Annotated in this window: 52 protein-coding genes, 1 pseudogene and 1 riboswitch (2 of these 54 only partly in view); of the genes and pseudogenes, 27 read left to right on the top strand and 26 right to left on the bottom strand. The window is 69.1% G+C overall.

All coding sequences use genetic code 11. The features are described from left to right. Window positions 1-502, top strand: the 3' portion of a protein-coding gene (locus tag MSPGM_RS07735) for a L,D-transpeptidase (protein ID WP_003601477.1). 92 nt of this gene lie to the left of the window's left edge; only the last 502 of its 594 coding nucleotides appear in the window; its start codon lies beyond the left edge, outside the window; its stop codon occupies window positions 500-502. A gap of 39 nt (window positions 503-541) precedes the next feature. Here MSPGM_RS07735 and MSPGM_RS07740 read toward each other — a convergent pair whose 3' ends face one another. Next, the gene (locus tag MSPGM_RS07740; RefSeq protein ID WP_003601476.1) at window positions 542-1,285 is read right to left on the bottom strand and encodes a YggS family pyridoxal phosphate-dependent enzyme; all 744 of its coding nucleotides are present in this window, start codon (window positions 1,283-1,285) and stop codon (window positions 542-544) included. Window positions 1,286-1,592: 307 nt separating this feature from the next. Here MSPGM_RS07740 and leuS point away from each other — a divergent pair, with 307 nt between their 5' ends. Next, on the top strand, window positions 1,593-4,220 hold the full coding sequence (leuS, locus tag MSPGM_RS07745; RefSeq protein WP_012752502.1) for a leucine--tRNA ligase: 2,628 nt from the start codon (window positions 1,593-1,595) through the stop codon (window positions 4,218-4,220). A 92-nt stretch (window positions 4,221-4,312) separates the two neighbouring features. Continuing rightward, on the top strand, window positions 4,313-5,647 hold the full coding sequence (mnmE, locus tag MSPGM_RS07750; protein ID WP_261926245.1) for a tRNA uridine-5-carboxymethylaminomethyl(34) synthesis GTPase MnmE: 1,335 nt from the start codon (window positions 4,313-4,315) through the stop codon (window positions 5,645-5,647). 13 nt (window positions 5,648-5,660) lie between these two features. Here mnmE and MSPGM_RS07755 read toward each other — a convergent pair whose 3' ends face one another. Next, window positions 5,661-6,683 carry a PAS domain-containing protein gene (locus tag MSPGM_RS07755; protein WP_261926246.1) on the bottom strand — a complete coding sequence of 341 codons (1,023 nt, stop codon included), beginning with the start codon at window positions 6,681-6,683 and terminating at the stop codon, window positions 5,661-5,663. Between the two features lie 367 nt (window positions 6,684-7,050). On the opposite strand from MSPGM_RS07755, the gene MSPGM_RS07760 reads away from it, so the two are divergent. The 5 genes from MSPGM_RS07760 to MSPGM_RS07780 all read left to right on the top strand — a co-directional run bounded on the left by MSPGM_RS07760 (window position 7,051) and on the right by MSPGM_RS07780 (window position 11,821). Further along, window positions 7,051-7,221: a DUF6894 family protein gene (locus MSPGM_RS07760; RefSeq protein ID WP_261926247.1), complete on the top strand. Its 171-nt coding sequence runs from the start codon at window positions 7,051-7,053 to the stop codon at window positions 7,219-7,221. Window positions 7,222-7,489: 268 nt separating this feature from the next. Next, a complete protein-coding gene (gene mnmG, locus MSPGM_RS07765; protein ID WP_003601464.1) occupies window positions 7,490-9,364 on the top strand; it encodes a tRNA uridine-5-carboxymethylaminomethyl(34) synthesis enzyme MnmG in 1,875 nt (624 codons plus the stop codon). 34 nt (window positions 9,365-9,398) lie between these two features. Continuing rightward, a complete protein-coding gene (gene rsmG, locus MSPGM_RS07770; RefSeq protein WP_261926394.1) occupies window positions 9,399-10,034 on the top strand; it encodes a 16S rRNA (guanine(527)-N(7))-methyltransferase RsmG in 636 nt (211 codons plus the stop codon). Then, window positions 10,031-10,891: a ParA family protein gene (locus MSPGM_RS07775; protein ID WP_003601462.1), complete on the top strand. Its 861-nt coding sequence runs from the start codon at window positions 10,031-10,033 to the stop codon at window positions 10,889-10,891. Before rsmG ends, MSPGM_RS07775 begins: the two co-directional genes overlap by 4 nt. A gap of 33 nt (window positions 10,892-10,924) precedes the next feature. After that, on the top strand, window positions 10,925-11,821 hold the full coding sequence (locus MSPGM_RS07780) for a ParB/RepB/Spo0J family partition protein (protein WP_043707379.1): 897 nt from the start codon (window positions 10,925-10,927) through the stop codon (window positions 11,819-11,821). A gap of 64 nt (window positions 11,822-11,885) precedes the next feature. Here the strand turns inward: MSPGM_RS07780 and holA are convergent, their stop codons facing one another. Next, window positions 11,886-12,917, bottom strand: coding sequence for a DNA polymerase III subunit delta (holA, locus tag MSPGM_RS07785; protein WP_012752506.1), 1,032 nt, complete (start codon window positions 12,915-12,917; stop codon window positions 11,886-11,888). A gap of 10 nt (window positions 12,918-12,927) precedes the next feature. Continuing rightward, entirely contained in the window at window positions 12,928-13,482 is a 555-nt protein-coding gene (gene lptE / locus MSPGM_RS07790) for an LPS assembly lipoprotein LptE (RefSeq protein WP_003601459.1), read from the bottom strand. A 298-nt stretch (window positions 13,483-13,780) separates the two neighbouring features. Between lptE and MSPGM_RS07795 the strand changes: the two genes are divergently transcribed. The 4 genes from MSPGM_RS07795 to MSPGM_RS07810 all read left to right on the top strand — a co-directional run bounded on the left by MSPGM_RS07795 (window position 13,781) and on the right by MSPGM_RS07810 (window position 16,157). Beyond that, window positions 13,781-14,224, top strand: coding sequence for a hypothetical protein (locus MSPGM_RS07795; protein WP_244414034.1), 444 nt, complete (start codon window positions 13,781-13,783; stop codon window positions 14,222-14,224). 134 nt (window positions 14,225-14,358) lie between these two features. Next, a complete protein-coding gene (locus MSPGM_RS07800; RefSeq protein WP_003601457.1) occupies window positions 14,359-15,462 on the top strand; it encodes a DUF2125 domain-containing protein in 1,104 nt (367 codons plus the stop codon). Window positions 15,463-15,514: 52 nt separating this feature from the next. Next, window positions 15,515-15,811 (top strand): DUF6516 family protein, encoded by a 297-nt coding sequence (locus tag MSPGM_RS07805; protein WP_003601456.1) that lies wholly within the window; start codon window positions 15,515-15,517, stop codon window positions 15,809-15,811. Then, complete coding sequence (locus MSPGM_RS07810) at window positions 15,798-16,157, top strand: hypothetical protein (RefSeq protein WP_003601455.1); 360 nt, start codon at window positions 15,798-15,800, stop codon at window positions 16,155-16,157. Before MSPGM_RS07805 ends, MSPGM_RS07810 begins: the two co-directional genes overlap by 14 nt. Window positions 16,158-16,192: 35 nt before the next feature. On the opposite strand, the gene MSPGM_RS07815 is transcribed toward MSPGM_RS07810, so the two are convergent. The 7 genes from MSPGM_RS07815 to ispG all read right to left on the bottom strand — a co-directional run bounded on the left by MSPGM_RS07815 (window position 16,193) and on the right by ispG (window position 26,215). Continuing rightward, window positions 16,193-17,137 (bottom strand): glycosyltransferase family 2 protein, encoded by a 945-nt coding sequence (locus MSPGM_RS07815; protein ID WP_012752508.1) that lies wholly within the window; start codon window positions 17,135-17,137, stop codon window positions 16,193-16,195. 17 nt (window positions 17,138-17,154) lie between these two features. Next, complete coding sequence (locus MSPGM_RS07820; RefSeq protein WP_003606274.1) at window positions 17,155-18,093, bottom strand: prephenate/arogenate dehydrogenase family protein; 939 nt, start codon at window positions 18,091-18,093, stop codon at window positions 17,155-17,157. Further along, window positions 18,090-19,208, bottom strand: a complete 1,119-nt coding sequence (gene hisC / locus MSPGM_RS07825; protein ID WP_003606273.1) for a histidinol-phosphate transaminase — start codon at window positions 19,206-19,208, stop codon at window positions 18,090-18,092. The genes MSPGM_RS07820 and hisC overlap by 4 nt, the downstream gene beginning before the upstream one ends. Window positions 19,209-19,423: 215 nt before the next feature. Continuing rightward, entirely contained in the window at window positions 19,424-19,909 is a 486-nt protein-coding gene (locus MSPGM_RS07830; RefSeq protein WP_003606272.1) for a hypothetical protein, read from the bottom strand. Between the two features lie 146 nt (window positions 19,910-20,055). Further along, window positions 20,056-22,290 carry a TonB-dependent siderophore receptor gene (locus tag MSPGM_RS07835; protein WP_012752509.1) on the bottom strand — a complete coding sequence of 745 codons (2,235 nt, stop codon included), beginning with the start codon at window positions 22,288-22,290 and terminating at the stop codon, window positions 20,056-20,058. A gap of 271 nt (window positions 22,291-22,561) precedes the next feature. After that, window positions 22,562-24,568: a potassium transporter Kup gene (locus MSPGM_RS07840; RefSeq protein WP_012752510.1), complete on the bottom strand. Its 2,007-nt coding sequence runs from the start codon at window positions 24,566-24,568 to the stop codon at window positions 22,562-22,564. Between the two features lie 318 nt (window positions 24,569-24,886). Next, entirely contained in the window at window positions 24,887-26,215 is a 1,329-nt protein-coding gene (gene ispG / locus MSPGM_RS07845; RefSeq protein ID WP_003601088.1) for a flavodoxin-dependent (E)-4-hydroxy-3-methylbut-2-enyl-diphosphate synthase, read from the bottom strand. A 331-nt stretch (window positions 26,216-26,546) separates the two neighbouring features. Between ispG and MSPGM_RS07850 the strand changes: the two genes are divergently transcribed. The 5 genes from MSPGM_RS07850 (at window position 26,547) to MSPGM_RS07870 (ending at window position 34,275) form a co-directional block, all read left to right on the top strand. Then, window positions 26,547-27,791: a patatin-like phospholipase family protein gene (locus tag MSPGM_RS07850; protein ID WP_003601086.1), complete on the top strand. Its 1,245-nt coding sequence runs from the start codon at window positions 26,547-26,549 to the stop codon at window positions 27,789-27,791. Window positions 27,792-27,882: 91 nt separating this feature from the next. Beyond that, complete coding sequence (locus MSPGM_RS07855) at window positions 27,883-28,932, top strand: ArsR/SmtB family transcription factor (RefSeq protein WP_003601084.1); 1,050 nt, start codon at window positions 27,883-27,885, stop codon at window positions 28,930-28,932. Window positions 28,933-29,031: 99 nt separating this feature from the next. Beyond that, window positions 29,032-29,964 (top strand): methylenetetrahydrofolate reductase [NAD(P)H], encoded by a 933-nt coding sequence (gene metF, locus MSPGM_RS07860; RefSeq protein ID WP_003601082.1) that lies wholly within the window; start codon window positions 29,032-29,034, stop codon window positions 29,962-29,964. Between the two features lie 199 nt (window positions 29,965-30,163). Then, window positions 30,164-33,916 carry a methionine synthase gene (metH, locus tag MSPGM_RS07865; RefSeq protein ID WP_261926248.1) on the top strand — a complete coding sequence of 1,251 codons (3,753 nt, stop codon included), beginning with the start codon at window positions 30,164-30,166 and terminating at the stop codon, window positions 33,914-33,916. Between the two features lie 143 nt (window positions 33,917-34,059). Next, on the top strand, window positions 34,060-34,275 hold the full coding sequence (locus MSPGM_RS07870) for a hypothetical protein (protein ID WP_003601077.1): 216 nt from the start codon (window positions 34,060-34,062) through the stop codon (window positions 34,273-34,275). An 11-nt stretch (window positions 34,276-34,286) separates the two neighbouring features. On the opposite strand, the gene MSPGM_RS25480 is transcribed toward MSPGM_RS07870, so the two are convergent. Both MSPGM_RS25480 and MSPGM_RS25485 read right to left on the bottom strand, forming a co-directional pair. Next, window positions 34,287-34,430 carry a hypothetical protein gene (locus MSPGM_RS25480; RefSeq protein ID WP_410007704.1) on the bottom strand — a complete coding sequence of 48 codons (144 nt, stop codon included), beginning with the start codon at window positions 34,428-34,430 and terminating at the stop codon, window positions 34,287-34,289. A 90-nt stretch (window positions 34,431-34,520) separates the two neighbouring features. Then, window positions 34,521-35,033 (bottom strand): annotated as a pseudogene (locus tag MSPGM_RS25485) (hypothetical protein); the annotation flags it as partial. A gap of 661 nt (window positions 35,034-35,694) precedes the next feature. On the opposite strand from MSPGM_RS25485, the gene MSPGM_RS07880 reads away from it, so the two are divergent. Further along, a complete protein-coding gene (locus MSPGM_RS07880; protein WP_209688632.1) occupies window positions 35,695-36,747 on the top strand; it encodes a polysaccharide deacetylase family protein in 1,053 nt (350 codons plus the stop codon). A gap of 12 nt (window positions 36,748-36,759) precedes the next feature. On the opposite strand, the gene MSPGM_RS07885 is transcribed toward MSPGM_RS07880, so the two are convergent. Together MSPGM_RS07885 and MSPGM_RS07890 are read right to left on the bottom strand one after the other, a co-directional pair. Further along, entirely contained in the window at window positions 36,760-37,197 is a 438-nt protein-coding gene (locus tag MSPGM_RS07885; protein WP_003601070.1) for a hypothetical protein, read from the bottom strand. A 135-nt stretch (window positions 37,198-37,332) separates the two neighbouring features. After that, a complete protein-coding gene (locus tag MSPGM_RS07890; protein ID WP_003601068.1) occupies window positions 37,333-37,539 on the bottom strand; it encodes a DUF2842 domain-containing protein in 207 nt (68 codons plus the stop codon). Window positions 37,540-37,868: 329 nt separating this feature from the next. On the opposite strand from MSPGM_RS07890, the gene MSPGM_RS07895 reads away from it, so the two are divergent. Together MSPGM_RS07895 and trhA are read left to right on the top strand one after the other, a co-directional pair. Beyond that, the gene (locus tag MSPGM_RS07895) at window positions 37,869-39,017 is read left to right on the top strand and encodes a COX15/CtaA family protein (RefSeq protein WP_003601066.1); all 1,149 of its coding nucleotides are present in this window, start codon (window positions 37,869-37,871) and stop codon (window positions 39,015-39,017) included. A gap of 282 nt (window positions 39,018-39,299) precedes the next feature. Next, window positions 39,300-39,980 carry a PAQR family membrane homeostasis protein TrhA gene (gene trhA, locus MSPGM_RS07900; RefSeq protein WP_003601064.1) on the top strand — a complete coding sequence of 227 codons (681 nt, stop codon included), beginning with the start codon at window positions 39,300-39,302 and terminating at the stop codon, window positions 39,978-39,980. Window positions 39,981-40,101: 121 nt separating this feature from the next. On the opposite strand, the gene MSPGM_RS07905 is transcribed toward trhA, so the two are convergent. Next, on the bottom strand, window positions 40,102-40,365 hold the full coding sequence (locus tag MSPGM_RS07905; RefSeq protein WP_003601063.1) for a hypothetical protein: 264 nt from the start codon (window positions 40,363-40,365) through the stop codon (window positions 40,102-40,104). A gap of 258 nt (window positions 40,366-40,623) precedes the next feature. Further along, window positions 40,624-40,728, top strand: a riboswitch (TPP riboswitch). A gap of 74 nt (window positions 40,729-40,802) precedes the next feature. Here MSPGM_RS07905 and thiC point away from each other — a divergent pair. Together thiC and MSPGM_RS07915 are read left to right on the top strand one after the other, a co-directional pair. Then, a complete protein-coding gene (gene thiC, locus MSPGM_RS07910; RefSeq protein ID WP_003601061.1) occupies window positions 40,803-42,695 on the top strand; it encodes a phosphomethylpyrimidine synthase ThiC in 1,893 nt (630 codons plus the stop codon). A gap of 216 nt (window positions 42,696-42,911) precedes the next feature. Beyond that, window positions 42,912-43,259: a flagellar protein FlaG gene (locus tag MSPGM_RS07915; RefSeq protein WP_003601059.1), complete on the top strand. Its 348-nt coding sequence runs from the start codon at window positions 42,912-42,914 to the stop codon at window positions 43,257-43,259. 176 nt (window positions 43,260-43,435) lie between these two features. Here MSPGM_RS07915 and flaF read toward each other — a convergent pair whose 3' ends face one another. Continuing rightward, on the bottom strand, window positions 43,436-43,810 hold the full coding sequence (gene flaF / locus MSPGM_RS07920; RefSeq protein WP_003601057.1) for a flagellar biosynthesis regulator FlaF: 375 nt from the start codon (window positions 43,808-43,810) through the stop codon (window positions 43,436-43,438). Window positions 43,811-43,987: 177 nt separating this feature from the next. Between flaF and MSPGM_RS07925 the strand changes: the two genes are divergently transcribed. Next, window positions 43,988-44,227 carry a hypothetical protein gene (locus MSPGM_RS07925; RefSeq protein ID WP_012752517.1) on the top strand — a complete coding sequence of 80 codons (240 nt, stop codon included), beginning with the start codon at window positions 43,988-43,990 and terminating at the stop codon, window positions 44,225-44,227. Window positions 44,228-44,351: 124 nt separating this feature from the next. Here MSPGM_RS07925 and MSPGM_RS07930 read toward each other — a convergent pair whose 3' ends face one another. From MSPGM_RS07930 to MSPGM_RS07960, 7 genes are all read right to left on the bottom strand, one after another. Beyond that, on the bottom strand, window positions 44,352-44,597 hold the full coding sequence (locus tag MSPGM_RS07930; protein WP_131473076.1) for a hypothetical protein: 246 nt from the start codon (window positions 44,595-44,597) through the stop codon (window positions 44,352-44,354). 79 nt (window positions 44,598-44,676) lie between these two features. Then, window positions 44,677-45,003, bottom strand: a complete 327-nt coding sequence (locus MSPGM_RS07935) for a hypothetical protein (protein ID WP_003601051.1) — start codon at window positions 45,001-45,003, stop codon at window positions 44,677-44,679. 235 nt (window positions 45,004-45,238) lie between these two features. Next, complete coding sequence (locus MSPGM_RS07940; protein WP_003601050.1) at window positions 45,239-45,808, bottom strand: metallophosphoesterase family protein; 570 nt, start codon at window positions 45,806-45,808, stop codon at window positions 45,239-45,241. Between the two features lie 57 nt (window positions 45,809-45,865). Beyond that, window positions 45,866-46,966 (bottom strand): energy transducer TonB, encoded by a 1,101-nt coding sequence (locus MSPGM_RS07945; RefSeq protein WP_012752519.1) that lies wholly within the window; start codon window positions 46,964-46,966, stop codon window positions 45,866-45,868. A gap of 40 nt (window positions 46,967-47,006) precedes the next feature. Further along, window positions 47,007-47,468: a protein TolR gene (gene tolR / locus MSPGM_RS07950; RefSeq protein ID WP_003602685.1), complete on the bottom strand. Its 462-nt coding sequence runs from the start codon at window positions 47,466-47,468 to the stop codon at window positions 47,007-47,009. An 84-nt stretch (window positions 47,469-47,552) separates the two neighbouring features. Continuing rightward, window positions 47,553-48,254: a MotA/TolQ/ExbB proton channel family protein gene (locus MSPGM_RS07955; RefSeq protein ID WP_003602684.1), complete on the bottom strand. Its 702-nt coding sequence runs from the start codon at window positions 48,252-48,254 to the stop codon at window positions 47,553-47,555. Between the two features lie 71 nt (window positions 48,255-48,325). Beyond that, window positions 48,326-48,808 carry a hypothetical protein gene (locus MSPGM_RS07960; RefSeq protein ID WP_003602682.1) on the bottom strand — a complete coding sequence of 161 codons (483 nt, stop codon included), beginning with the start codon at window positions 48,806-48,808 and terminating at the stop codon, window positions 48,326-48,328. A 568-nt stretch (window positions 48,809-49,376) separates the two neighbouring features. Here MSPGM_RS07960 and MSPGM_RS07965 point away from each other — a divergent pair. Both MSPGM_RS07965 and MSPGM_RS07970 read left to right on the top strand, forming a co-directional pair. Next, window positions 49,377-49,808: an Hsp20 family protein gene (locus MSPGM_RS07965; protein ID WP_003602681.1), complete on the top strand. Its 432-nt coding sequence runs from the start codon at window positions 49,377-49,379 to the stop codon at window positions 49,806-49,808. A 173-nt stretch (window positions 49,809-49,981) separates the two neighbouring features. After that, a complete protein-coding gene (locus MSPGM_RS07970) occupies window positions 49,982-50,263 on the top strand; it encodes a DUF1150 family protein (RefSeq protein ID WP_003602679.1) in 282 nt (93 codons plus the stop codon). A 30-nt stretch (window positions 50,264-50,293) separates the two neighbouring features. Here MSPGM_RS07970 and MSPGM_RS07975 read toward each other — a convergent pair whose 3' ends face one another. Continuing rightward, the gene (locus MSPGM_RS07975) at window positions 50,294-51,079 is read right to left on the bottom strand and encodes an alpha/beta hydrolase (RefSeq protein ID WP_003602677.1); all 786 of its coding nucleotides are present in this window, start codon (window positions 51,077-51,079) and stop codon (window positions 50,294-50,296) included. Window positions 51,080-51,204: 125 nt separating this feature from the next. Between MSPGM_RS07975 and MSPGM_RS07980 the strand changes: the two genes are divergently transcribed. Further along, window positions 51,205-52,434, top strand: coding sequence for a glycosyltransferase family 4 protein (locus MSPGM_RS07980; RefSeq protein ID WP_003602675.1), 1,230 nt, complete (start codon window positions 51,205-51,207; stop codon window positions 52,432-52,434). Between the two features lie 176 nt (window positions 52,435-52,610). Then, complete coding sequence (infC, locus tag MSPGM_RS07985; protein WP_003602674.1) at window positions 52,611-53,132, top strand: translation initiation factor IF-3; 522 nt, start codon at window positions 52,611-52,613, stop codon at window positions 53,130-53,132. A gap of 192 nt (window positions 53,133-53,324) precedes the next feature. Here infC and MSPGM_RS07990 read toward each other — a convergent pair whose 3' ends face one another. Continuing rightward, window positions 53,325-55,508, bottom strand: partial view of a glycogen debranching N-terminal domain-containing protein gene (locus tag MSPGM_RS07990; RefSeq protein WP_003602672.1) — the 3' portion only. 153 nt of this gene lie beyond the right edge of the window; the window shows 2,184 of its 2,337 coding nt (coding positions 154-2,337); its start codon lies beyond the right edge, outside the window — the gene reads right to left on this strand; it ends in the stop codon at window positions 53,325-53,327.

Here is a 55,508-nt window from a genome sequence, read left to right on the forward strand (position 1 = left end):
GCTGCCGGGCGACCCGACTCGCGGCACGCTGATCGCGGGCGGGGTCGTGATCCCCTGTGCCCTCGGACGTTCCGGCATCACGACGCAGAAGCGGGAAGGGGACGGGGCCTCGCCACGGGGCATCTTTCGCCTGCGGGGCGGGTTCTATCGGCCCGACCGCTTCCCCGTCCGCCCCGTCAGTGCGCTTCCTCTCCGGGCGACGCGACGGGACGACGGCTGGTGCGACGCGCCCCAGGATCGCCGCTACAACCGGCCGATCCGGCTGCCGAGCACGGCGGCGAGCGCCGAGCAGCTCTGGCGCGACGATGGGCTCTACGACCTCGTGATCGACCTCGATTACAACCGCGGTCCGATCCGTCCGGGACGGGGCTCAGCGATCTTCCTGCATATCGCCCGCAGCGGCTACCGGCCGACGGAAGGCTGCGTCGCCCTGAAACCCGCCGACCTGCTGCGCCTGCTCCGCCGCCTCGGGCCGGGAACGCGGATGAAGATTGGACGATGATCGGTCGTTAACCGGCTAATCTATAGTGCGAGCAGCCGTTCAAGTCCGCTTCGTCCGCCGTCCGAAGATGGCCGTGCCGACGCGGACATGGGTGGCGCCCATCTGGATCGCCGCCGGAAAATCCGCGCTCATGCCCATCGACAGGATCGGCAGGCCGTGGCGCTCGGCGATGCGGGCCAACAGGGCGAAATGAGGGGAGGGCGGGTCGTCGGCCGGCGGGATGCACATCAGGCCGTGGATCGCGAGATTGTGGGTCTCACGGCACTCTGAGAGCAGGACATCGACCTGATCGGGGGAGACGCCCGCCTTCTGCGTCTCGTCACCGGTATTGACCTGGATCAGGAGCTTGGGCGCCCGGCCGCTCCGCTCGATTTCCTTGGCGAGCGCCGCGGCGAGCGACAGCCGGTCGAGGGAATGGATCACGTCGAACAGCTCGACCGCTTCGCGCGCCTTGTTCGACTGGAGCGGGCCGACGAGGTGCAACTCGACATCCGGAAAGCGCTCTCGCAGGGCCGGCCACTTGGCCTTGGATTCCTGCACGTAGTTCTCGCCGAAGATCCGCTGGCCGGCCTCCAAAGCCGGCAGGATGCCCTCGGCCGGCACCGTCTTCGAGACCGCGACGAGGTGGACGCTGGCGGGATCGCGCTCGTTGTCCTCGGCGGCCCGGCGGATGCTCGCGCGCACCTCCGCGAGCCCGGCGGCGACATCGGCCTCGCCGACCGGCGGCTTGGCGTCCAGGGTCTGATCCGAGATCTGATCCGGGGTCTGGCTCTCATCCATCATGGGCCCTCCTTGCGGCGGCGCAGACGCGACTTCAAGGGTCGTGGCGTGTTTCCCAGCCTCGCGCCGGCGATATCTGGCCTCTCCCGATTCGAGCGGAGAAGCCCCGCCGATGTTCGATACGCCCACCGACGCATAGGCCCAACGCGCGCAGGCGCCGCTCCGATCGCGTGGTGGCAGTCTATCAGCAGATCTGAACCGCGCCGAGCGTTGACCCTTGACCGCACGGATATGCTAGGTGCCGGGCTTCGGGCCCCGCGACACCGTTGCGTGCGGCCCACTCCCTTTTCCGCTGATCCCGGCGCTCCCGATGACCGATTCCGCACAGCCCTCCCCGACCGCGCAGGAGCGCCACCAAGAGCGCTACAACGCCAAGGACGCCGAGCCGCGCTGGCAGCAGGCCTGGGACGCGGCCAAGCTGTTCGAGACGAAGAACGACGATCCCCGCCCGAAATACTACGTGCTGGAGATGTTCCCCTACCCGTCGGGGCGCATTCATATCGGCCATGTGCGCAACTACGCGATGGGCGACGTGGTGGCCCGCTACAAGCGCGCCAAGGGCCACAACGTGCTGCACCCGATGGGCTGGGACGCCTTCGGCCTGCCGGCCGAGAACGCTGCCATGGAGCGCAAGGTCAACCCGCGGGAGTGGACCTACGCCAACATCGCCACCATGCGCGGACAGCTCCAGAGCATGGGCCTGTCGCTGGACTGGAGCCGGGAGATCGCGACCTGCGATCCCGACTATTACAAGCACCAGCAGCGCATGTTCCTCGACTTCCTGGGCAAGGGGCTCGTCACCCGCCGAACGGCGAAGGTGAACTGGGACCCGGTCGATCACACCGTGCTCGCCAACGAGCAGGTGATCGACGGGCGCGGCTGGCGCTCGGGCGCGCTCGTCGAGCAGCGCGAGCTGACCCAGTGGTTCTTCAAGATCACCGATTTCGCGCAGGATCTGCACGACGCCCTCGATGGCCTGGAGCGCTGGCCGGAGAAGGTCCGGCTGATGCAGCGCAACTGGATCGGCCGCTCGGAGGGGCTGGAGGTGCGCTTCGCCCTCGCCGCGCCGTTCGCCGGCACGGACGAAGTGACGGTCTACACCACCCGCCCCGACACGCTGTTCGGCGCCAAGTTCCTGGCGATCTCCGTCGATCACCCGCTCGCCCGGGCCCTGGCCGAATCCGGCCCGAAGGCCGCGGAGCTGCAAGCCTTCGCCGAGGAGTGCCGCCGCATCGGCACCGCGCAGGAGGCGATCGATACGGCGGAAAAGCTCGGGTTCGACACCGGGCTCACGGTGCGCCACCCGCTCGATCCGTCCTGGGAGCTGCCGGTCTTCGTCGCGAACTTCGTGCTGATGGAGTACGGCACCGGCGCCGTGTTCGGCTGCCCGGCCCACGACCAGCGCGACCTCGACTTCGCCAACAAGTACGGGCTCGGCAACACGCCGGTGGTCTGCCCCGAGGGCCAGGACCCGGACGCCTTCATCATCACCGACACCGCCTATGACGGCGACGGGCGGATGATCCATTCGCGTTTCCTCGACGGCATGACCACCGACGAGGCGTTCAAGGCCGTCGCCGACCGGCTGGAGGGCGAGACGCTGGGTGATGCGCCGGTCGCGCGCCGAAAGGTGCAGTTCCGCCTTCGCGATTGGGGCGTGTCGCGCCAGCGCTACTGGGGTTGCCCGATCCCGATCATCCATTGCGAGGCCTGTGGCCCCGTGCCCGTGCCGGTGGCAGACCTGCCGGTGAAGCTGCCGGACGAGGTTTCGTTCGACCAGCCCGGCAATCCGCTGGAGCGGGAGCAAGCGTGGCGTCAGGTGCCGTGCCCGCGCTGCGGCGCGGCGGCGCGGCGCGAGACCGACACCATGGACACCTTCGTCGATTCGTCCTGGTATTACGCCCGCTTCACCGCGCCCTGGCTCGCCGACGCCCCGACCGACCGTAAGACGGTCGATCACTGGCTCGCCGTGGACCAGTATATCGGCGGCGTCGAGCACGCGATCCTGCACCTGCTCTACTCGCGCTTCTTCATGCGGGCGATGCAGGCGACGGGCTGGTCCGGCGTGTCCGAGCCGTTCGCGGGCCTGTTCACGCAAGGCATGGTCGTCCACGAGACCTACAAGGATGCGGCCGGCGCCTGGACGCCGCCCGCCGAGATTCGCTTCGAGACGCAAGACGGAGCGCGCAAGGCATTTCACGTGAAAACCGGTGAGCCGATCGAGATCGGCCCGACCGAGAAGATGTCAAAGTCGAAGAAGAACGTCGTCGATCCCGACGACATCATCGCCAGCTACGGCGCCGATACCGCCCGCTGGTTCATGCTCTCCGACTCGCCGCCCGAGCGTGACGTGATCTGGACCGAAGAGGGCGTGCAGGGTGCCGCCCGCTTCGTGCAGCGCGTCTGGCGCCTCGTCCACGGAGCGACGGCCGCGAACGGGCCCGGCGGCACCGCCGATGCTCCCTTGCGCAAAGCCGCCCACAAGGCGCTCGCCGCCGTCGGCGAGGATATCGAGCGCCTGCGCTTCAACCGCTGCGTGGCCCACATCTACACCTTGGCCAACGCCCTCGACGAGGGCCTGCGCGGAGGTGCCTCGAAGGCCGCGGCGGGCGAGGCAGCCCGCATCCTCGTGCAGCTCATCGCACCGATGATGCCGCATCTCGCCGAGGAATCCTGGCGCGTGCTGGGCGGGGAGGGGCTCGTCGCGGAAACGGCTTGGCCGGTGGCCGATCAGGCGCTGCTGGTCGAGGACGAGATCACCCTTCCGGTCCAGATCAACGGCAAGAAGCGGGCGGACGTGACCGTTCCGCGCGACGCGGACGCCAAGGCCGTCGAGGCGGCGACACTGGCCCTGGAACCGGTGCAGCGCGCCCTCGAAGGCCGGGCCCCGCGCAAGGTCATCGTCGTGCCGGGGCGGATCGTGAATTTGGTGGTCTGACCGGCCTTTCGCATAAAACAGGTCTCGCGGCTGCCGCGCCCTTCCTCCCCATAGGAGGAATCGGGCGCGGCGGCGGGATAGCCTCTACCGTCATGTCCCCACCCCTTCCCGACCGCGACGACACCATCTTCGCTCCGGCGAGCGGCTTCGGCCGTGCGGCGGTGACGGTGGTGCGCATCAGCGGACCGGCGGCGGGGCTAGCGCTTGACCGGCTGGCCGGCAGGCGCCCGGAGCCGCGCCGTCTCTCCCTGCGCCGCCTGCGCGACCCTGACTCCCGCGACCTCCTCGATCAGGCCCTCGTGGCATGGTTGCCGGGCCCTGCCACCGCCACCGGCGAGGACATGGCCGAGCTGCATCTGCATGGGGGCCTGGCCGTGCGGTCCGCCGTGCTTCGGGCGCTCGGACGCGTGCCGGGTTGCCGGCCAGCGGAAGCCGGGGCGTTCAGCCGCCGCGCCTTCCTCAACGGCCGGATCGACCTGACCGAGGCGGAGGGCATCGCCGACCTCATCGACGCCGAGACCGAAGCGCAGCGTGTCCAGGCCCTGCGTCAGCTCGACGGTGCCCTCGGCCGCCAGGTCGCGGCATGGCGCGAGACCGGCATCGATCTGCTCGCCGGAGCGGAGGCGGCCCTCGATTTTGCCGATGAAGGCGATGTCGATGAGGACGGCCTCGATGCCGCCCTGTCCGGCCGCGCCACCGCCTTGCGCGATGCGATCCGAGCCGCGCTGGCCGACGGACGCCGGGGCGAGCGCCTGCGCGAGGGGTTCTGCGTCGTGCTGGTGGGCGCTCCCAATGCCGGAAAATCGACTCTGCTCAATGCGCTGAGCGGGCGCGACGCGGCCATCGTCTCGGACATTCCGGGCACGACCCGCGATACCATCGAGGTGCGCTGCGATCTCGGCGGGCTACCGGTCGTGCTGGTCGATACCGCGGGCCTGCGCGAGACGGCGGATGCGATCGAAGCGGAGGGCGTCAAGCGCACGCAAAGCCGGATCCGCAGCGCCGACCTCGTGCTGCATCTCGTGCCGGCGGACGGCAAGGCCGACGCGGGGCGCTTTGCGGACGTCCCCGTCCTTCTCGTTCGCACGAAAACCGACCTCGCGCCGGAGGTGCCGGGGGAGGGCGGCCTCGCCATCTCGGCCGTCACGGGTGCCGGACTCGACGCGCTGTTGGATGCCATCCAGGCCGCGGCTCAAACGGCCCTCGGTCAGGGCGACGCCCTCGTCACCCGTGAGCGTCATCGCGAGGCTTTGTCCCGGGCCGCGGCTTATCTCGACCGGGTCGCCACCGCAGCGGCCGGCTTCCCGCCGGAACTGGTGGCGGAGGATCTCCGGCTCGCCGTCCGGGCGCTGGGCGAGGTCGGGGGGCATGTCGGCGTCGAGGAGATGCTGGACCGCCTCTTCGCCGGCTTCTGCATCGGCAAATAAGGGACGACAGGGGTTAGCGCCGGAACAGCGCGATCCGGTTGCCCTCGACGATCTGAAAGCCGATCCCGCCCTTCTGAAGCGCGGCGACCGCCCTCTCATGGCTGTGGGCACGACGCCCGCCGGCATTCTCTTCGAGGCGGCGGACGGTGGCGAAGGATAGCCCGCCCGCCTGAGCCAGATCCTGCATCGACCAGCCGAGCAGCGCCCGCGCCGCCCGCAAATGGCTGCCATCGATGCTCTGCACCAGCCCTCGGCGCACCGGATCGACGACAGGCGCCTTGGGGCCACCGAGCCGCGATGCGTAGGTCGCCCAGGTCTCGGTGCGCCCCGCGGCGTCGCGAACGGGGGTGTAGAGAAAGCGGAACGCGCCCTGGTCGCCATCCGCCAAGAGCAGGCGCTTCGAGACCTCGAACGACTTCCCCTCGGCGATCATGGCCTGAATGTGAGCCCGCATGCGGGCGCGGTCGTCGGGGGCGACGATCCGGTCGCAATCGGCCCTGAACATCTCCGCGCTCACACCGGTCAGGCTGAGGATCTCGGGCGACGCCGTCCGCTGCCCGCCGACATAGAGCGCGGCATTGGACCAGGATTGCAGCACCTCGAACAGAGCCCATTGGCGACGGCGCTCCATGCGCAACGCCGCCGCCATCTGCTCGCGATCCGTCACATCCAGCACGATGCCGGCCGCCGCGCGCGGGCGGCCTTCGGGCGTGTGATAGACGGTGCCCTGAAGGTTCAGGATCCGCAGGCCCCCGTCGGGGCGCAGCACACGGACCGTGTGCGTGCCGAGCAAACCGTCGCGTCTGACGTCATCCGCTCGCTCGAGCCGGTCCTGATCCTCTGGGTGTACGAACTGGATCAGCCGTTCATAGCTCGGTGTGACCTCGCCGACCTCGAGCCCGAGCAGGCGGAAGAGGCCGGGCGACCAAACTTGGTCCCCCGTTGCAAGCGTCCAGCCCCAGCTACCGGTGAGGCCGAGACCTTCCAGAAGCCGCAGGAAGTCGGACGAGGTGAAGCTGAGATCCACCGCGTTCATCGATGGGTCGATGCCGGAAGGCTGCGCGATACGGAAGGGCCTGAACGATTTTTGCTCACCTCTCACCGGGGAACCGGGCTGATCTGCGAGAACCGCCCGCTATCCCGACCGCCGGACTGAACGCTCATCCCCGTATGTCTTGATTTTGCGCAACTTTATTGCCGGCGATACGCGGCGAACTATTTTGCTTAAATGCTGTAAAATATTATTCCGATCGTGAGAGAAATAGACCAGTTTATGGCGGTGCATAGATTGTCATCGCGCCATATGAGCATAAAATGCTCAAAAAAATGTCGAGCAGAGTCTTTATTCGCGTTGAGCCATCAGGCATCATTGCTTGTCTTTAGGCTCAATGACCGAATGCGACATGCCAAGGTACTTCTTCAACGTGCACGACGGCCTCGGCATCGTGGATGACGACGGGGTCGAATGCGTCGATCTGGAAGCGGCCCTGCGCGCAGCCGTCCACTTTGCCGGTTCGCTGCTCAAGGAATCGGGCCATCGGTTGACCCTGGGGATACGTGGTCCCTTGAAGTGATCGAAGAGGCGACGTCCTCGGCCTTCCGCATCGACCTTCAGATACGCCCCTCCCTTGCCTCGACCGCCTCGGAGCCATCCCGGTCCGCCGCCTGACCTGAACTGCGCAAAGCCCTGCGCTGGCCATCAAGCCTGAGCGGCAACCGGAGCGTTTTGCAGGACCGACATCGGGAAAGCGGGCAGGGCCAAAGGCTCCGAGCCCTCGCCAAATCGGGCGATGAAGCGGGTCTGCGTTGACCTCGCTGATGGCGCGCGCATAAGCACGGGTCATGCACGCCCATTCTTTCAGTTACGACGTTATCGTCGTCGGCGGCGGCCATGCCGGCGTCGAGGCGGCCGCGGCAGCCGCGCGCGTCGGCGCCCGCACCGCTTTGGTGACGCACCGGGCGGCCACCATCGGCGCGATGTCGTGCAACCCGGCCATCGGCGGCCTCGGCAAGGGCCATCTCGTGCGCGAGGTGGACGCCCTTGACGGGCTGATGGGCCGTGTCGCGGACGCCGCCGGCATTCAGTTTCGCCTGCTCAATCGCCGCAAGGGCCCGGCCGTGCGCGGCCCGCGAACCCAGGCCGACCGGGCGCTCTACGCCCGAGCGATGCAGGCAGCGGTCGCAGAGACCCCGGAACTCACCGTGATCGAGGGCGAGGCCGACGACCTGACCGTGCGTTCAGGCCGTGTCGCGGGCGTGACGCTTACGGACGGGCGCGCGCTTACCGCGGCGGCGGTCGTCATCACCACGGGTACCTTCCTGCGCGGCCTCATCCATATCGGCGAGCGGCAGATCCCCGCCGGCCGCGTCGGCGAAGAGCCCGCCGTGGGGCTGGCGCGCACGCTCGACCGACACGGCTTCCGCCTCGGCCGCCTGAAGACCGGCACGCCGCCGCGCCTCGATGGACGCACGATCGATTGGGCCGCGCTGGAGATGCAGCACGCGGACGCGGAACCCGTGCCGTTCTCGACCCTGACCGAGCGGATCACCACGCCGCAGATCGCCTGCGGCATCACCCGCACGACCCAGGCGGTGCACGACCTGATCCGGGCCAACCTCCACCGCTCGCCGATGTATTCCGGCGGCATCAGCAGCCGCGGCCCGCGCTATTGTCCCTCGATCGAGGACAAGGTCGTGCGCTTCGGCGACCGCGAGGGCCACCAGATCTTCCTGGAGCCGGAGGGGCTCGACGATCCGACCGTCTACCCGAACGGCATCTCGACGGCGCTTCCCGAAGAGGTTCAGGCCGGCATCATCGCCGCCATCCCCGGGCTGGAGCGCACCCGCATCCTGCGCCCCGGCTACGCCATCGAGTACGATTACGTCGATCCCCGCGAACTAGACGCGACGCTTCAGACCAAGCGTGTGCCCGGCCTGTTCCTGGCGGGCCAGATCAACGGCACCACCGGATACGAGGAAGCGGCAGGGCAGGGGCTCGTCGCCGGCCTCAACGCGGCCCGGCTGGCGGGCGGCTCCGATCTCGCGATCTTCGACCGGGCCGAATCCTATCTCGGCGTGATGATCGACGACCTCGTCACCCATGGGGTGAGCGAGCCCTACCGCATGTTCACTTCTCGCTCGGAGTACCGCCTGAGCCTGCGCGTCGATAATGCCGACGAGCGCCTCACGCCCCGCGGCGCGGCTCTCGGCTGTGTCGGCTCGGTTCGGGCCGCGCATTTCGCAACGTCCCAGGCCGCTTTGTCCGAGGCACGCGCCCGGCTCGACACTCTTAGCCTGACCCCGAATGAAGCGGCCCAGCACGGCCTTGCCCTCAACCATGACGGGCTGCGCCGCAGCGCCTTCCGGATCCTGTCCTATCCGGAGATCGGCTGGGAGCGGCTTGCGGCGGTCTGGCCCGAACTGGCGGCGGTGCCCTCGCGGGTCGCGGAGCGCCTCCGGACGGACGCGACCTACGCCGTCTATCTCAATCGGCAACAGGCCGACATCACGGCCTTCCGCCGCGACGAGGCGGTGCGCCTGCCGACCTCCCTCGATTACGGCGCCATCGCCGGCCTTTCCAACGAGATGCGGGTGAAGCTCGACGGCGTGCGCCCGACCACTTTGGGACAGGCCGCCCGCATCGAGGGCGTGACACCGGCCGCCCTGACCCTGCTTGCTGCCCATGCCCGCCGGGGCCGGGTTCAGGCGTCGGCATGAGAAGGCCGGCCTGCCCCGACCCGAGGACGGCAGAATGAGCACTGATCTGCGCACACGTGTCTTCAGCGAGCATCATGTTTCACGTGAAACAGCCGCGTCTCTTGATCTCTACGTTGCACAGCTCACCCGCTGGCAGACCGTCAAAAACCTCGTCGGCCCTGCGACGCTGAAGGAGGTCTGGCACCGGCACATTGCCGACGCCCTCCAGCTTCTCAGCATCGCCCCCGAGGCGACCCGCTGGCTCGATCTCGGATCGGGTGCCGGCATCCCCGGTCTCATCCTCGCCCTAGCCGGCAAGGAACGGCCGGGCTTTCACGTCCGTCTGGTCGAGAGCAACGCGCGCAAATGCGCCTTCCTCTCCGAGACCGCGCGCCTCACCGGTGCGCCGGTCACCGTCCACAATGCGCGCATCGAGGCGGTGATCGGCACCCTCACCGATACCGAAATCGTCTGCGCCCGTGCCCTCGCCCCACTCTCGCAACTGCTCGCCTGGACGGAACCTTTGTTGACAAGCGGCACCACCGGGCTGTTTCCGAAGGGACGTGATGCAGCCACGGAATTGACCGAGGCCGAGGATGAGTGGACATTCACCCGCGACCTGATTCCGAGCCGCACCGACTCGCAGGCACGGATCGTGCGCGTCACGTCGCTTTCCCGCGTGGACCCATGACCGACTCATCCACGGCCTCACCGGCGCAGGTTGCTCCTGCTCACCCCAAACCGCTGCGCGTGCTCGCGCTCGCCAACCAGAAGGGCGGTGTCGGCAAAACCACGACGGCGATCAATCTCGGCACGGCGCTGGCCGCCATCGGCGAGCAGGTGCTGGTGATCGACCTCGATCCGCAGGGCAACGCCTCGACCGGTCTCGGCATCGATCGCCGCCGCCGTAAGGTCTCGACCTATCATGTCATGGCCGGCGAGGCCCCGCTGGTGGACGCGATCACGCCGACTGCGGTGCCGCGCCTCTCGGTCGCTCCCTCGACGATGGACCTGCTCGGCCTCGAACTCGAACTGGCGAGCGCCTCCGACCGGGCCCACCGCCTGCGCAACATCCTGCGCGACCTCACGATGCCGGAGGGGATCGAACCGATCAGCTACGTGCTGATCGACTGCCCGCCCTCGCTCAACCTGCTCACCATCAATGCGCTCGCGGCCGCCGATGCGGTGATGGTGCCGCTGCAATGCGAGTTCTTCGCCCTCGAAGGATTGAGCCAGTTGCTGCGCACCGTCGAGCAGGTTCGCGGAGCACTGAACCCCAAGCTCCAGATCCAGGGCGTCGTGCTGACGATGTACGACCCGCGCAACAACCTCTCGACCCAGGTGGTCGCCGACGTCCGCGGCTTCATGGGCGACAAAGTCTACGAGACGATGATCCCGCGCAACGTGCGCGTCTCGGAGGCGCCCTCGCATGGCAAGCCGGTGCTGCTCTACGATCTCAAATGCGCCGGCTCGCAGGCCTATCTGCGGCTCGCTTCCGAAGTGATCCAACGCGAGGGCCGGGCGCCCCCGCCCGCCGCAGCCGCCTAAGTCTTTTGAAAGTTTGGAGTTTCGATCGTGGCAATGGCGGATGATACGGCGCGCCCGCGGCTCGGCCGCGGCCTTGCGGCGCTGATCGGCGACTTTTCCGACGACGCGCCGGAGGAGGCGGCCCGCACCGCCGGGCATGCGCAGCGCAAGGTGGCGGTGGAGTTCCTGCGCCCGAACCCGCGCAACCCGCGCCGCCGCTTCTCGGAGCCGGAACTCGACGAGCTGGCGGCCTCGATCCGCCAGCGCGGCGTGATCCAGCCGATCGTCGTGCGTGCCCTCTCGGGTGTACCCGGCACCTTCGAGATCGTCGCCGGCGAGCGGCGCTGGCGCGCGGCCCAGCGGGCGGGCCTCAACGAGGTGCCGGTGGTGGTGGTCGAGATCGACGACCGCACCTCGCTCGAATACGCGATTCTGGAGAACGTCCAGCGGGCCGACCTGAACGCCATCGAGGAGGCCTCGGGCTACGAGCGGCTGATGGGCGAGTTCAAATATACCCAGGCCGAGCTGGCCGACCTGCTCGGCAAGAGCCGCAGCCATCTCGCCAACACCCTGCGCCTGCTCCAGCTTCCCCCCGGGATTCAGGACCGGGTGATCGCCAGCGAAATCACCGCCGGCCATGCCCGCGCGCTTCTCTCCGTGCGCGACCCGGAGGCGGTGGCCCGCCGGATCGTCGCCGAGGGGCTGTCGGTGCGTGAGGTCGAGGCACTGGCCGCGGCAGAGGCCCCGCAGGACGACACACCGCGCCCCGGCCGTCCGCGCCGCTCCGCCGAGGGCGACGCTGCCCTGCGCTCGCTGGAGGACGTGCTCGGCCGGGCACTCGGCTACAGCGTGGCGGTGAAGGCCAAGGCGAGCGGGGAAGGCGAGATCCGCATCCGCTACACCAGCGCCGAGGAGCGCGACGCGCTCTGCCGCAAGCTCGGCGGAGCCTGAGGGGCTAAAAACCGCCGCTCTCACGAAGCGAGCACCTGGGGCTGAGAAGAGCCCGGCGACGCACTCAGGCGCGCCGCCGCGCGGCCTCGATGGCGATCCGCAGGAACACGCCCTGCGCCTGAGCGTGGGCGAGGTCCGGCTCCGAGCGGCGGCAGGCGAGCACGGCGTCCTGGAGCCACGCCACGGCCTGTTGCAGCCCCGGTGCCGACCAGCGGGCGAGTTGGGTTTCGGCCAGTGCCTTGCGGCGGAAATGCAGGCCGCGCCAATTGGCGACGATCTGGTTCGCGCTGCCGCGCGGATTGTCGAGGCGTAGGGAGAGCAGCGTCAGGGCGTGGCGCAGCCCGGCGCCGAGCATCGCCGAGGGGTCCATCCCTTCATGGCGGAAGCGGCGATACTCGCGCTCGGCCTCGCTGGCACGGCCGGCGAAGGCCGCGTCGATCAGAGCGTTGAGGACGCTCGCTCCGACATCGCTGACGATCGCCTCGACGTCGTCCACGCCGACGCTGCCCTGGCCGCGGGCGTAGAGGGCAAGCTTACCGATCTCGGACAGGCTGGCGCGGCGGTCGCTGCCGAGGCTGCCCGTCAGCAGGTCGCGGGCGTCGCGGTCGATGCGCAGCCCGTCCTCCTGCAGCGTGCGCTCGATCAGATCGGCGAGCGTGCGCTCGTCGTCGGGGTAGCAGGGCAGGGCGAGCGCCTTGGGCGATCCCTCGCAGAGCGTGCGCAGGGGGGCGGAGCGGGCGAGGTCGCCCGCCTCCACGACGATGCGGGCGCCTTCGGTGGGCGCCTTCAGCACGGCATCGACGGCCGGCGCGTAGTTGCGGCTGCCGGAGCGGACCCAGATCGTGCGGCTGCCGCCGAACAGGCCGACGGTGCCGGCCTCGTCGACCAAGCGGCCCGGATCGGAGGCGAGGGTGTCGCCGTCGATCCTGATCAGCGCAAAGGGGTCGTCGGGGTCGGCGACCATCCCCCGGACCAGACGCATCGCCCGGTCGGCCACGAGGCCGACATCCGGCCCGTAGACCAGAACGACCGCAATGCGCGGATCGGGGCCGCGCCGGACCAGCCCCTCGACATCGCCGGCTTTGACCGCCGTCATGCCACGCCCGTCAGGGGTTCGTCTTGACGGTGAGGACGGAGGCGATCCGGGTCTTGATCTGTTCGGCGAGCACCTTGGCGAGGCGGATCTCGGCGTCGCGCGCGGCGCGCAACGAGGCGAAACGCTGGATCGAGCGATCGTAGGTCGCGGTGCCGGTCGCGACGCCCTCGGTGAGGACGCGGCGCCCGTCCAGGCTCTCCAGCGAGAACTTCACCGTGCCGACGATGGTGCCGGCCTCCGCCCGCGCCGTGGTCGAGGAGACGATCGGCGTCTGGACCTGCTCGGAGCCCTGCATCTTCAACCGGTAGCGCTTGGGCACGGCGGCCTGGCCGGAGCCGTCGAGATCAAAGATCAGCTCGCTGCGCAGGTAGTGCCCGAGGCGCTCCTGATCCTGCGCCATGTTCACGTCATCGACCTGGATCGCGGCGAGCAGACCCTGCATCGATTCGCCCGACGCCGTCGGCCCGTAGAGGGGACGAAAGCAGGCACCGAGATTCAGCGCGAGGCCGGCGGCGAGCGCGAGCCGCGCGATCCGAACCCCCGGCCTGTTCCTCGCCACACCCATTCCCCGCCCCAAGGCTGTTCCTCGCTGCGTCACGTCGATCCGTCCGAAAACCGGCGCTTCGACCCCAAGCGCAGCACACCGCTCCGCTTGTACGGCAGGCTTCGCGCCCGGTCACCCTGCCAGACTCGTGCTTTAAGAATGCTGTGCGGCGGGACCAAGATCGTTCGACCGAATCGGGACGCTGGGCGACCCCGTCGCTTGTGGAACCAAGGCGCGATCCCCACCTTATCCTGACCCCGGAAACCGTTCCGAACCAGCGCCTTGACGGCGATCGGACGAGCGCTGTAGAACAGAACAAATGGCGAACAAACGAGCCCTGTCCTGGTCGGTCGCGCTCCGCGATCTGAAGGACGATCGATCCCGGAGAGCGGATGTGCGCGAGGAGCGTCTCCGAACCATGGCGGGCCTGCGCGGCGTTGCTGCCCCCGCTTTGAGCGCGTGGCGCGGGCGGTCCGGCCGCCGCTACGTCGTCGGCGTCCACGAACTCGCCGAACCCGACCTCGCCGAGGTCGATGAGGCGGTGGTCATCGCCGTGCGGCGGGACGAGGCCGGCATTGCCCAGGCCGTGTCCATCGCCGCGACCGGTAAGGGGCCGCGCGAGCGCCTGCACCGCAACTGGCTGGCCCGCGCCCGCCAGGAAGGCGCGACGGAGATGCATGTTCACCGCCTCGCCGAGGGGGAGACCGAGCGTCGCGCCGTCGTGCTCGACCTCGCCGCCGACACGGAGCAGGGGAACGCCTGATCCCGTGCCCGGCCGGTGTCCACTCGCTGGCCTGTGAAAGCCGGCGGGAGGGCAGGGCCCTTGCCTTGGACAGCCCCGGTCTCCAAACACGGGGCGTCCGGCCTCTCCTGCCGGGCCGCGCAGGAACGAGGCCGATGGCGCAGACACCCGATCCCATTCCCGGCGGATCGCCCCCCCGGCGGCGGCGAATCGGCCTGTTCCTTCCCTACATCCTGCTTGCCATCCTCGTCGTCGCCTGGACCGCCGCGTGGTTCTTCATCCGCGGCAAGGCCGAGAGCGAGATGGATGCGTGGCTCGCCCGTGAGGCGCAGGCCGGCCGGCAATGGACCTGCGCCGACCGCTCGATCACCGGCTATCCCTTCCGCCTCGAACTGCGCTGCGGCTCGGTCCGCTTCGCCCGCTCCGACGGCAATTTCACCCTCGGGCCGACCACCGCCGTGGTGCAGGTCTACGATCCGCGCCACGCCGTTCTCGAAGTCGCCGGCCCCTTCCGTGTCGAGCAGGGCGATCTGACCGCCGACGTGACCTGGACGTCTCTCGAAGCGAGCTTCCACGCCGCTTCGAATGGCTTCAGCCGCGCCTCCGTCGTCGTCGATGGCCCCAAGGGCACGGTGCAATCCCCCGATCCGGGCCCGGTGGACTTCGCCGTCCAGCACCTCGAGCTCCACGCCCGGCCCACCCCCGGCCGCTTCGAGAGCGACGGCGCCGTCGACATCAGCCTGCGCCTCGCCAAGGCCGCTGTGCCGCAGCTCGACGCCTTGAGCGGCAGCGGCGAACCGGCCGATGTCGATCTCGACACGACCATCGAACGGGCCACGGTGCTGCGCACCGGCACGGTGGCGCGGGAACTGGAGAAATGGCGTCAGGCCGACGGCCGCCTCGACGTGACCCGCCTGTCGATCGCCAAGGGCGAGCGCCGCCTTCAAGCCAAGGGCGAAGTCGGCCTCGACGAGGCGCATCGCCCCGAGGGACGCTTCGACATCCGCGCGCTCGGGCTCGAAGCCCTGGTCGGGCAGGTGATGGGCCAGCGCTACGGCTCGGACAAGGGCGCGTTGATCGGCAACCTCGTCGGCCAGTTCCTCGGCGGCCTGCGCAAGCGCGAGAGTGCCGCCGGCGAGGTGCAGGCGGCCGACAGCCCCAACGGCCTCAAGCCCCTGCCGACGCTGCGCCTGGGCGACGGGCGCCTCATGCTCGGCCCGCTTGCCGTGCCGAACGTGGTGCTGCCGGCCCTGTACTGAGCGGGTGCCACCCGGTGCTTGACGGCCAGGGCTGTTGTCATAACATACCAACATGAAGGCGGCGCTCGTCATACGCCGTCGCGTGATTTTCGGCGACCGAGATTTCGCGGAACTGGTGGTGTGGCGTGTGCCTGAGCCGGTTCCGCCGTCAGCGCACCGCTTCAAGTACCGCCTCGTCTACATCGTGGACGGGGTGCGGGTGATCGGCTTCGATAACGAACGCGGCAAGGGCGACCACCGGCACGATGGCGGCGAGGAAACGCCGTATCACTTCTTGGGTGTCGATCGTTTGCTCGACGACTTCGTCGCAGCCGTCGAGAGCTGGAGAAGGGACCATGGCAAAGACTGAGATCGAGGTCGGCCGGTCCCTGCGCGAGGCTGCGGCGGACGTGGCGAAGGCTTGGAAAGCCGCTCAGGACGATCAGCCGGCTCCTGCGAGCGACCGCATCCTGTTCCGGGATTGGGCGGCCCTGTGCGCGGTTCTGACGCCCAAACGCTACGAACTCCTGCGCCACCTCCGGCGCTCATCCGAGAGCGGCATCCGTGCCCTCGCCCGATCGCTCGGGCGGGATGTCCGACGCGTGCACGAGGATGTGGTGGCGCTGACGGAACTCGGCTTGGTGACGCGAGAGGCCGACGGCCGCCTGTCGAGCGACGTGGACGAGATCACCTCGACGATCCGCATCGCGGCCTGATCTGGGCGCCCGATACAGACTGCTCCGACCCTCGCCTACCAGGGGCGCGGCGCCCCAAAAATTTTGCGCCGGACGAAGCGCCCAGCGGCTTCCACTCGCGGCCTGTGCAGATGGCGCAGCCGCCACAGGCGATGCTCCCGCGGCGCGACCGGCTGCGCCAGCTCGGGCACGGCGGCGCTGCGTGCGCGCAGCCGCGCGGCCTCGGACGGGGCGACACTCTCCACGTAAGCCAGGAGATGGCGCATCTCGTCGAGGGTTGGCCGGACCCAGCTGGCCGTCCGGGTGCACGGCTCCGTCTCCGCGCGCGTTTCGGGCGGCGGCGCGCTCGGAACGGGACGGGGATAGTGGTTGAGCCGGATCTCCCCGTGCCGCACGGCGAGGATCGCGCCGGGCCGCTGCGGGTCCGGCTCGGCGGGACCGAAATCGCTCATCAGCCGCTCGCCCCGCACGAGTTCCGTCATGTGCGGGTCGGCGATCGTGGTGATGGCGCCCTGCCGGTAGATCGAGGTGACGACGCGGTTCTCCGCGTGGTCGGCCTGCGCGAGAGAGCGAGGGAAACGGCGCAGGACGAGCCCGGAGGCAGGACCCTCCGGCGCCGTGGTGTCGAAGACGCGCCGGTTGACCACCACCGCGCCGGCATGCGGCGGGATGCGGGCGATCCAGTCCTCGATCGAACGGCCGGGCGCCGGCACCAGGAATTCATCGGTGCCGAGGAAGGCGGCGAAGCGGAACAGCCGCGCCCACGAGGCGAGGAAATGGTCGTAGGCCGCAAAAAGCGGGGTGCGGTCGACGCGGGTCGGGCAGGGCAGGGTGGTGACGCCGATCGCCGCCTGCGCCTTCAGGAACGCCGCGGCCTCGCTGTCGAGTCCGTTGTCGTAGATCACGAAGTGGCGCACGCCGACCGCCCGGTGGAAGGCGAGCCATTCGAACAGCTCGGGTGCCGCCCCCTCGACGACGGCAACGATGGCGAATGTGCGCATCTCGGGCGCCCTTTCCTTCAGCTCTGCTTCGCCGCGGGCGCCGCCGCGTTGCGGGCGCGGCCGAAATCCGGCTCGGCCGTTTCCTGGCCCATGGCGACGATGCCGCGGCGGATGGTGCGGGTGCGGGTGAACAGCTCGTGCAGGGCCTCGCCGTCGCCCCAGCGGATCGCCCGCGACAGGGCGGACAGATCCTCGTTGAAGCGCCCGAGCATTTCCAGCACCGCGTCGCGGTTGGTCAGGAAGATGTCGCGCCACATCGTCGGGTCGGAGGCGGCGATGCGGGTGAAATCGCGGAAGCCGCCGGCGGAGAATTTGATCACCTCCGACTGGGTGACCTCTTCGAGGTCGGCCGCCGTGCCGACGATGTTGTAGGCGATCAGGTGCGGCACATGGCTGGTGATGGCGAGCACGAGGTCGTGGTGCTCGGGCGTCATGGTCTCGACGATGGCGCCCAAGCCTTGCCACAGGCCCTGCACCCGCTCGACGGCCGCCGGATCCGTCCCCTCCGGCGGCGTGAGGATGCACCAGCGGTTCGAGAACAGGGTGGCAAAGCCCGAGTCCGGCCCGGAATACTCGGTGCCCGCCACCGGATGCGCCGGAACGAACGGATTGGCGGGGGACAGATGCGGCGCGACGGCCGCCACCACCGCGGCCTTGACCGAGCCGACATCCGAGATCACCGCGCCCAGCTTCAGATGCGGCGCGATCTCGGCCGCCACCGCGCCGATGGCGCCCACGGGCACGCAGAGGATGACGAGATCGGCCCCGGCCACCGCCGAGGCTTCGGTGCTCGCCTCGTCCGCCAGATTCAGGGCGTTCACTCGGTCGATCACGCCCGCGTCGCGGTCGATCGCCACGATGTCCCGCGCCAGCCCATAGGTCCGGGCGCCGCGGGCGATCGAGGAGCCGATCAGGCCCAGCCCGACGATGGCGAGGCGCTCCACCCCCTCGGTCACGAACGCTGGGCTCCCAGGAAGGCGGCCAGCGCATCCACGAAGGCGCGATTGGCCTCCTCGCCGCCGACGGTCACCCGCAGGGCGTTGGGCAGGCCGTAGGAGGAGACGCGCCGCACGATCACGCCTGCGCGTGTCAGATGCGCATCCGCTTCCGCCGCCGTGTGGCCGGGCCTGTCCGAAAAGTGGATGAGCAGGAAGTTGCCGACGCTCGGCGTCACGGTGAGCCCCAGCGCCTCGACCTCGCGGGTGAGCCAAGCGAGCCATTCGTCGTTGTGGGCCACCGCCGCAGCAACGTGAGCCTCGTCGGCGATCGCCGCCGCCCCGGCCGCGATGCCGCCCGCCGAGAGATTGAACGGCCCGCGGATGCGGTTGATCGCATCGACCACGGTTTCGGAGCCGACCATCCAGCCGATGCGCTGCGCCGCGAGCCCGTGGATCTTCGAGAAGGTGCGCGTCATCACGACGTTGGCGGCATCGAGCGCCATTTCGAGGCCGGCGGTGTAGTCGTTGGCGCGCACGTACTCGGCATAGGCCCCGTCGAGCACGAGGAGCACGTTGCCGGGCAGGCCGGCATGCAGGCGGCGCACCTCCTCGAACGGAAGGTAGGTGCCGGTCGGGTTGTTGGGGTTGGCGAGGTAGACGATCCGGGTGCGGGGCGTGACCGCGGCGAGGATGGCATCGACATCCGCCGTCAGGTTCGTTTCCGGCGCCACCACCGGCGTGCCACCCGCCGTCAGGATCGCGATGCGGTACACGAGGAAGCCGTGCTCGCAGAAGATGCCCTCGTCGCCCGGCCCGACGAAGGCCATCGCCAGCAGCGTCAGCAATTCGTCCGAGCCGGCACCGCAGACGATGCGGGCGGGATCGATGCCGTAGCGCGCGCCGATCGCCGTGCGCAGGCGGGTCGCGCTGCCGTCGGGATAGAGGGCCAGCGTCGCGGCCTCGGCCCGCAAAGCCTCGATCGCGTGCGGGCTCGGGCCCAAAGGCGTCTCGTTCGAAGAGAGCTTGTGGATCTTCGCCACACCCGGCGCGGCGCTCTTGCCGGGCACGTAGGCCTCGATGGCGAGCACGCCGGGGCGCGGCTGAGGGCGAAGCACGGGATCGGTTGCGGACATGGGCCAGGGCCAGCGGGAGAGACGGACGCGGGTATCGCCCGTCCCTCTACAGCATTTCGCGGGCGCGGGGAGCCGCCGCGGACCCCGATGCGCGCCGATCAGGCCGTCGCCAACGTCGCGACGGGGCAGAGTCCGGCGCTCCGTATGGTGATCCGGACCTCTTCACAGGTCATGCCTCGCCCAACGCGGCCGTTTCTCCGCGGGGATCGGGACAGCTATGGCTGCGCCGGCTTGCCTCCCGGCGCGGGGACCGGCTCGCCGGCGCCCGGCGGCAGCAGGACGTTCTTCACCACGTTCCCCTCAGGGCCGTACTCGCCGGCCACCGCGAGGCAGGCCTGTTCGCGGTTGAGGTTCATCTGGTTGGACATCAGGGTGAAGATGCCGATCACCCGGTTGCCGAAGGGGCCGCGGGGGCTCACGTCCTCGGGCCGCGTGTTCTGCTTGGCGAGCAGCGCCTCGAATTCGGGCGCGTTGAGCCGATAGCCGCAGACATTGACCGCCGAGAAGATGTAGGCGGCAAATTCCAGCGCCCGCGGGCTCGGCGCGTTGCGGATCGGCCGCGGCGGGGCAGCCTCCCGCGAAGGCTCTTGCGAGGGGTTCTGCGGCGCGGTCGCGGCAGGCGGTGGGGCGGTGTCCTGCGCGGCGGCAGGGTAAGCCGTGCCGCCGATCAGGGCGGCGGCGATGAGGGAGCGGACGATCATGGCGGTGGGGCGTTCCTCGAGATACGGATTCTCACGATCCGCTTAGACAAACCCGAGATAGCCCGGCCGCCCGCCGCCTCCAAGCTGACGCAGGGCCCGCGGACGGGTCCTGCGGCGATTCGTGCACGGTCGCCCGCGCCAGCGGCTCACCAGCGATAGCTCACGCTCGCCAGCACGCGGCGGGCCTCGCCGTAGAAGCAGGAATTGGCCGACTGGCACGAGGTGACAAAGCGGCGGTCGCCGAGATTGGCGGCGGTGATCGCCATGCGCCAGCGCTCCCAGTTGTAGTGCACGGTCGCGTCGAACAGGATGTAGTCCGGCACTTTCAGATTGTTGAGCTGGTCGGCATAGGAACGCCCGACATAGCGCACGCCTCCACCGAAACCGAAGCCGCGCCAGTCACCGAGGGGGATCGTGTAGTCGGCAAAGACCGAGGCGAAGGTCTCCGGCACGTTGGTCGGGGTCTTGCCGACGAGGTCGCCGAGTGCGGCGTCCCGGACGCGGGTGTATTCGAGATCGTAATGGGTCACGGCCGCGACGACGTTCAGCCCTTCCGCGAGGCTGGCGACGAACTGCCCCTCGATGCCGCGCGAGCGCACGGTGCCGAGCTGGGTGCTGCCGAAGCCGACGATGACCGGGAAGGGCGGGTTGTCGCGCACGAGGTCGAAGGCAGCGATGTTGAGGGAGAAGCGCTCGCCGACCGGCTCGATTTTCAGGCCGACCTCGATCTGCTCGCCCCGATCCGGCGAGAGCGATCCTCCGGTGATGGCATCGACGCCGATCTGCGGCTGGAACGAGGTCGAGTAGGCGACGTAGGGCGCGACGCCGGGATCGAAGTTGTAGAGCAGCGCGATGCGGCCGGTCAGCGCCGTATCGGTACGGGACGTGCTCGTGTCCGGCGCGAGCTTCCTGAGCACGTCGCTGTTGGCGATGTCGTAGCGCAGGCCGCCGATCAGGCTCAGCCGGTCGGTGAGCTTGATCTGGTCCTGGGCGTAGAAGCCGAGCTGCCGGAAGCTGTTGACGTCGACCTGATAGGGCAGGGGCCGGCCGACGATCTGCCCGTAGAGCGGGTTGATGATGCTCAGGTTCGGCGCGGGGAAGAGCGAAGCCTGATTGTCGTAGAGCGAGTAGTTCTTGTAATCGATGCCGAACAGCACGTCGTGGGCGACGAACCCATCGGAGAATCGGGCCTCGGCCTGGTTGTCGACCTGGAACAGGCTGACCTTGTCGCTGTACTGGAACTGGTAGCGGGAGAGCTGCGTCTGCGGCAGGTCGGCGTAGCCGAGCTGGCCGATATACGAATTCTGCGTCGCGTCCGAGAACGAGTAGCGGAAGTTCTGGCGCACGGTCCACACGTCGTCGACCGCGTGCTCGAACTCGTAGCCGGCGAAGACCTGCTCGCGCTGGAAGCTGTTGATGCGCGGATCACCCACATTGAGGGAGCGGTCGATGCGCAGGCCGCTCGCGTTGGGGCGCACGGTACCGGCATAGGGCAGGAAGTTCGCGGTCACGGCCGTGGAATCGCGCTGATAGCTTGTCAGCACCGTGAAGGTGGTGCCGGCATCCGGCCGCCAGGTGAAGGCCGGGGCGATATAGGCGCGATCGGAATCCGCGCCCTCGACCTGGGTGCCGCCCTGCCGGCCGATACCGGTGAGGCGGTAGAACAGGTGGCCGGAATCGTCGGCCGGGCCGCCGACGTCGAAGGCGCCGTAGACCTGCCCGAACGAGCCGCCGGCGATCTCGACATAGCCGAAGGGCGCGAGCGTCGGGCGCTTGGTGACCTGGTTGACGAGGCCGCCGGGGTTGCCGGCACCGAACAGCACCGCGGCCGGACCGCGTAGCACCTCGATGCGCTCCAGGCCGAAGGTCTCGGTCTTCAGCGTGCCGAAGCCGTAGTTCAGCAGTTGCAGGCCGTCCTTGTAGATCCCGTAATCGCTCGCCACGAAGCCGCGCAGGGTGAAGAAATCAACGCGCTCGTCGGCGCCGTAGACGCCGGAATAGATGCCGGCGGTGTACTGCGTCGCCTGGGTCAGCGTCTGCGCGCCCTGCGCCTCGATCTGCTCGCGGCCGATCACGGTGATCGCCTGGGGCGTCTCGATCAGGGGCGTGTTGGTCTTGGTCGCGGTGACCGAGCGGGTGGCGACGTAGCCGGCGACGGGGCCGCGCGGATCCTCGGGCGCCGCGCGTCCGTCGGCGCCGCGCTGGGCCGGCGGACCGCCGGTGGCGCCGGCGCCCCGGCCGCTGCCTTCGACCGACAGTTCCTCCAACCGTGCCGTCGCCTGTTGCGCGGCGGCTGCAAGGGTCAGGGCCATCAACGAGGCGCCTGTGAGCGCCATCGTCCGCAGGGCGCGGACGCCGACGAGAGTGCGAACCGACCCCATACTCCTGACCCCATCTGCCCAGAACAGCCGACAGCCTCCGCAAGGACGCGCGGAATGGGATCGGTCTGTTGTTTGGAATTATGCTAAACTGTTGTTGTTGCTTACTTTTCGTAAGCTCAGCCGTAAGAGACGGCGCGCGGGCACGCAAGACAGTCGCGCGCAAATGACCGTCCTGTAGCGAGCCGGCCACAGGATCTCCGCACAACCATCGAGTGTCGTCTTTGAGGAGAACGACCGTTTGGCGACCCCGCCGCGCGGCGGGGGGTCGATGCTACACGGTTACTTGCGTGCCGACCTCGACGACGCGGCCGGTCGGGATCTGGAAGAAGTCCGTGGCGTCGTTGGCGTTCTTGGCCAGCGTGATGAAGATCCGGTCCTGCCAAAGCGGCATGCCGGAATGGGCGGCCGGGCGGATCGAGCGGCGCGACAGGAAGAACGAGGTCGACATGATGTCGAACTTGAAGCCCTCGCGCTTGAGCAGGGTCAGGGTGCGCGGGATGTTGGGCGTCTCCATGTAGCCGAAGCGCATCACCACCCGGTAGAAGCCGAAGCCCACGGGCTCGATGCGCACGCGCTCGCTCTGCGTGGCGCGGGGCCGGTCCATGGTCTCGACGGTGAGCACGACGTTCTTCTCGTGGATCACCTTGTTGTGCTTCATGTTGTGCAGGAGCGCGGCCGGGGCGATCTCGGGATCGCTGGTGAGGAAGACCGCGGTGCCCTTCACCCGCTGGTAGGAGGTGCTCTTCTCCAGCATGCCGACGAGCTCGACCAGAGGCACGTCGGTCTTGCGGGTCTTGTTGAAGAGGATCGTGACGCCCCGCACCCAGGTCCACATCATCAGCATCAGGCCGCCCGCGAGCATCAGGGGCACGTAGCCGCCCTCGTGCAGCTTCAGCAGGTTCGAGAGCAGGAACAGCGACTCGAGCACGATGAAGGGCATGATGATCGCCGCCGAGACGAGCGGCGAGAGGCGCACGACCTTCCACAGCACCACGTAGGCCATGGAGGCGGTGAGCAGCATCGTGCCCGTCACCGCGATGCCGTAGGCCGAGGCGAGCGCCGAGGAGGAGCGGAAGCTGATCGCCAAGATCACCACGCCGAGAGCGAGCAGGGTGTTGATCTGCGGCAGGTAGATCTGGCCCGAATGCGCCTCGGAGGTGTGGCGGATCTCCATGCGCGGCAGCATGCCGAGCTGGATCGCCTGCCGCGACAGCGAGAACGCGCCGGTGATGACCGCTTGGCTCGCGGTGACGGTGGCGAGCGTGGCCAGCAGCACCATGGGGATCAGGCCCCATTCCGGCACGAGCTGGTAGAACGGATCGGTGGTCTCCGGCTTGGCCAGCACGAGGGCGGTCTGGCCGAGATAGTTCAGGACGAGGCAGGGCGCGACGAGGCCGAGCCACGCCACCTGGATCGGGCGGCGCCCGAAATGGCCGAGATCGGCGAACAGGGCTTCTGCCCCGGTCACCGCCAGGAACACCGCGCCGAGCGCCACCAGCGCGCCGGTGCCGTGGCCGAGGAGGTAGTGCACGGCGTACCAGGGATTGAAGGCGGCCAGCACGCCGGGATTGCCGGCGATGTGCGGCAGAGCGGCGGCGGCCATGGCCAGGAACCACACCACCATGGCCGGCCCGAAGAAGGTCGCGACCCGCGCCGTGCCGTGGCTCTGCACCGCGAACAGGCCGAGGATGATCGCCACCGTGATCGGCAGCACGTAGTCCTCGAAGGCGGGCGTGACGAGCTTCAGGCCCTCCACCGCCGAGAGCACCGAGATCGCCGGGGTGATGACGGAATCGCCGTAGAACAGCGAGGCGCCGAGCAGGCCCAGCATGAACACGATCTTGGAGCCGCCGAGCGCGTGGCGGGCCTGGGCCATCAGCGAGAGGATGCCGCCCTCGCCGTTATTGTCCATGCGCAGCAGGATCGCGACGTACTTGATCGTCACGATCAGGAGCAGCGCCCAGATGATGAGCGAGGCGGTGCCGATCACCTCCTCGGCCAGAAGGATGCCGTCACTGCGCGAAGGCGCGAGCGCCTCGCGGAAGGCGTAGAGCGGGCTCGTGCCGATATCACCGTAGACGACGCCGACGGAGCCGACCGTGAGGGCCCAGAAGCCGGTCTTGGCGTGGCCGTGCGCCTCCTGCGGAGACGCATCGACCGCGCCCGCCGAGGCCGCGACCGGGCCTCCCTCGCCGGGCGCCGGCCCGCCCGCGACCGCGGCGACGGGGCCGTCCGGCAGGGTGGATCCGGCGGTATGGGGGCTGGCGGGCTGGGTCATCGGGCAGGCGTGCCTGGGCTCGCGCGTCGTCCGGCCGGGTGTGCCGGAGTCGCATGAAGGGAATGCGTCGGAGATGCGGATCGATGCGCGCCGGTCACCGCGGCGCCCCTGAGGCGGCCATACCACCGCACGCCGTCTCGCGGCACAGAAAACCACCCGCGTGCGGTTCGCGAGGCGCGAACCGGAGAGCACGGCGGGCGCGAGGCGGGGCGGAGGGCAGCGTGAGCGGTCCGCCGACAGGGCGGGCCGTCTCGGACAAAGACGGGCGGGCCGCTTCCCTCACCGCGAAGGTTTCGGGAGCCGGCCCACCCGAGGGGCTCACTCTGCGGCGTCGCGCTTGCCCTGGCCGAAGCGGCGCTCGATGTAATCGACCACGATCGTCTCGAAGTCCTTGGCGAGCGTGGCGCCGCGCAGGGTCATCGCCTTCTTGCCGTCGATGAAGACCGGGGCGCTCGGGCTCTCGCCGGTGCCGGGCAGCGAGATGCCGATATCGGCATGCTTCGATTCGCCGGGACCGTTCACGATGCAGCCCATCACCGCGACGTTGAGGCCTTCCACGCCCGGATAGGACTTCTTCCACTCCGGCATGGAGGTGGAGATCCAGTTCTGGATGTCGCGGGCGAGCTCTTGGAACGTCGTCGAGGTCGTCCGGCCGCAGCCGGGGCACGCCGCCACGAGCGGCACGAAGGTGCGGAAGCCCATGGTCTGCAGGAGTTCCTGCGCGGCCTTCACTTCCACGGTCCGGTCGCCGCCGGGCTCGGGCGTCAGCGAGTAGCGGATCGTGTCGCCGATGCCCTCTTGCAGCAGCACGCCGATGGCGGCGGAGGCGGCGACGATGCCCTTCGAGCCCATGCCGGCCTCGGTCAGGCCGAGATGGATCGCGTAGTCGGAACGGCGCGCCACTTCGCGGTAGACCGCGATCAGATCCTGCACCGCCGAGACCTTGGCCGAGAGGATGATGCGGTCCTTCGGCAGGCCGAGCGCCACCGCCCGGTCGGCGGAGGTCAGCGCCGACTGCACCATCGCCTCGCGCATGACCGCGCGGGCATCGATGGGGCGGGGCAGCTTGGCGTTCTCGTCCATCAGGTGGGTGAGGAGTTCGCCATCGAGCGAACCCCAGTTCGCACCGATGCGGACCGTCTTGCCGTAGCGGACCGCCTGCTCGACGATGGTCGAGAACTGGGTGTCCTTCTTCTCCTTGAAGCCGACATTGCCCGGATTGATCCGGTACTTGGCCAGCGCCTCAGCGCAGGCCGGATGGTCGGAGAGGAGCTTGTGACCGATGTAGTGGAAGTCGCCTATCAGCGGCACGTGCACGCCGATGCGGTCGAGCCGCTCGCGGATCTTCGGCACGGCGGCCGCCGCCTCGTCGCGATCGACGGTGATGCGCACCAGCTCCGAGCCGGCGCGGGCGAGCTGGGCGACCTGGGCCACGGTGCCGTCGATGTCGGCCGTGTCGGTGTTGGTCATCGACTGCACGACGATCGGGGCGCCGCCGCCGACGGTGACGGCCCCTTCGCCGCTGCCGATCTGCACGCCGACGGTGCGGTGGCGCGGTGCCGGCCCGGCGATCTCCGGCCCCGTCATGCTGGGGCTGCGGGAGTCGATCGGGTTTGCCAGGGCGTCGGGAGCTTCCATGACTTCCATCGTGCCTTCGCGGGTCAAACTGTTGTCCGCGCGTGCCGGCCGGGGGCGTCCCGCAGGCGCAGGGGCGATCCTAACCGAAACCGGCGCGATCCGCGACCTGCCGCCGCGACCGCGCGAACGGATGCGCGGCGCGCCTCGATCGCCAAGGCCGCTTCCATGTCGCATCCGGATCGGGATGTCGAGCGTATGCCGTGCAGATGCAAGGATGCCGACAGGCGAAAGCGCCTTATCATATCTTGCATTCGCCTGCCCGCGGGTCAAAGAACCGCACGGGCACACTTGCTGCTTTGCACCATTTGAAGGTGCGCCGCAATAAACGACGCGAGGCAAGATGGACACGACGAGCCCCGAACCTCAGGCCAGCAATGGCGCGGCACCGCAAGGACTGCGCGACGAGTCCCGACACGGGTCCGGCCCTGAAGACGGGTCTCGGCGCGACGTCTCGGCGCCCTTGGACACCCGGGCGCGGACCGGAACGCGCGACGACGCCCACAATCCGGCCACGGCCGTTCCGGACCCCATCGCCGATTCGACCCGGCCGGGCGAGAATTTCCGCGGCCTGGCCGGGCCGCGGGCGGAGAAGGCGGTCTCCCTCGCGCTCCAGGGGGGCGGTTCGCACGGGGCCTTCACCTGGGGCGTGCTCGACGCGCTGATCGAGGACGGACGCGTCGCCTTCGAGGCAGTCACCGGAGCGAGCGCGGGCGCGATGAACGCCGTCGTCCTCGTGGACGGCTGGCTCGCGGGCGGCCCCGACGGGGCCCGCGCTGCCCTGGAGAAGTTCTGGCGCGAGGCGAGCCTGGATGCCGACCTACGCCCCTCGCAGAAGGGCCTAATCGACGGCCTGTTCCGGTTCTGGAAGGGCAACCCGTTCTTCGAGGCCTGGGTGAAGGCGCTCAACCCCGGCCCCTACGCGACCAATCCATTCAACTTCAACCCCTTGCGCGACGCGCTGGAGCAGGCCGTCGATTTCGATCGCCTGCGCGCCGCCGACACCGCCAAGGTGTTCGTGTCGGCGACCAATGTCTGGACCGGCAAGCTCGCCGTGTTCGGGCGCGATAGCCTGACGGTCGATCACCTGATGGCCTCCGCCTGCCTGCCGACGGTGTTCCAGGCGGTCGAGATCGACGGCGTACCCTATTGGGACGGTGGCTATCTCGGCAATCCGGCCCTGTACCCGCTGCACGAAGCGAGCACCCGCGACATCCTGCTGGTGCAGATCAACCCCGTGGAGCGCCGCGAGACGCCGCGTTCGGCCAGCGACATCCAGGACCGGCTCAACGAGATCACTTTCAACGCCAACCTGATGCGGGAGCTGCGCTCCATCGACTTCGTGCACGGCCTGATCGACGAGGGCGGGCAGGGGCAGGTTCCGGGGCTGGAACGCGTCTTCCTCCACCGCATCGACGGGACCGACTCGCTCGACGGCTTCGCCGCCTCCTCGCGCACCGATGCCCGCTGGGGGATGATCGAGCGCCTGCGCGACAAGGGCCGCGCCGCCGCCAAGGTCTGGCTCTCGGAAGGCTACGACGAAGTCGGCGTGCGCTGCACCCTCGACCTCAAGCAGGCTTATCAGTAGCGGCCCGCCGCTGACGAAGGGGCCGGGTCGTCAGCGAAACCGTCAGCGAAACCCCTTGCCACCGGCTCGTTACGCACATAAAGATATCTTTATGTCTAGCGAGAGCGGCCCAACGAACAGCGCGACCACAGCCCCGGTGCCCTTCGCCGAGGCGCTCGCCGTGCTGCGGGCGGCGGCGGAGGAAACGCGCCTGCGCATCCTGGCGCTGCTGGCCGAGGGCGAGTTGTCGGTCTCCGACCTGACCGACATCCTCGGTCAGTCGCAGCCGCGCATCTCGCGCCATCTCAAGCTCCTCGTCGAATCGGGCCTGATCGAGCGACACCGCGAGGGCGCCTGGGCGTTCTTCCGCCTGCGTGAGGCCGCCATCGGCTTCGTCGAGCCCCTGATCGCGGCGCTGGAGCGCGCCGCGCCCCCGCTTTCCGAGGATCGCGCCCGGCTCGATTCGGTGCGGACGCAACGGGCCGAGGCGGCGCAGACCTTCTTCGCCCGGCTCGCCCCCAAATGGGACGGCCTGCGTTCCCTGCACGTGCCCGAGGCTGCCGTCGAGGCGGCGGTGCTCGACGCGCTCGGAGACCGGCCGATCCGCCACGTGATCGATCTCGGCACCGGCACCGGCAAGATGCTCGGCCTGCTGGCCCCCCTGGCCGGTCGCGCCACCGGGCTCGATTCGAGCCATGCCATGCTCTCGGTCGCCCGGGCCAATCTGGAGCGGATGGGCCTGTCGCGGGTCGATCTGCGCCAGGGCGACCTCCACGCGCCCCCCTTCGGCCGCGGCGGCTTCGATCTCGTGGTGCTGCATCAGGTGCTGCACTACCTCGACGATCCGGCCCGAGCGCTGCGCGAGGCGGCCCGCCTCGTCGCGCCGGGCGGGCGGTTGCTCGTGGTCGATTTCGCGCCCCACACCCTGGAGCAGTTGCGCGAAAGCCAAGCCCATCGCCGCCTCGGTTTCGGCGCGGAGCAGATCACGGGCTGGCTCGTCCAGGCGGGCCTGGGCGATGTCGAGAGCCGCGATCTCGCGCCCGAGGACGGCATCGAGCACCCGCTCACCGTCACCCTCTGGCTCGCGCACGACACCGCCGCGATCGAGGCGCAGACCCCGGAACATGCCCCGGCCCGCGCCCCGGAGCGCGTCGTGGCCTGAGCCTCAAGATCCAAGCTTCACGGTCCGAGCCTCACGGTTCAAGCCGACTTCCATCGACGACCGACACCACGACAGACGTCCAGGAGAAGGGACGAAGAGATGCCCAACGCCTCCCAACACCGCGCCAGCCGCGACGGCTTCCGCCCGATCCGGGTCTCGATCGAGTTCTTCCCGCCGAAGACCGAGGAGATGGAGAAGATCCTCTGGTCCTCGATCGAGCGTCTCGCGCCGCTCCAGCCGAAATTCGTCTCGGTGACCTACGGTGCCGGCGGCTCCACCCGCGAGCGCACCCACAACACCGTGGCGCGCATGGTGCGCGAGACGAGCCTCAAGCCCGCCGCCCACCTCACCTGCGTCGATGCGACGAAGGAAGAGATCGACGGGGTGGTGCAGTCCTACTGGGAGGCGGGCGTGCGCCACATCGTAGCCCTGCGCGGCGACCCGGCCGAGGGCGTCGGCCACAGCTACCGGCCCCATCCCGGCGGCTACGCGCAGACCTGCGACCTCGTCGCCGGCATCAAGCGGATCGGCGACTTCAAGGTCTCGGTCTCGGCCTATCCGGAGAAGCACCCCGAGGCCGCCTCGCTCGATGCCGACATCGAGGCCCTCAAGGCCAAGGTCGATGCCGGCGCCGATCAGGCGATCACCCAGTTCTTCTTCGATAACGAGATCTATCTGCGCTACCGCGACAAGGTGCGCGCGGCCGGCATCGACATCCCGATCATCCCCGGCATCCTGCCGGTGCAGAACTTCAAGCAGGCGGCCAACTTCGCCCGCCGCACCGGCGCCTCGGTGCCGTACTGGCTCGCGGCCCGGTTCGAGGGTCTGGAGAACGACGTCGAGACCCGCCGTCTCGTCGCCGCCGCGGTCGCCGCCGAGCAGGTGCTCGACCTCGTCGATGAGGGCGTGGAGGACTTCCACTTCTACTCGATGAACCGCTCCGACCTCGTCTACGCCATCTGCCACCTTCTCGGCCTGCGCTCCCAGGCACCGGCCAAGCCGGCAGTGAAGCCGGAAGCCAAGGCGGCCTGACCCCTCGTCACCGCGCTCCTGAACCTCATCCCGAACTGCGACCGCGCCGCGGTCGCAGCGAAGGAAGGGGCTGGGAGCGATCGCGTTTTCTGGAGGCCTCCGAGGCCTCCGCTTCGCTCCGGCACCTCAAGCTGAGGTGGGTTGATGCGGCCGACACTTTCGGCCATCGCCGTCCCGGAACATCCCAGGATCGTCCGACATGACCGCTTTCCCCCCCGTCGACGGCACCGAGATCGAGCGCGCCCTGCGCCAGCGCGCGTCGGAAAAGATCCTCGTCCTCGACGGGGCAATGGGCACGGTGATCCAGCGGCTCAAATACACGGAAGAGGATTTCCGGGGTGAGCGCTTCAAGGATCAAAGCCACGATCAGAAGGGCAACAACGACCTCCTGATCCTGACGCAGCCCGACGCGATCCGGCAGATCCACCTCGACTACTTCCTCGCCGGCGCCGACGTCTGCGAGACGAACACGTTTTCCGGCACCACGATCGCCCAGGCCGATTACGGCATGGAATCGATCATCCACGAGCTGAACGCCGAAGGCGCCCGCCTCGCCCGCGAGGCCGCCAAGCTGGCCGAAGAACAGGACGGCCGCCGCCGCTTCGTCGCCGGCGCCATCGGCCCGACCAACCGCACGCTGTCGATCTCGCCCGACGTGAACAATCCCGGCTACCGCGCCGTGACCTTCGATGGGGTGAAGCAGGCCTATGTCGAGCAGGTGCGCGGCCTCATCGACGGCGGCGCCGAACTCATCCTGATCGAGACGATCTTCGACACGCTCAACGCCAAGGCGGCGATCGCCGCCGCGTGGCAGGTGTTCGACGAGACCGGCATCCGCCTGCCGATCCAGATCTCCGGCACCATCACCGATCTCTCCGGCCGCACCCTGTCGGGCCAGACGCCGGCGGCGTTCTGGAATTCGCTGCGCCATTCGAGCCCGCTCACCTTCGGCCTCAACTGCGCGCTCGGCGCCAAGGAGATGCGCGGCCACATCGCCGAACTGTCGCGCATCTGCGACACGCTGGTCTGTGCCTATCCGAATGCCGGCCTGCCCAACGAGTTCGGTCTCTACGACGAGAGCCCGGAAGCCATGGGCAAGCTCGTGGGCGAGTTCGCCGCCTCGGGCCTCGTCAACATGGTCGGCGGCTGCTGCGGCACGACACCGGACCACATCCGCGCCATCGCCGAGGCCGTGGCCGACAAGAAGCCGCGCGAGATCCCCGAGATCCCGCGCCTGATGCGCCTGTCCGGCCTCGAGCCCTTCGTGCTGACGAAGGAGATTCCCTTCGTGAACGTGGGCGAGCGCACCAACGTCACCGGCTCGGCCAAATTCCGCAAGCTCATCACCAACAACGATTACGCCGCCGCGCTCGATGTCGCTCGCGATCAGGTCGCGGCCGGCGCCCAGGTCATCGACGTCAACATGGATGAGGGCCTGCTCGACAGCGAGAAGGCGATGGTCGAGTTCCTCAACCTCGTCGCCGCCGAGCCCGACATCGCCCGCGTGCCGGTGATGGTCGATTCCTCGAAGTTCGAGGTGATCGAGGCCGGCCTGAAATGCATCCAGGGCAAGCCGATCGTGAACTCGATCTCCATGAAGGAGGGCGAGGCGAAGTTCATCGAGGCCGCCAAGATCTGCCGCTCCTACGGCGCGGCGGTGGTCGTCATGGCCTTCGACGAGCAGGGCCAGGCCGATTCCTACGAGCGCAAGGTCGAGATCTGCACCAAGGCCTACAAGATCCTCACCGAGCAGGTCGGCTTCCCGCCCGAGGACATCATCTTCGACCCGAACATCTTTGCTGTCGCCACGGGTATCGAAGAGCATAACCCCTACGGCGTCGCCTTCATCGAGGCGACCCGCACGATCCGCGAGACCCTGCCCCACGCCCACATCTCCGGCGGCGTCTCGAACCTGTCCTTCGCCTTCCGCGGCAACGAGCCGGTGCGCGAGGCGATGCACGCGGTGTTCCTGTTCCACTGCATCAAGGCCGGCATGGATATGGGCATCGTCAATGCCGGCCAGTTGGCCGTCTACGACGAGATCCCGGCCGAACTGCGCGAACTGTGCGAGGACGTGGTCCTCAACCGCCGCGAGGACTCGACCGAGCGCCTGCTGGAGGCCGCCGAGCGCTTCAAGACCGGCGCCTCGGCCCAGGCCAAGACCGCCGACCTGACGTGGCGCGAGGCGCCCGTCGCCAAGCGCATCGAGCACGCGCTGGTCAACGGCATCACCGAGTACATCGTCGCCGACACCGAGGAGGCACGCAAAGAGGCCGCGCGTCCGCTCCACGTCATCGAAGGCCCGCTGATGGCCGGCATGAACGTGGTCGGCGACCTGTTCGGCTCGGGCAAGATGTTCCTGCCGCAGGTGGTGAAGTCCGCCCGCGTGATGAAGCAGGCGGTGGCCTATCTCGAACCCTTCATGGAGGAGGAGAAGCGGGCCAATGGCGGCGACGGCAAGCGCCAGGCCGCCGGCAAGGTGCTGATGGCCACCGTGAAGGGCGACGTCCACGACATCGGCAAGAACATCGTCGGCGTGGTTCTGGCCTGCAACAATTACGAGATCATCGATCTCGGCGTGATGGTGCCGGCGGCCAAGATCCTCGAGACGGCCAAGCGCGAGAACGTCGACATCGTCGGCCTGTCGGGCCTCATCACCCCCTCGCTCGACGAGATGGTGCATGTCGCCGCCGAGATGGAGCGCGAGGGCATGGAAATGCCGCTGCTGATCGGCGGCGCCACCACCAGCCGCGTCCACACCGCGGTGAAGATCCACCCGGCCTACGCCAAGGGTCAGGCGGTCTACGTCACCGATGCGAGCCGCGCGGTCGGCGTGGTGTCGAGCCTGATCTCGAAGGAGACCCGCGGGGCCACCGTGGAGAAGGTGCGCGCCGAATACGCCAAGGTCGCCGACGCCCATCGCCGCTCCGAGGCCGACAAACAGCGCCTGCCGCTCGCCAAGGCGCGGGCGAACGCTTTCAAAGTGGATTGGTCGGCCTACAAGCCGGCCAAGCCCAGCTTCACCGGCACCCGCGTCTACGGTTCCTACGAGGTGGCGGACCTCGTCCCCTACATCGACTGGACGCCGTTCCTGCAGACCTACGAGTTCAAGGGCCGCTACCCCGCGATCCTCGACGATCCCGAGCAGGGCCCGGCGGCGCGTGCGCTGTTCGAGGACGCGCAGGTGATGCTCAAGCAGATCGTGGAGGAGCGCTGGTTCAACCCGAAGGCGGTGATCGGCTTCTGGCCGGCCAACAGCGTCGGCGACGACATCCGGCTCTTCACCGGCGAGAGCCGGCAGGAGACGCTCGCGACCTTCCACGGCCTGCGCCAGCAGCTCTCGAAGCGCGACGGGCGCGCCAACACCTGCATCTCCGACTTCGTGGCGCCGGCCGAGACCGGCATCGCGGACTATGTCGGCGCCTTCGTGGTGACGGCGGGCCTGGAGGAGGTGCGCATCGCCGAGCGCTTCGAGCGGGCCAACGACGATTACCGCTCGATCCTCGTGAAGGCGCTCGCCGACCGCATCGCCGAGGCCTTCGCCGAGCGGATGCACGAGCGCGTCCGCAAGGAGTTCTGGGGCTATGCGCCGGACGAGGCTTACGCCCCCGAGGAGCTGGTCTCGGAAAAGTACGACGGCATCCGGCCCGCGCCGGGCTACCCGGCCCAGCCCGACCATACGGAAAAGGTGCAGTTGTTCGATCTGCTCAAGGCGGAGAGCCGCATCGGCGTGAAGCTCACCGAGTCCTACGCCATGTGGCCGGGCTCCTCGGTCTCGGGCCTCTACCTCGCCCATCCCGACGCCCATTACTTCGGCGTCGCCAAGGTGGAGCGGGATCAGGTCGAGGACTACGCCCTGCGCAAGGGCATGGATGTGAGCGAGGTCGAGCGCTGGCTCGGGCCGATCCTCAACTACGACCCGGTCCGCTACCTCAAGGCCGCGGCCGAGTAGTCACGCCGAATAGGTCACAGGTGGCGCGGGATCGCACAGCAACGCTCCCGCGCCGCGACTTTTTCCTTGCCGAGGGGCGGTGGGGCGCGGCACGCCTGCCGTTACGACCCGCGGGGCTGACCCGCCTTCGACAGGAAGTCCCGATGCGCCCCACGCTGCTCGTCCTCGCCGCCGCACTCCTCGCCTGCGGGCTGTCGGCCTGCAACAGCACCGATTCGGGCGGTCCCGGCCTGGCCTCGGCCTTCGAGACCAGCAATTACCGGCACTCCTCCGACACCAACGGCACCCAGACCCGCCGGGACGTGAACCGCGCCTACACGCAGCCCTCGCTGCCCACCATCGCCAACCGCGGCTTCTGAGCCTTCTCGGCTCAGGGCCGCAGACGCCGACGCAGGCTCTGGGTCGCCGCCCAGAGCCGCGTCGAGCGCTTGATCCGGTGCTTGAGCCGCACCGCGAGCCGTGAGGCGAGCACGAGCCCATGGCTCGCCGGGCTCACCGGCACGGTCTGCTCCACGAGTTCGATGGTCTCGTCGCAGGTCTTGGCCTTGTAGCCCGCCTCGCCGACGCCGAGGTCGAGCGCCCGGCGGCCCCGCGCGGCCTGATGGCCGACCAGCCGGTGCAGCAGGATCTCGCCGGGGCTGAACCGGCCGAGTTCGGGGTCAGTGTCGAAGGACGTCCACATCCCGCAGAAGCGGGCGCCGTCCACCGCGCCGCCGAAGGTCGCCAGGATGCGACCGCTCTCGCTCGCCACCAGGGCGTGAACCTCGATCGCCGCGGCGCCGCCATCCGCGTCCGGGCCGTCGCGGTGGCGATGAAGCGGCGGATGTCGGCCTCCGCGTAGGGGTCGGCGATGCCGAGATCGGCGAAGCGCGCGGCCTTCTGCGCGTAGAACGCCGCCTGGATCTCGGCGGCCGCCTCCGGCGTCTCGGCGACGCGGTGCTCGACGGCGCCTAAAAACTCCACGAGCTTGCGCTCCTTGGCCCGCAGCTTCTTGCGGGTGTCGCCGCTGAACACCCGGCGCAGGGTGGCCTCGGCGTCGGGGCCGAGCAGCATGCCGTAGGCGTCGCTCGGCGCCGGCAGACCGCCTCCGGCCAGCGGGTTCGGGGTGCCGTCCCAGACGCGCGGCTGGTTGCGGAGCGCGAAGGCGTCAATGCCCGCCGCGCGGCCGGCCCGGATCAGGGCTTCGGTCAGATCCTCGGCCGGCATCGCCGCCGCCTCGCGGGAGGCGAAGAGCGGCATGTGGAAGTTGGCGTGCCGGTCGCCGACCACCCGCGCGACCCGCAACGGACCGCGGCGCCCGACCGTGAGCGGGATCAGCACCCGCGCGCGTCCATGCGCGTCGCGGAGCACGAGAATGCGCGTCGCCTCACCGGCATCGATCCCGGCGCCGAGATAGGCCGCCACCCAGTCGAAGCGCTGGTAGGGCGTCATCAGGACAGCCGGGTCGGCCTCCAGCCCCCGCCACAGCCCCTCGACCGCGGCGAGATCGGAGAACACCTCCGCGGTGAGGCCGCCATGGCCCCGCAGGCCCGCCCGCACGGGGCGCCCCAGATCTTCGGCGAGAGCCGCCATTCCCACATCCCCCATTGCGGGCGCCCGTCACGGCCAGGACGGGCAGCCACGCACAACCGCCTCCGGGCGATCCTGCCGGGTTCGTCCTCAAGCCTCGGTTGATGCGGGCGGCCGATCTGCGGGGATGGGTAACGAAAGCTTTTCGCGTCCGTCGCTAGGCTCAAGGCGATGCCGGGGCCGCCCGGTGCTTCGAGCCGAGACGGGCCATGCTCTCGCCCCGCACCCGACACCGCCTGTTCCGCGCCGGCTTTCGGGCGATCACCGCCACGGGCGCCGACCGCTGGCTCGCCCCCGCCACCCGCGGGCGCGGCGTGATCCTCACCTTCCACCATGTCCGCCCCGAGCCGGTGCCGGGCTTCGCCCCGAACGCCCTCTTGTCGATCACCCCCGCCTTCCTGGAGCGGACGCTGGCGCTGCTGGCCGCCCGCGGCTTCGACCTCATCGGCCTCGACCAAGTCCCCGAGCGGCTCGCGGCCCCGGAAAGCGGAAAACCCTTCGCGGTGCTGACCTTCGACGACGGCTACCGCGACAATGTCGAGCACGCCCAGCCCGTGCTGGCGCGGCACGGGGCGCCGTGGACGCTGTTCGTGACGAGTGACTTCGCCGAGGGGCGCGGACGGCTGTGGTGGCTCGAACTGGAACGGGCCGTGGCCCGGCTCGACGCTGTGCGGCTCGACTCCGGCCTCGTCCTGCCGGCCCGCACGGATGCGGAGAAGACGGCCGCCTTTGAGACGGTCTATCGCGCCCTGCGCGCCGGCCCGGAGCCGGTCCTGCTCGATGAGATCGCCCGGTTATGCCGCGAGGCCGGGTTCGAGCCGGGCGGGCTCGCCCGCGAACACTGCCTGAGCTGGGGAGAACTGCGCGATCTCGCCTGCGACCCGGTCGTCTGCATCGGCGCGCACACGCTCTCGCACCCGATGCTCGCCAAGCACGACGCCGCCTTCGCGGAGCGGGAAATGGCCGAGAGCCGCGCGCGGATCGAGGCGGAACTGGGCCGCCCCGTGCGCCACCTGTCCTATCCCGTCGGCGATCCGACTTCCGCCGGGACGCGGGAGTTTGAAACGGCAAAAAGACTCGGCTTTGCCACCGCGGTGACGACCCGGCCGGGCCATCTGTTCGCAGGGCACGCGGACCATGTCCACGCGCTGCCGCGGGTGTCGGTGAACGGGCTGCACCAGAGCGACGCGGCGCTGGCCAGTCTTCTCTCCGGCGTGCCGTTCCTGGCCTGGAACCGCGGGCAGCGGCTCAACGTGGCGTGAGCGGAGGCCGCCTCAGCGGCGCCGACGGCGCGAGCGCGACGAGCCGCCCTCCGACTCCCCTGCGCCGGCATCGGCGCTGCCGACATCGAAGCTGGCGCTGGCCCGGCCGCGGCGGCCGGAGCGCCGCCCCCGGCGCCGTGCCGGCTCGACATCGGGCTCCTCGATCGAGGGGATGCCGGGGATCGTCGCGGTCGAGGCGACCGAGGAGGTGCTGGAGGCGTCGTTGCCACTGACATAGCCGCCGCTCGCGACGTTCCGGGCGGGCGGGCCGAACATGGCGAGGCACTGGTTGTAGGCGAGGTCGTTCTTCAGCCGCTCACATTCCGCCATCGAACGCGGCGTGCCCTGCGCGGCCGCGGTTTCGGCGGCCATCGGTGCGGCGAGCATCAGCGAGGCGGCGAGGAGGTGCGGACGGAACGAAAGCGCGGGGCGGCGCGAGGAGGGGCGCATGGGCGGCTGGCGACCTTCGGAGACGAACCTTGAGCGTAGGACGTCCCGCCTTCTCGCCAGGGAGTGCGGCGAAAAAAGGGGCCGCTGGCGTTCAACCGTGTCCGAAAGCCGGCGGCCACCGTTCGGAACGATGCGCTAATTGTCCGGCCGGTCCATCCAGCGGATCAGCGGCATCAGCGGGAAGATCCAGGCGATGCCGAGGATCGAGTAGATCACCGTCTGCACCGCCGGATGGGTTTCCGAGATGCGGCTGTCGGCGAGCGCCATGGCAAGCGGCGCGTAGACGATCACGAAGGCCAGGATACCGAAGGTTCCGAGCAGGGTGCGCGTGCGGCGGCGCATGGGCCTGGATCTCTCGCGTTCGTGGGTGAGCGCCCGGCGGGCGCCGGAACGGGTCGTACCGGTCCTGCTCGCGCGCTGCAACGCGGCAAGCCTGCGTCATGGGGCAATTGCTCGAAGCCGCGGATTGCGGCTTCGCGACGCGAAGAGCGTCGCGCGGAGCGGAAGCCTAAGCCCGCGGAGGCGGGCGCCGGCGTCTGAGGCCGGCATGAAGAAGGAGGATCGCCTCGTGCGATTCCCCTGCCTGCGCCATAGGCCGCGTTGCGCGCGGGGTCCCGCTTCCCGTAAGCCACCCCGAACGTTCCCGGCTGCCGGACCTGACGCGCGAGACCATGAGACTGTCGACCCATCCGACCCTCGACCGCTTCGACGCCGTCCCGGCGGCCTCCTACCGCCCCGGGCACGGCGCGGTGCGCGCGTGGCTCTATCTGCTCGCCGTGCTCGTCGTGGCGATGGTTGCCGTCGGCGGCGCGACGCGGCTCACCGGTTCGGGCCTCTCGATCACCGAGTGGCGGCCCGTGACCGGCGTGGTGCCGCCGCTCGACGCCGCCGACTGGGTGGTGGAGTTCGACAAGTACCGCGACACGCCGCAGTACCGCATCCTCAACCAGGGCATCGGGCTCGACGGCTTCAAGACGCTCTACTGGTGGGAATGGGGGCATCGCCTGCTCGGGCGGATCGTCGGCCTCGTGTTCTTCCTGCCGTTTGCGTGGTTCTGGGCCCGCGGCATGCTCGGGCGTCGCCTTCTCACCGGCCTCCTCGGCCTCGGCCTGCTCGGCGGGCTTCAGGGCGCGATCGGCTGGATCATGGTGGCCTCGGGCCTCCAGCCCGGCATGACGGCGGTGGCGCCGCTCAAACTCGCCCTGCACCTCACCACCGCGAGCCTGATCCTCGCCGGCCTCGTCTGGCTCGCCGCCGGCACCCGCCCTCGGGCGCTCGCTCCGGCGCCCGAACCGGTACGGGTCGTCGCCGGCCTGTTGCCGGCCCTCGTCCTGGTTCAGATCTGGCTCGGCGGGCTCGTGGCCGGCTCGAAGGCGGGCCTCCTCTACAACACTTGGCCGGACATGGACGGCGTTCTCGTGCCGCCGGCCCGGGTGCTGTTCGACAAGGTGCCCTTCATCGAGAACTTCATCGACAACCTCGCTTTGGTGCAGTTCAACCACCGCCTCTTCGCCTATCTCGTCGTGGTGGTGGCCATCGCCCACGCGATCCAGGCCGCCCGTACGGCGTCCGGCAGCGCCGCGGCGGGCCGGGCGATGGGCGTGGCGGCGCTGGCAACGGCACAGATGGGTCTCGGCATCGCGACCCTCCTGCTGCATGTGCCGCTTTGGGCCGGGCTCGCGCATCAGGTCTTCGCCATGGCGGTGCTGATCATGGCGACCGTCCATGCTCGTCTCGCCCGCGGCGTGCCCGCCGCCGCCGCGCCCACGGGGGCGGAGGTGCCGATCGGGCTGGAGGCGCTCGCCGGCCGCGGCGCCTGAGCCGGCTCTGCGCCCTGCGACCGGTTTGGCGCGAAACCTGCCTCGCGGCCGAGGCAGGTTCATGAAACCGTCGCGATGGGCTTCGATGCTTGCGGGAAGGCTCGGAAGGGAGCCTTGGCCGACTGCGCCGCAGCATAGAAATCGGCTTACCCCGAGGCGCAAAAGGTGGGTTCCAGTCGTCGTCGCAACAATTTCGGTGGAAGACCGTGCCCTCGGTAGTCCGGCGATGGAACGACTCGGCGCTCTATAGAATTAAATACCTCGCCAACACAGGAGCAGAGGATGTTTCTGGCCGAGGACGGACGCCCGCTTGCGCTGACATGGAACTACACGCCCAGTGAGTTGCGGGCGGACGGTGTAGTCCATATCGCAGGCATCGCCCTCGGGTTTCTCGGCGCGATCTGCTTGGTCGTGACGGCGGCCCTCAACCATCTCGGGTGGATCGAACGGGCCTCTCTGCTGGTCTACGCCACCGCGTTGCTGGCGATGCTCGGCGCATCCGCTGCCTACAACATGTGGCCGGTGGGACCGCGCAAGTGGATCCTGCGCCGTTTCGACCATGCCTTCATCTATCTGATGATCGCCGGCACCTACACGCCGGTGGTGGCGCTGGTCGGCTCCGGCCCCGTCGCCTGGACGCTGCTCGCCCTGATCTGGACGGTCGCGCTCACCGGCATCGCCATCAAGATCCTGATGCCCGGCCGCTGGGACCGCGTCTCGATCGTGCTCTACCTGATGCTCGGCTGGAGCGGCGTTCTCGCCTACGAGTCGGTGATCTCGGGGCTCACCCCGTCCGCGCTGTGGCTCCTCGCCATCGGCGGCCTGCTCTACTCGGGCGGCGTGGTCTTCCACGTCTGGCGCAGCCTGCCGTTCCAGAACGCGATCTGGCACGCCTTCGTGCTGGCCGCGACTGCCTGCCATTACGGAACGATCATGGCGAGCGTGCTGCACGTCGGGGCGTGAGCGTTCTCGCCTGTCTCATCATTGGGCCGCGAAGCCGCCGACACGCGCCAGGACGATGCCGCGCGTGATCTGGGAATAGAAAACGTGGGAGACCGGGCTGGACGCCGGAGGCGCCTGATCCTCAGGCCGGCTCGGAGATGCTGCTGCCTTCGCCCAGGGTGTCGGAGGCGCGCTCGACTGCGCTGATCGCATCGAGCAGGTGCTGCACGCTGCGCTCCACCTCGATCCGCGGCCGGTCCATGACGGCGGCCCGCGCCACCAGCCCTTCGAGCTGATCGAGCACGTCCAGGAGGTCGCCTGCGACAGCCGCCACGTCGCAGCCGGCGCGGGCCGGCGTGGCGGGGGCAGGAGGGCGGCGGAAAGGGATGACCGTGCTCATCGCCATCGTGTGTCGCGAAAAGGCGGGCGCATGGCCACCCGCAGACCGGGCGTCATCCACACCCAAGCCGCAGCGCGGGGTCGCCAAAGGAGGCTTCCTGGCTCAATTGGTGAGTTTTTCGTCGAAACCGTGTCTCGAATCCCCGGCAAACGGTCAAGCTTTTCCGCCGTGACACCGGGCGGCTTCCGAAACGGAAAAATCTTTCCTCCGAATCGGGCCGCTCCGGCGATGGATTGACAAGGATCGCGTCGAAGCAGAGGTTGGAATCGTTCCGAGGGGGGCCCCGTATGGGGCTGAGAGTGGGCATGCGCCCTGACCCTTGAACCTGATCCGGCTCGTACCGGCGGAGGGACGGGAACCAGTGGCCGCTGCTCACAGGCAGCATCGGTCAGCCGCACCATCGTCGGGACCACGGGTCGCCTCCCCTTTCAGGAGCGACAGCGATGAACGCACCCGTCCGTCCCAAAGATCTTCCCAACAACAATCCCGCCAGCGTGACCACCGGCCCCGTGCAGGGCTCGCGCAAGGTCTATGCGGAGGCGCCCGGCCGCCCCGACATCCGCGTGCCCTATCGGGAGATCGCCCTCTCCGACCCGAAGGAGGAGCCGGTGCGGGTCTACGACCCGTCGGGCCCCTACACCGAGACCGATGCGGCCATCGACCTCGAGAAGGGTCTGGCCGCGGTCCGCGAGCCGTGGATCGTCGGGCGCGGCTACGCCGCCGTGAAGCCGCGCGAGGTGAAGCCGGAGGACAACGGATTCGCGGCTGCCGACAAGCTCGTGGCGCCGTGCCCGGCCGAGCGGACGATCCGCCGGGCGGAGCCGGGGCAGCTGGTGACGCAGTACGAGTTCGCCCGCGCCGGGATCATCACCGAAGAGATGATCTACGTGGCGCATCGCGAGAACGCCTGTCGTGCGCAGATGCTGGAGCGGGCGGAAGCCGCGCTCGCCGACGGCGACAGCTTCGGCGCGGCGGTGCCGCCCTTCATCACGCCCGAATTCGTCCGCGACGAGGTGGCCCGCGGCCGCGCGATCATCCCGGCCAACATCAACCACCTCGAACTCGAGCCGATGGCGATCGGGCGCAATTTTTTGGTGAAAATCAACGCCAATATCGGCAACTCGGCGGTGACGTCTTCCGCGGCTGAGGAAGTCGAAAAACTGGTCTGGTCGATCCGCTGGGGCGCGGACACGGTCATGGACCTCTCGACGGGCCGCAACATCCACAACATCCGCTCGTGGATCGTGCGCAACTCGCCCGTCCCGATCGGCACCGTGCCGATCTATCAGGCGCTGGAAAAGGTCGGCGGCGACCCGCTGAAGCTCGATTGGGAGGTGTTCAAGGACACGCTCATCGAGCAGGCCGAGCAGGGCATCGACTACTTCACGATCCATGCCGGCGTGCGGCTGGCCCATGTGCCGCTCACCGCGCGGCGCACCACCGGCATCGTGTCGCGCGGCGGCTCGATCATGGCGCGCTGGTGCCTCGCCGGGCACCGCGAATCGTTCCTCTACGAGCGGTTCGACGAGATCTGTGACATCATGCGGGCCTACGACGTGTCGTTCTCGCTCGGCGACGGCCTGCGTCCCGGCTCGATCGCGGATGCCAACGACGCGGCCCAGTTCGCCGAGCTGGAGACCCTGGGTGAGCTCACCAAGATCGCCTGGGACAAGGGCTGCCAGACCATGATCGAGGGCCCCGGCCACGTGCCGATGCACAAGATCAAGGTCAACATGGAGAAGCAGCTGCGGGAATGCGGCGAGGCGCCGTTCTACACGCTTGGCCCGCTGACCACCGACATCGCCCCGGGCTACGACCACATCACCTCGGGCATCGGCGCCGCGATGATCGGCTGGTTCGGCACGGCGATGCTCTGCTACGTCACGCCGAAGGAGCATCTCGGCCTGCCGAACCGCGACGACGTGAAGACCGGCGTCATCACCTACAAGATCGCCGCGCACGCCGCCGATCTCGCCAAGGGTCACCCCGCCGCGCAGCTCCGCGACGACGCCCTCAGCCGCGCCCGGTTCGACTTCCGCTGGGAGGACCAGTTCAACCTCTCGCTGGATCCCGACACGGCGCGCGCCTACCACGACGAGACCCTGCCGAAGGACGCGCACAAGGTCGCCCATTTCTGCTCGATGTGCGGCCCGAAATTCTGCTCGATGAAGATCACGCAGGATCTGCGCGCCGACGTGCTCGCCATGGAGGAGGCCGGCATCGTCATCGGCCAAGCCCAGCCGATGAGCGACGCCGAGCGCCAAGCCGGCATGGCGGCCAAGTCGCAGGAGTTCCTGGAAGAGGGCGGCAAGCTCTACGTCGACGCGGCGGAGTAAGCCGCGCGTGAAATGCGGGATGGCCGTCCGGCGGACGGCCATCCTCGCAGAACCGATCGGGTGACGCGAATTCGCGAAAACTCTTCAGGTTATCTTTACGGATCGGTGAGGCTGGCGGCCGTTCCCGGGGGACAACCGGCGGCCTTTAAGACTCCGGTAGCGACGCGCGCAATCTCCTGAGGTCCGGCCTCGCGCCGGAACCGAAGGAATGCAGCCATGGACCCGATCAGGGCCGCGGCCTCGACGCCGCCCGTCTCAACAGCCCCCATCACCCCCATCCGGCCGGTTGGGGAAACCGTTCGCGACGAGGCGCCCGCCTCCCGCGTGCTCGACCCCGCGGTCACCGTCGCGGTGAGCCCCGAGAGCACGGAAGCGAAACCGTCTGAGCCGGATCGGCGGGCCTATATCCGCGATGCGGAGAGCCAGAGCCTCGTTTTCCGGGTCACCGATCCGCAGACCGGCGACGTGGTGATGCAGATCCCCGACGAAGTGATCCTCAAGGCGCGGGCCTACGCGCGGGAAGCCGCGCCGTTTCTCGGCGAGCGCGTCGCCAAGACGGCCTAACCAGCCGCCCAGTGACATCGCCCGTCCGACGCCCTCCGACGCGACAGAACGCTCGGAGGTGCGGGCACCCGCGCGCCGCGACATCCTCCGGCGAATGACGCCCGGACAGCACGTCGCCGCCGAAGGCGACGCGATTCGGCGGCTCTGATTCGATTCGGCGTGCGGTCAGCCGGCATTTACGCCCCCGGCCCGGCGTCGCCCTGAAGCCCCGCGGCGATGTGGTTGTTGAGCGAGACCAGGGACTCGATTTTCTGCGCCGTCGGCTCGATCATCGTGTCCAGGATCGTATGGAACACGTAGGCCGAAAGCTGCGCCATGCTGGTGCGGACCTCGACGGGGAGCGGGCTGCTCGGCTCGGTCGCTGCGGAGGCCAGGATCGTCCAGACGCGCTGGTTGAACGTCAGCGCGTCGTTGAGAGCCGGCCCCGCCTCGACCTGTGAACCGAGGGACTGGAGACGGCCGGCGGCCTTCAGCAGAACGGCCGCCTCGGCTTCTCGAGGGGAGAGCGCCACGCGCGAAGCCTTCGCATAGGCATTGGCCGCGTACTGCATTGTTGGTGTTCTCCCTGCGCCGCCCTCGGCCGATCGCAGGCGAATCAATGCATCGTTTTTGTTAAAAGCCGGTATGCGAGCAATCTGCCCCATTGGCGCCCCGAAAGCGGGCGAGTGCTTCGGCGTGGCGGCCGTTGAGGCCAGTCCGTGCCGCATCGGGTCCGGAACCCGTTTCAGATGACGAACTTCTTTCTCGGATTGATGGCCGGCTGCATCATCGCCGGCGTCGTCACCATCACCGCTGCACGGCACCCGGCGGTCCAAGTGCGGCTCGGCCTCGTGCCGCCCGCTCAGGCGGCGGTCGTCGTCGCACCCCGCCCCGAGACGCCCCGCTGCCCGGTGCCGAAGACGGCGAACCAAGTCGGCAATCCGGAGATGCTGTTCTCGCGTAGCCGCCTCTGGTCGGTCGCTCCCTGAGGCGGGCCTCAACTCCTCGAGACAGACCTCACGAAACCTGGGCGTTCGCTTCGCTGGGCGCGATGGCGTGTTTCACGCGAGCGCCGCGCAGTCCTGACGCCGCTCTCACCGGGCGGAAGCGGTGTCAGACGCTGCTGCTGAGCAGGAACATCACCATCGTCGTGGCAACGGTGCTGCCGAGGAAGCCGAACAGGGCCGCGGCGAACGAGGGGCCGGTCCGCGTTTCGGCGGTGGGCTGACGGAGGGCGTTGTCGGTGGCGATCATGGCAAGACCCTGAAAAGGAGGAGAGGAGTTTTCCGGCGCGAAGCGATCGGTTTCGTTGCGATAGACCTGCGCTTCACGGTGACGCTTGGCGGTGCGGGACCACACGCCGGCCCGCGGACGGATCCGGCTTTTGCAGCATCGAGTTACAGGCAGCTTCGACCCGCGGGGCGCGGGTCAGCCCCGGTCAGTCGCAGCGGTTGACCTGCTTGGCAGCGCGCAGGGACCGGAGTTCGCTGCGCAGATCGATCGAGACGATGTCCGCCCCGCAATCCTCGAAGGCGTCCTGCGCCTCGTGGTAGCGGTCGCCGATCTCGTCGAGGGTGTCGCAAACCCGGTCGTGATTACCGAGCCGCGCTTCCTGGCGGGCCTGATAGCGCAGCGCGCTGGCTTCCTGGATCTTGCGGCGGCCGTCGAGACAGCCGGGGGCCGCGAGCGCGGAGGAAACGAGAGAGACGCCGACGAGGGAGGCCGCAAGGCCGGCGAAAACGGTGTGTCGCATGAGGTGACGCATGGGGCAGACCGAAGCTGTTCGACAGAAGTCGTGAAAAGGTTAAGGGGCGCTCAACATGCAGACGTCTCAGTGTCTTCACTGATCCTGCCGCGACGTTGCCGTCCGTCTTAGCTTCTGAACGGTGACGCTAAGCCGATGGTTCCGAAACTCGCCTGCGGGATCTGCCAAGATTCTTGCAGGCTTCCTCGACGATTCTTGGTGGAACATTCGGCGCACTGGGATTCGATCGATACCCCTATCCCTCGGCGGCCTCCTTGCGACCGAGATCCGGCCCGGCACGGTTTCGGCGCGCCGTCTCCGACACACGCCCCCGCCGAGAGACGAGAATCTGGTCGAGGGTCACCGGCGCTAAGCCCTGCGCATCGACGCCGACATCGTATTGTCGCGGGATCGGCTTGAGCCGGCCGTGGGAATGGCCGTGCAGGTTGATCGCGCCGCGGCCGAGGCCGTTCCAGGTCCGGAAGGCGTAGTGACATAGCACGAGGCGGCGGCCCTCGACCTCGGTCTCCGCGTAATGCGCCACCGAGGTCCAGCCGGGCGCCGAGAGGGTGGCGGGGCCGTCGTTGTTGCCGACGATGAGATGCTTGTGGCCGTTGAGCGCGCCGAGCAGGGCCGCGATGCGCTCCGGGGGAGGGCCGAGGGCGAAGTCGCCAAGATGCCAGACGGTGTCGTCCGGCCCGACGACGGCGTTCCAGGTCTCGACCAGGGCCGCGTCATGGGCCGGCAGATCCGGAAAGGGGCGCCGGTCGATCCGCAGGATCCGGGGGTCGCCGAAATGCGTGTCGCTCGTGAAGAAGATGGTCATCCGCCGCACTGTCCGGTGTGAGCGGGACAACGCGGCGGACGGGAGAACGATGCCAGCTTAACGTCCCGGGCTGAAGCGCAGCGGCACGGTGACGGCGAGGCTCGGCTGCGTCACCCCGGCGGGGGCGGGCGGCAGGCCGCCGCGCACCGCCGCGAGCGCGGCGCTGTCGATGGCGCCGACCCCGCTGCTGCCGGTCACGGCCGCACCGCTCACCGCGCCGGAGCGGCTCACGGTGAAGCGCACCGTCGCGACGCCGCCGCTGGTGCCGGCCGCGGCCTCGCGGTTCATCCGGCCGCGGATCGTCGCGGCGATGGAGCCCTTCCAGGCGGCCATGGCGTTGGGATCGCTGGCCGCGGCGGCCGTACCCGTCGCGCTCTGACGCGAGGTGGCGGCGGAGTTGCGCTGCGCATTGCCCGCCTGCGCGGCCTGGGCACGCCGGGCGGCATCGCGCTCCGCCTTCGCCTTGGCAGCCTTGATCCGCGCTTCCTTCTGCGCCTCCTCGCGCTTCTTCTCGAGGATCTCCTGGCGGCGTGCCTCGCGCTCGGCCTCGCGCTTCTTCTCCAGCGCGGCCTTGCGGCGCTCCTCGATCTTGGGATCGGGCTTGGGCCGCTCCGGCACCTTCGCCACCACGGGCGGGGGTGGCGCCAGCGGCTCCGCCTCCTGCGCCTCGGAGGCGATGATCTGCTCCTCGGGCGGCGGGGGCAGCGTGTCGGGCGGAACCTCCGTAACGGCTTCCGGCGGCGGAGGCGGCGGCTGCACCTCCTCCGGCATCACCTCCGTCATCTCGGGGGGAGGCGGGGGCTTCACCTCGTCCGGGGTCTCGACCGGCTCGGCCGTCTCCGGCTCGCCCTCGGGCTTGGCCTCCTCGGGGATCGCCTCGGACTGCGCCGTCTGGGCGGGGGCCTGCGTCTCGGCCTCCGCCATCTGCGGCGCGAGATCGATGGTGATCTCCTGCTCGCCCGGGGGCGCGGGCGGTGTCAGATGCAGGTAGGTGATGCCGATCAGCCCCGCGGCGTGTAGGGCGAGGGCCAGGGCGAAGGCGGCCGCGAGGCGCCCCTGGCCGCCTCCCTCGGACGGGCCCGAGGGTAACCCCTGCCCAGCGTAAGCGGGCACGGGAGCCGGCATCGGGGCAGATGTCGGGGCCTGCATCGGCGGCATGGGGGCGGCCTTCGGAGCTGGCTTGGGAGCGGCCATCGGCTTAACGGGGCGTCCCTGCGGCCGGCGCGCCACCCGCCGATTGGGCAATCAGCGAGACCTTGGTGAAGCCCGCCTGACCGACGAGGCCCATCACTTCCATGATCCGGCCGTAGGGCACCTCCCGGTCGCCGCGCACGAGCACGACCTGATCCGGGTTCTCCGCCCTGAGCTGCTTCAGGCGCGGCAGGATCGTCTCCGGCGTGAAGCCGTCCTTGGCGATGAACGGATTGCCGTCCTTGTCGATGGAGACTTCGAGCGGCTTCTGCGACTGCGCCACTTTCGCGGCGGTCGTCTTCGGCAATTGCACCGGCACGCCCGTCGTCATCAGCGGCGCGGCCACCATGAAGATGATCAGCAGCACCAGCATCACGTCGACCATCGGCGTGACGTTGATCTCGGACATCGGCGTGGCGTCGAGGCCGTCCTCGTCGTCGCTCGCCGAACGCGCGGTTCCCATGGCCATGGCTTCGCCCTTCCGGGTGTCGGCGGCCGCCCGCCGAGCTGAGGCGGGCGCCGCGAAGGTTTCAGGGGTCGGCGAAGAAGCGGATTACTCGGCCGCCGCGGCCCGGGCGTGGGGGCCGCGGTCACGGGCGAGGCGGTTGCCGAGCACCGAGATGCAGGAGACGAAGCTCGACTGGATGCGGGCGACGTCACCGGAGAGCTTGTTGTAGGCCATCACCGCCGGGATCGCGACGACGAGGCCGATGGCGGTGGCGAACAGCGCCTCCGCGATGCCCGGCGCCACCACCGCGAGGCTGGTGTCCTGGCTCTTCGCGATCGACGAGAACGAGTTCATGATGCCCCAGACCGTGCCGAACAGGCCGACGAAGGGGGCGGTGGAGCCGGAGGTCGCTAGCAGCGGCAGCCCGCCCTGGAGACGCTTCACCTCCAGGCTAAGCGCGCCCTTCATCGCCCGCTCGATCCGTTCACGGCGCTCGGCCCGGCTCTCGCTCGGATCCTGGTCGCGCCACGCGTCGAGCCCCGCCTTGACCACGTGGCCGGCGATGCCCTTCTGCCCGGTATCGATGGTGCCCTCCGAGCGGACCATCGCGTCGAAGGCCTTGGCCTGCCGCTTGGCGGCGGAGAGGCGCACGATCTTCTCGAAGACGACGGTCCAGCAGGCGAGCGAGGCCACCACGAGGAGAATCATCACGCTTTTGACGATCGGGTCGGCCTGAAGGAACAGACCGATGAACGACATGTCGTGGGCTGCAGCGACCGCCTCGGCGGGCACGGACGTCGGATCCATGTGTGACTCCTCGTGGCTCCAATAGGCGTCCGTCGCACCCGGTCGAACCGGTGGGACGGCCGTGGCCGGCCTCAGCGATCGAAGGCGGCCGATGTCTTGGTGGCGGGCTCGATCCGCTCCAGGCAGGTCTCGCGGGTGGCGTCACCGCCCTCGCAGGCGAGCACGTCGTTGAGCAGAAGGCGGCCGATTTTCGGGCAGGCTAGGCCGGCGAAATCGAAGAGCCGCACCACGGTCTTCTTCTCTTGGACCGGACCCAACTCGACGGCGAGGCGCTTCTGGGCAACGCCCTCGGTGTCGAAGGCGAACAGATCGACCTTGAGCGACTTCAGCGCGGGCCCGCGGCTGTTGTCGACGAGCATGTAGGTGCGGCAGGCCTCGCCCGCGGGCTCGAGCCGGTTCAGTTCGATCTTCAGGGGAGGGGCGTCCGATTTGGCCGGCGGGGTTGCATCCTGTGCCATCGCGGCGGGGATCGCGGTGATCAGCGCTGCGGCGAGGGCGGCACCCGCGAGGAGGCGTCCCCCGATCCCGCCGCGTCCCGGCCCTGCATCGCTCATTCCCCAGCCTTCCTGAATCACGACGATCTCATCTCCCCAATCTCGCGCCGCCCCGGAGATCCGGAGCGGGCCGCTTGACCCGAAGGCCGAAGGACTGCCGCTGTCCCGCCGACATTCGCTTCGCCATGGTTTCGACGGTGCCGAGAGGCGCCGTCGTCCGGGGCGAGACCACCGTGACGCGATCTCCACCGCATGGCGATGTGCGGATACAGCAAAGGTCACGTCCGGCGCTCCTCACAGCACCGTGTACGTTTCCGGGCGTGCCTATCCGACAAGCAGGGTACCGATCAAGGTTTGCAAAGAATTTCAGAGCAATTCCAAACTATTGGAGAAGGCAGGCAAGCGAACTGGGATTTCTCATTTGTCCCGGCGTAATTGCCGATTTGTCCCGAATTGCCGTTCTCCGCGCTTCGCTGCCCGCATGGCCGACCACCCTTGATCGGCATCCGCCCGCTTTCCATATCCCGTCTCAAGAGCGCTGCCGCGAGGCGGGCTCGAGACCGCAAGGTGCCGCCAAGGGCTCGACGCCGTTCGATCCCCCAGGGCCTTGCCGGAGGTTTGAGCGACGATGACGCGGCCGTCCCCGTTCGGGTACCCATTCCTGCTCGGCTTCGACGAGATCGAGCAGGCACTCGATCGTGTCTCGAAGGCCGCTAGCGACGGATATCCGCCCTACAACATCGAACGTGTCACCCGCAGCGAACGCGAGCCCGAACGCTTGCGTATCACGCTCGCGGTGGCCGGCTTTACGCAGGATCAGCTCGACGTCTCCTTGGAGGAGAATCAACTGGTCGTGCGGGGGCGGCAGGTCGACGACAAGTCCCGTCACTACCTGCACCGCGGCATCGCGGCGCGGCAGTTTCAGCGGGCCTTCCTCCTTGCCGATGGCATGGAGGTTTTGGGCGCGGAGCTGTCGAACGGGCTTCTGGCGATCGATCTCGCACGGCCGGAGCCGGAGCGCATCGTGCGCAAGATCGCGATCGCCGCCAAGGATCCGTGATCCTGAACGGCGATTCTGACCTGCGCAGCCTACGGATGATGTGACTGAGCCGCGTCGATGCATCGCAGGCTGCGTCGCCCGTCTCTCGGGCCTCCACCCCATCCCGGATTTGTCGCTGCCGATGTGCAGGACCATATCCGGTTCAACGCTCTGCCTCGGAAGGAGGGCATTCCATGACCACGGCCACAACCGACCTGACCATCGACACGACCGCCAACCCCGCCATCGACCCGGCGGAGTTCGCCGCACTCGGCGAGGGGCACATCGCCTATGTCCGCCCGATCCGTTCGGACGAGGTGCGCAGCCTGTTCCCGCAGGCCCCGGAGATGACCCCCGGACTCGACCTGTTCGCCCTGCTCTCCGCGAGCGGCGCGCCGATCCTGCTCACGGATTCCCGCGAGGTCGCCGTGGCGAACGCCATGGCCCACCAGCTCTTCCCGGTGAGCCTGCACTAGAGCCGTCTCCCCGCCGCTCGGCGGGGCGCATCAGGCCATCGCCGCAACCGTGCGCACGAGGAGGTCGATATCCTCGGGCCGCGACAGGCGGTGGTCGCCATCCTTGATCAGCGTCAGCCGCGTACCCTGCGCGGGCAGGCGCTCCAGAATCCGCAGGGCATGCGGATAGGGCACGTCCGGATCGGCCATGCCCTGAAGGATGTGCACCGGGCAGCCCGGCTCCAAGTTTGCGTCCAGCAGCAGGTGGCGCCGCCCGTCCTCGATCAGCGCCATGCGGATCGGGTCGGGCTTCGGGGCATAGGGCGTCTCCCGATACCACACGCCGTCGCGCTCCAGGGTCTGCCGGACCTCGGGCGGGAAGGCGTCCCAAATCAACGCCTCGGTGAAGTCGAGGGCGGGTGCGATCAGCACCATTCCGCCGAGATCCGCGCCGCGCCGCGCCCGCTCGCGGGCGACGAGGCAGGCGATCCAGCCGCCCATGGAGGAGCCGACGAGGATCGGCCGCTCGTTGGCGTAGCGGTCGATGACGGCGCAGGCGTCCGCGAGCCAGTCGGAGATGGTGCCGTCCTCGAAGCGCCCCTCCGACTCGCCGTGGCCGGAATAGTCGAACCGCACCATGCGTCGGGCGTTCTGCGCAGCCCAGGCGTCGAGGGCGGCGGCCTTCGTCGCCCGCATGTCAGAGCGGAAGCCGCCGAGCCAGACCACGGGCGGTCCCTGGCCTTCGCGGACCCGCACCGCCAGCCGGCGCGGGGAGGGGCCTTCGATATCGAGCGTCACGAGGGGCAATTCGCCCGGCGAAGTCTCCGGATCGCTCACTGGCGCGGAAATCCTGTGATTCTGAAACAACTCGGCGACGCTTCGTTTACCGAACCGTAAAGCCGCGGGGACAATCCTTACCTCATGACCCAATCCCAAGCGACCGTCCCAGCACGGGTGACGCGATGAACGGAGGCAGCCTGTCCGGCGGCCCGGTGCAGTTGTCCGAGGCTTCGCCGTTGGCGGGCGTCACGGTGCTGCAGATCATCCCGGCCCTGGAGGCAGGGGGCGCCGAGCGCACCACCGTCGACGTCGCGGCCGCCCTCGCCGAGGCCGGTGCGCGGCCACTGGTGGCCACGGAGGGCGGGCGGCTCGTCGGCGAGTTGCAGGCCAAGGGCGGGATCTGGGTGCCGTTCCCCGCCAACACCAAGAACCCGTTCGCCATGGCGCTCAACGTCGAGCGCCTCGCCCGGCTCTGCCGCCGCGAAAACGTGCAGATCCTGCACGCCCGCTCCCGCGCCCCGGCCTGGGTCGCGCTCGGCGCCGCGCGCCGGCTGAAGCTGCCCTTCGTGACGACCTATCACGGCAGCTATTCGGGCCGGACCAGCGTCAAGGTTCTGTACAATTCGGTGATGGCGCGGGGCGATGTCGTGATCGCCAACTCGCACTACACCGCCGACCTGATCCGCCGGACCCATCCCGACCAAGCCGGCGGCCGGATCAGCGTGATCCACCGCGGCACGGATCTGGCGGCGTTCACGCCCTCGGCGGTCGCGGCGGCACGGGTCGAAAGCCTGCGCCGGGCCTGGAACGTGGCACCGCACGAGCGGGTCGTGCTGCTCGCCGCCCGGCTCACCGCCTGGAAGGGCCAGCGGGTGCTGATCGAGGCCGCCGCCCGCCTGCGCGATCTCGGCCTCACCGACTTCGCCGTCGTGCTCGCGGGCGATCCGCAGGGACGCACCGCCTATGAGCGCGAACTCGACGCGCTGATCGAGACGCGCGGCCTGTCGGGCATCGTGCGCCGGGTGGGCCATTGCACCGACATGCCGGCGGCCTTCCGCGCAGCTTCCGTCGTCGCGGTCCCCTCAGTGGAGCCGGAAGCGTTCGGTCGCTCGGCGGTCGAGGCACAGGCGCTCGGCATTCCGGTGGTCGTCTCCGATCTCGGCGCCGTGCCCGAGACCGTGCTGGCGCCCCCCGATGTCGAGCCCGGCCAGCGCACCGGCTGGCGGGTGCCGCCCGGCGATGCCGCGGCTCTGGCCGAGGCGCTGAAGGACGCACTCTCCCTCGGCGCCAGCGCCCGCGACGGCCTCGCGCGCCGGGCGCAGGCCCATGTCGAGGCGAATTTCTCGCTCGATCGCATGATCGACGGCACCCTGAACGTCTACGCCGACCTTCTGAACCGAGCCAAAACGTGACAGGGTGAACCGAAATCAGTCCCGCGAGTTGACTCGGCAAGAAGATTTGCCAAGTTAGTGCCGTCCGGCAGCGCCGGATCAATCGGTGGCCGGGGCTCGCCAGACGCGGTGGCTCTCAGGCTGCCGTTTTGTCGTTGATACAGGAGAACTGAGCCATTCGCAGACCAATGAGAGCCATGCCGGCCCCGCAGAAGGACGGGCCGCGCGCAAACCGGGACATACGCGGCGTCCGCGACGTCCAGCTCATCGACCAGGATGGGCAGAACCGGGGTGTCGTGCCCTTCTTCGACGCGCTGGCCATGGCTGAGGAGGTCGGCCTCGACCTCGTCGAAATCGCGCCGAATTCGGTCCCTCCCGTCTGCAAGTTCCTCGATTACGGGCGCTTCCGCTTCAACGAACAGAAGAAGCAGAACGAGGCCCGCAAGAGGCAGAAGACGGTCGAGGTGAAGGAGATCAAGCTCCGTCCCGGCATCGACAAGCACGATTACGAAGTGAAGATGAAGGCCGTTCAGCGGTTCTTCGAGGAAGGCGACAAGGTCAAGGTCACCCTCCGCTTCCGCGGCCGCGAGATCGCCCACCAGGATATCGGCCTCCGGCTCTTGGAACGTGTGAAGCAGGAGACCCAGGAGATCGCGAAGGTCGAGAGCGAGCCGATGCTCGAAGGCCGCCAGATGATCATGATCCTGGCGCCGCGCTAACCGCCTCGGCCCCGGCCTCTCCGCGATCCCGCGGAACAGGCTCATCCGCAAATGCGCTGCTCCCTCGCGGGGGCGGCGCATTTTTCGTTTTGCGTCGGAGGATGAGGGCTCCGCGCGGCGGAGCGACTGGACGGGGCTTCAGAATGCCGACGGCCCCGGAAGGATGAGGCCGCCGGCAACGCGTAAAGAGACTTATTTCAGCATCGCGATCTGCACGTCGCCGACGCGCCGCGTCACCGACACCGTCACGTCGTTGCCGTGGCGGTGCAGGCGGATATCCGCCCGCGAGTCGCCGAGCTTGAGGTTGAACAGCTCCACCGCGTCGAGGAAGCGCGGCAGGATCGGATTGCGGAAGCGGATGCGGTTGCGGGCTTGGTCGATTTCGAGCCCGAGACAGGCGGCGAGGAAGGCGAAGGGCGCCGCCGCTGCCCAGGCCTGCGGCGAGCAGGCCACGGGATAGCTCACGGGCCCGCGTTGACGCCGCCGCATGAAGCCGCAGAACAGCTCCGGCAGGCGCTTCTGGTCGTAGTACAGGCTCGTGTCGAACATCCCCTCGAACACCAGCGCCGCCTCCTCCTTGAGGCCGTAGCGCGCGAGCCCGAGGGCGCAGATCGCGTTGTCGTGCGGCCAGATCGAGCCGTTGTGGTAGGACATCGGATTGTAGCGCGCCTCGCCCTTGGCGATGGTGCGGATGCCCCAGCCGTTGAACCCGTCGTTGGACAGAAGCTGCGCCGCGACGTGCGCGGCCCGCTTCGGCAGGGCGATGTCGGTGAACAGGGCGTGGCCGGTGTTGGAGGAGCGCACGGCGCATTGGCGCTTGGCGCCGTCGAGCGCGAGCGCGTAGGTGCCGATCTCCTCGCACCAGAACGCCTTGTCGAAGTTCTCGCGAAGGGTGTTGGCAGCGGCCGAGAGCCGGACCGAAAGGTCGTCCTCGCCGAGCATGCTCGCAAGCCGCGCCGCACCGCGCTTGGCGGCGTAGACGTAGCCCTGAACCTCGCACAGGGCGATCGGCCCCTTGGCCATGGCGCCGTCGGCATGGAAGATCGAATCGTGGCTGTCCTTCCAGCCCTGGTTAGCCAGCCCCTGCTCGGTCTCGCGGGCATATTCGACGAAGCCGTCGCCGTCGCGGTCGCCGTATGTGTCGATCCATTCCAGCGCCAGCTTGAGCTGCGGCCAGATCGCCCGGATCGTGTCGAGGTCGCCCGTCACCTCATGATATTGGGCCGCCAGCATCACGAAGAGCGGCGTGCCGTCGATGGTGCCGTAATAGTGCCGGAAGGGCACCTCGCCGAGCATCGCCATCTCGCCGCGGCGGGTCTCGTGGAGCACCTTGCCGGGCTGGGCGTCGGCGGCCGGATCGACTTCCTTGGCTTGCGTCGCCGCGAGGAAGCGCAGCACGCCCTTGCCGAAATTCGGGTCGATCCAGAGCGCCATCATCGCCGTGATGATGCCGTCGCGCCCGAACACCGTGGAGTACCAGGGGATGCCGGCGAAGGGGTAGATGCCCTCCTGCGTCCGGGTCGCCAGCATGTAGAGGTCGGCGGTCGCCCGGCAGAGGCCCTCGTTGAATTGATCGTTCGAGGAAATGATCGTGGTGATGCCGGCGGTGATCTGGCGCTGGTCGCGGCGGTTGTCGCGGTAGGCGCGAGCGAAGACGCGCCCCTCGCCCAGGGACCGGTCCGGCTGCTCGGCCAAGCTGCCCGCCGCCCGCGACAGGGCTGCGGCGGCGGATTCACCCGCCCGCTCGGGGCCCGGCGCGCTGGTATAGGCGCGGTGCGATTGGCACACGACGCGGATGAACAGCGAGGTGTTGGCTCCGGGCTCCAGTTCGACCACGAACTCGGCCTTGCCCGGCTCCAGCGTGTGCGGCTTCGGCCCGAAATGCAGCGAGGTGGTGCGCACCATCTCGTCGAGGCCGGCGTAGCGGAACTGCACCTCGGTCGCGCTGCGGCGCTCCACGGTCCGCTTGCCGCGGTTGGCCCGGTCCGAGCCGCGCACCTCGAACAGATCGCGGTAATCGGCGTCGAACGTCACGCCGATGCGCAGGCGGCGGCGGCGGGTATCGTAGTTGCGCAGGCCGATCCGGTCGTAGCAGGCGCCCTTGAACAGGAACTTGGTGCGCTCGATGGCGATCAGCTCGCGGGGAATCGCGGTCTCATCGCCGGCGTCGAGCCGGATGTCGGGGGTGGTGAGATCGACGCTGAGCGCCCCGTTGTCGTCTTGGATCGCCGAGGACAGCATCATCGGCCGCTCATCCTCGATCGTCAGCGCGAGGCGCGAGAGGTAGCGCGTGTCCTGGAAGTAGAGGCCCTCCGGCCCCGGAACCCAGCCGATGTCGCCGTAGCTGTCGAGCACGGCGAAAGCCTCGCCGTATTT

Origin of the sequence: Methylorubrum sp. GM97 (assembly GCF_024347855.1) — a bacterium.
In the GTDB taxonomy this organism is placed as follows: domain Bacteria; phylum Pseudomonadota; class Alphaproteobacteria; order Rhizobiales; family Beijerinckiaceae; genus Methylobacterium; species Methylobacterium extorquens.

Coding starts and splice junctions, on each gene's coding strand:
- MSPGM_RS07740 (WP_003601476.1), bottom strand. CDS start 1,285: ATGATGGATGAGAGCCAGACCCCGGATCAGATCTCGGATCAGACCCTG.
- leuS (WP_012752502.1), top strand. CDS start 1,593: ATGACCGATTCCGCACAGCCCTCCCCGACCGCGCAGGAGCGCCACCAA.
- mnmE (WP_261926245.1), top strand. CDS start 4,313: ATGTCCCCACCCCTTCCCGACCGCGACGACACCATCTTCGCTCCGGCG.
- MSPGM_RS07755 (WP_261926246.1), bottom strand. CDS start 6,683: ATGAACGCGGTGGATCTCAGCTTCACCTCGTCCGACTTCCTGCGGCTT.
- MSPGM_RS07760 (WP_261926247.1), top strand. CDS start 7,051: ATGCCAAGGTACTTCTTCAACGTGCACGACGGCCTCGGCATCGTGGAT.
- mnmG (WP_003601464.1), top strand. CDS start 7,490: ATGCACGCCCATTCTTTCAGTTACGACGTTATCGTCGTCGGCGGCGGC.
- rsmG (WP_261926394.1), top strand. CDS start 9,399: ATGAGCACTGATCTGCGCACACGTGTCTTCAGCGAGCATCATGTTTCA.
- MSPGM_RS07775 (WP_003601462.1), top strand. CDS start 10,031: ATGACCGACTCATCCACGGCCTCACCGGCGCAGGTTGCTCCTGCTCAC.
- MSPGM_RS07780 (WP_043707379.1), top strand. CDS start 10,925: ATGGCGGATGATACGGCGCGCCCGCGGCTCGGCCGCGGCCTTGCGGCG.
- holA (WP_012752506.1), bottom strand. CDS start 12,917: ATGACGGCGGTCAAAGCCGGCGATGTCGAGGGGCTGGTCCGGCGCGGC.
- lptE (WP_003601459.1), bottom strand. CDS start 13,482: ATGGGTGTGGCGAGGAACAGGCCGGGGGTTCGGATCGCGCGGCTCGCG.
- MSPGM_RS07795 (WP_244414034.1), top strand. CDS start 13,781: ATGGCGAACAAACGAGCCCTGTCCTGGTCGGTCGCGCTCCGCGATCTG.
- MSPGM_RS07800 (WP_003601457.1), top strand. CDS start 14,359: ATGGCGCAGACACCCGATCCCATTCCCGGCGGATCGCCCCCCCGGCGG.
- MSPGM_RS07805 (WP_003601456.1), top strand. CDS start 15,515: ATGAAGGCGGCGCTCGTCATACGCCGTCGCGTGATTTTCGGCGACCGA.
- MSPGM_RS07810 (WP_003601455.1), top strand. CDS start 15,798: ATGGCAAAGACTGAGATCGAGGTCGGCCGGTCCCTGCGCGAGGCTGCG.
- MSPGM_RS07815 (WP_012752508.1), bottom strand. CDS start 17,137: ATGCGCACATTCGCCATCGTTGCCGTCGTCGAGGGGGCGGCACCCGAG.
- hisC (WP_003606273.1), bottom strand. CDS start 19,208: ATGTCCGCAACCGATCCCGTGCTTCGCCCTCAGCCGCGCCCCGGCGTG.
- MSPGM_RS07830 (WP_003606272.1), bottom strand. CDS start 19,909: ATGATCGTCCGCTCCCTCATCGCCGCCGCCCTGATCGGCGGCACGGCT.
- MSPGM_RS07835 (WP_012752509.1), bottom strand. CDS start 22,290: ATGGGGTCGGTTCGCACTCTCGTCGGCGTCCGCGCCCTGCGGACGATG.
- MSPGM_RS07840 (WP_012752510.1), bottom strand. CDS start 24,568: ATGACCCAGCCCGCCAGCCCCCATACCGCCGGATCCACCCTGCCGGAC.
- ispG (WP_003601088.1), bottom strand. CDS start 26,215: ATGGAAGTCATGGAAGCTCCCGACGCCCTGGCAAACCCGATCGACTCC.
- MSPGM_RS07850 (WP_003601086.1), top strand. CDS start 26,547: ATGGACACGACGAGCCCCGAACCTCAGGCCAGCAATGGCGCGGCACCG.
- MSPGM_RS07855 (WP_003601084.1), top strand. CDS start 27,883: ATGTCTAGCGAGAGCGGCCCAACGAACAGCGCGACCACAGCCCCGGTG.
- metF (WP_003601082.1), top strand. CDS start 29,032: ATGCCCAACGCCTCCCAACACCGCGCCAGCCGCGACGGCTTCCGCCCG.
- metH (WP_261926248.1), top strand. CDS start 30,164: ATGACCGCTTTCCCCCCCGTCGACGGCACCGAGATCGAGCGCGCCCTG.
- MSPGM_RS07870 (WP_003601077.1), top strand. CDS start 34,060: ATGCGCCCCACGCTGCTCGTCCTCGCCGCCGCACTCCTCGCCTGCGGG.
- MSPGM_RS07880 (WP_209688632.1), top strand. CDS start 35,695: ATGCTCTCGCCCCGCACCCGACACCGCCTGTTCCGCGCCGGCTTTCGG.
- MSPGM_RS07885 (WP_003601070.1), bottom strand. CDS start 37,197: ATGCGCCCCTCCTCGCGCCGCCCCGCGCTTTCGTTCCGTCCGCACCTC.
- MSPGM_RS07890 (WP_003601068.1), bottom strand. CDS start 37,539: ATGCGCCGCCGCACGCGCACCCTGCTCGGAACCTTCGGTATCCTGGCC.
- MSPGM_RS07895 (WP_003601066.1), top strand. CDS start 37,869: ATGAGACTGTCGACCCATCCGACCCTCGACCGCTTCGACGCCGTCCCG.
- trhA (WP_003601064.1), top strand. CDS start 39,300: ATGTTTCTGGCCGAGGACGGACGCCCGCTTGCGCTGACATGGAACTAC.
- MSPGM_RS07905 (WP_003601063.1), bottom strand. CDS start 40,365: ATGGCGATGAGCACGGTCATCCCTTTCCGCCGCCCTCCTGCCCCCGCC.
- thiC (WP_003601061.1), top strand. CDS start 40,803: ATGAACGCACCCGTCCGTCCCAAAGATCTTCCCAACAACAATCCCGCC.
- MSPGM_RS07915 (WP_003601059.1), top strand. CDS start 42,912: ATGGACCCGATCAGGGCCGCGGCCTCGACGCCGCCCGTCTCAACAGCC.
- flaF (WP_003601057.1), bottom strand. CDS start 43,810: ATGCAGTACGCGGCCAATGCCTATGCGAAGGCTTCGCGCGTGGCGCTC.
- MSPGM_RS07925 (WP_012752517.1), top strand. CDS start 43,988: ATGACGAACTTCTTTCTCGGATTGATGGCCGGCTGCATCATCGCCGGC.
- MSPGM_RS07935 (WP_003601051.1), bottom strand. CDS start 45,003: ATGCGTCACCTCATGCGACACACCGTTTTCGCCGGCCTTGCGGCCTCC.
- MSPGM_RS07940 (WP_003601050.1), bottom strand. CDS start 45,808: ATGACCATCTTCTTCACGAGCGACACGCATTTCGGCGACCCCCGGATC.
- MSPGM_RS07945 (WP_012752519.1), bottom strand. CDS start 46,966: ATGCCGCCGATGCAGGCCCCGACATCTGCCCCGATGCCGGCTCCCGTG.
- tolR (WP_003602685.1), bottom strand. CDS start 47,468: ATGGCCATGGGAACCGCGCGTTCGGCGAGCGACGACGAGGACGGCCTC.
- MSPGM_RS07955 (WP_003602684.1), bottom strand. CDS start 48,254: ATGGATCCGACGTCCGTGCCCGCCGAGGCGGTCGCTGCAGCCCACGAC.
- MSPGM_RS07960 (WP_003602682.1), bottom strand. CDS start 48,808: ATGAGCGATGCAGGGCCGGGACGCGGCGGGATCGGGGGACGCCTCCTC.
- MSPGM_RS07965 (WP_003602681.1), top strand. CDS start 49,377: ATGACGCGGCCGTCCCCGTTCGGGTACCCATTCCTGCTCGGCTTCGAC.
- MSPGM_RS07970 (WP_003602679.1), top strand. CDS start 49,982: ATGACCACGGCCACAACCGACCTGACCATCGACACGACCGCCAACCCC.
- MSPGM_RS07980 (WP_003602675.1), top strand. CDS start 51,205: ATGAACGGAGGCAGCCTGTCCGGCGGCCCGGTGCAGTTGTCCGAGGCT.
- infC (WP_003602674.1), top strand. CDS start 52,611: ATGCCGGCCCCGCAGAAGGACGGGCCGCGCGCAAACCGGGACATACGC.